The organism is Paenibacillus xylanilyticus (genome assembly GCF_013359935.1).
In the GTDB taxonomy this organism is placed as follows: Bacteria; Bacillota; Bacilli; order Paenibacillales; family Paenibacillaceae; genus Paenibacillus; species Paenibacillus xylanilyticus.
Window position 1 is genome coordinate 345,423 of record NZ_JABMCB010000206.1, and the last position, 57,671, is coordinate 403,093.

The 57,671-nt window shown below is 46.5% G+C and carries 52 protein-coding genes, 1 tRNA gene and 1 pseudogene (2 of these 54 cut by a window edge); 37 read left to right on the forward strand and 17 right to left on the reverse strand.

What is annotated here, in order from left to right; all coding sequences use genetic code 11:
* The 4 genes in view from HP552_RS33455 to HP552_RS33470 are tightly spaced (at most 59 nt apart) and all read right to left on the reverse strand, a layout consistent with a single transcriptional unit that may run on beyond the window.
* Positions 1-1,066: the 5' portion of a YheC/YheD family endospore coat-associated protein gene (locus HP552_RS33455; protein ID WP_175399631.1), read on the reverse strand. It extends 41 nt beyond the left edge of the window; only the first 1,066 of its 1,107 coding nucleotides appear in the window; it begins with the start codon at positions 1,064-1,066; the stop codon falls past the left edge of the window.
* On the reverse strand, positions 1,066-2,439 hold the full coding sequence (locus HP552_RS33460) for a YheC/YheD family endospore coat-associated protein (RefSeq protein ID WP_175399632.1): 1,374 nt from the start codon (positions 2,437-2,439) through the stop codon (positions 1,066-1,068). Before HP552_RS33460 ends, HP552_RS33455 begins: the two co-directional genes overlap by 1 nt.
* 59 nt (positions 2,440-2,498) lie before the next feature.
* Positions 2,499-3,689, reverse strand: coding sequence for a YheC/YheD family protein (locus HP552_RS33465; RefSeq protein WP_175399633.1), 1,191 nt, complete (start codon positions 3,687-3,689; stop codon positions 2,499-2,501).
* Positions 3,690-3,719: 30 nt separating this feature from the next.
* Complete coding sequence (locus HP552_RS33470) at positions 3,720-5,087, reverse strand: YheC/YheD family endospore coat-associated protein (RefSeq protein WP_175399634.1); 1,368 nt, start codon at positions 5,085-5,087, stop codon at positions 3,720-3,722.
* A gap of 282 nt (positions 5,088-5,369) precedes the next feature.
* On the opposite strand from HP552_RS33470, the gene HP552_RS33475 reads away from it, so the two are divergent.
* The 3 genes from HP552_RS33475 (at position 5,370) to HP552_RS33485 (ending at position 7,607) form a co-directional block, all read left to right on the forward strand.
* Positions 5,370-5,717: a YlbF/YmcA family competence regulator gene (locus HP552_RS33475; protein ID WP_095288137.1), complete on the forward strand. Its 348-nt coding sequence runs from the start codon at positions 5,370-5,372 to the stop codon at positions 5,715-5,717.
* Positions 5,718-5,813: 96 nt separating this feature from the next.
* On the forward strand, positions 5,814-6,101 hold the full coding sequence (locus tag HP552_RS33480; RefSeq protein WP_217506643.1) for a hypothetical protein: 288 nt from the start codon (positions 5,814-5,816) through the stop codon (positions 6,099-6,101).
* Positions 6,102-6,272: 171 nt separating this feature from the next.
* Entirely contained in the window at positions 6,273-7,607 is a 1,335-nt protein-coding gene (locus HP552_RS33485; protein WP_175399635.1) for a DRTGG domain-containing protein, read from the forward strand.
* Positions 7,608-7,755: 148 nt separating this feature from the next.
* On the opposite strand, the gene HP552_RS33490 is transcribed toward HP552_RS33485, so the two are convergent.
* From HP552_RS33490 to HP552_RS33500, 3 genes are all read right to left on the reverse strand, one after another.
* Positions 7,756-8,097, reverse strand: a complete 342-nt coding sequence (locus tag HP552_RS33490; protein ID WP_175399636.1) for a YtpI family protein — start codon at positions 8,095-8,097, stop codon at positions 7,756-7,758.
* Positions 8,098-8,192: 95 nt separating this feature from the next.
* On the reverse strand, positions 8,193-8,681 hold the full coding sequence (locus HP552_RS33495) for a sporulation membrane protein YtrI (RefSeq protein WP_175399637.1): 489 nt from the start codon (positions 8,679-8,681) through the stop codon (positions 8,193-8,195).
* 21 nt (positions 8,682-8,702) lie between these two features.
* Positions 8,703-9,032 carry a YtrH family sporulation protein gene (locus HP552_RS33500; protein WP_090920214.1) on the reverse strand — a complete coding sequence of 110 codons (330 nt, stop codon included), beginning with the start codon at positions 9,030-9,032 and terminating at the stop codon, positions 8,703-8,705.
* Between the two features lie 243 nt (positions 9,033-9,275).
* Between HP552_RS33500 and HP552_RS33505 the strand changes: the two genes are divergently transcribed.
* The 8 genes from HP552_RS33505 to HP552_RS33540 all read left to right on the forward strand — a co-directional run bounded on the left by HP552_RS33505 (position 9,276) and on the right by HP552_RS33540 (position 19,331).
* Positions 9,276-13,256 (forward strand): DNA polymerase III subunit alpha, encoded by a 3,981-nt coding sequence (locus tag HP552_RS33505; protein WP_175399638.1) that lies wholly within the window; start codon positions 9,276-9,278, stop codon positions 13,254-13,256.
* Positions 13,257-13,481: 225 nt separating this feature from the next.
* Complete coding sequence (locus tag HP552_RS33510; RefSeq protein WP_175399639.1) at positions 13,482-13,973, forward strand: phosphatidylglycerophosphatase A family protein; 492 nt, start codon at positions 13,482-13,484, stop codon at positions 13,971-13,973.
* A gap of 248 nt (positions 13,974-14,221) precedes the next feature.
* A complete protein-coding gene (locus HP552_RS33515; protein ID WP_017689496.1) occupies positions 14,222-14,410 on the forward strand; it encodes a hypothetical protein in 189 nt (62 codons plus the stop codon).
* Between the two features lie 410 nt (positions 14,411-14,820).
* Complete coding sequence (gene accD / locus HP552_RS33520) at positions 14,821-15,714, forward strand: acetyl-CoA carboxylase, carboxyltransferase subunit beta (RefSeq protein ID WP_095288130.1); 894 nt, start codon at positions 14,821-14,823, stop codon at positions 15,712-15,714.
* On the forward strand, positions 15,715-16,755 hold the full coding sequence (locus HP552_RS33525) for an acetyl-CoA carboxylase carboxyltransferase subunit alpha (RefSeq protein ID WP_175399640.1): 1,041 nt from the start codon (positions 15,715-15,717) through the stop codon (positions 16,753-16,755).
* Positions 16,756-16,861: 106 nt separating this feature from the next.
* Positions 16,862-18,289, forward strand: a complete 1,428-nt coding sequence (pyk, locus tag HP552_RS33530) for a pyruvate kinase (RefSeq protein WP_175399641.1) — start codon at positions 16,862-16,864, stop codon at positions 18,287-18,289.
* A gap of 133 nt (positions 18,290-18,422) precedes the next feature.
* A complete protein-coding gene (locus HP552_RS33535) occupies positions 18,423-18,929 on the forward strand; it encodes an acyl-CoA thioesterase (protein ID WP_175399642.1) in 507 nt (168 codons plus the stop codon).
* Positions 18,930-19,331 (forward strand): FxsA family protein, encoded by a 402-nt coding sequence (locus HP552_RS33540; RefSeq protein ID WP_127536528.1) that lies wholly within the window; start codon positions 18,930-18,932, stop codon positions 19,329-19,331.
* A gap of 85 nt (positions 19,332-19,416) precedes the next feature.
* Here the strand turns inward: HP552_RS33540 and ytvI are convergent, their stop codons facing one another.
* Positions 19,417-20,535, reverse strand: a complete 1,119-nt coding sequence (gene ytvI / locus HP552_RS33545; RefSeq protein ID WP_175399643.1) for a sporulation integral membrane protein YtvI — start codon at positions 20,533-20,535, stop codon at positions 19,417-19,419.
* Between the two features lie 469 nt (positions 20,536-21,004).
* On the opposite strand from ytvI, the gene citZ reads away from it, so the two are divergent.
* The 4 genes from citZ to HP552_RS33565 all read left to right on the forward strand — a co-directional run bounded on the left by citZ (position 21,005) and on the right by HP552_RS33565 (position 25,078).
* Entirely contained in the window at positions 21,005-22,117 is a 1,113-nt protein-coding gene (gene citZ, locus HP552_RS33550; RefSeq protein ID WP_175399644.1) for a citrate synthase, read from the forward strand.
* A gap of 150 nt (positions 22,118-22,267) precedes the next feature.
* Entirely contained in the window at positions 22,268-23,560 is a 1,293-nt protein-coding gene (gene icd, locus HP552_RS33555; protein WP_175399645.1) for an NADP-dependent isocitrate dehydrogenase, read from the forward strand.
* Between the two features lie 15 nt (positions 23,561-23,575).
* Positions 23,576-24,517: a malate dehydrogenase gene (gene mdh, locus HP552_RS33560; protein ID WP_175399646.1), complete on the forward strand. Its 942-nt coding sequence runs from the start codon at positions 23,576-23,578 to the stop codon at positions 24,515-24,517.
* A 135-nt stretch (positions 24,518-24,652) separates the two neighbouring features.
* Positions 24,653-25,078 (forward strand): hypothetical protein, encoded by a 426-nt coding sequence (locus tag HP552_RS33565; RefSeq protein WP_175399647.1) that lies wholly within the window; start codon positions 24,653-24,655, stop codon positions 25,076-25,078.
* A 158-nt stretch (positions 25,079-25,236) separates the two neighbouring features.
* Here HP552_RS33565 and HP552_RS33570 read toward each other — a convergent pair whose 3' ends face one another.
* Positions 25,237-26,799 carry a histidine kinase N-terminal 7TM domain-containing protein gene (locus HP552_RS33570; protein WP_175399648.1) on the reverse strand — a complete coding sequence of 521 codons (1,563 nt, stop codon included), beginning with the start codon at positions 26,797-26,799 and terminating at the stop codon, positions 25,237-25,239.
* A 364-nt stretch (positions 26,800-27,163) separates the two neighbouring features.
* On the opposite strand from HP552_RS33570, the gene HP552_RS33575 reads away from it, so the two are divergent.
* From HP552_RS33575 to HP552_RS33630, 12 genes are all read left to right on the forward strand, one after another.
* Positions 27,164-28,033 carry an SDR family oxidoreductase gene (locus HP552_RS33575; RefSeq protein WP_175399649.1) on the forward strand — a complete coding sequence of 290 codons (870 nt, stop codon included), beginning with the start codon at positions 27,164-27,166 and terminating at the stop codon, positions 28,031-28,033.
* A 285-nt stretch (positions 28,034-28,318) separates the two neighbouring features.
* Positions 28,319-28,678, forward strand: coding sequence for a cupin domain-containing protein (locus tag HP552_RS33580; RefSeq protein WP_175399650.1), 360 nt, complete (start codon positions 28,319-28,321; stop codon positions 28,676-28,678).
* A gap of 15 nt (positions 28,679-28,693) precedes the next feature.
* Complete coding sequence (pnpS, locus tag HP552_RS33585) at positions 28,694-30,523, forward strand: two-component system histidine kinase PnpS (protein ID WP_175399651.1); 1,830 nt, start codon at positions 28,694-28,696, stop codon at positions 30,521-30,523.
* Between the two features lie 117 nt (positions 30,524-30,640).
* The gene (locus HP552_RS33590; protein ID WP_175399652.1) at positions 30,641-31,372 is read left to right on the forward strand and encodes a response regulator transcription factor; all 732 of its coding nucleotides are present in this window, start codon (positions 30,641-30,643) and stop codon (positions 31,370-31,372) included.
* Between the two features lie 149 nt (positions 31,373-31,521).
* The gene (locus tag HP552_RS33595; RefSeq protein ID WP_175399653.1) at positions 31,522-32,706 is read left to right on the forward strand and encodes a methyl-accepting chemotaxis protein; all 1,185 of its coding nucleotides are present in this window, start codon (positions 31,522-31,524) and stop codon (positions 32,704-32,706) included.
* Between the two features lie 220 nt (positions 32,707-32,926).
* Positions 32,927-33,682 (forward strand): phosphate ABC transporter ATP-binding protein PstB, encoded by a 756-nt coding sequence (gene pstB / locus HP552_RS33600; RefSeq protein ID WP_095288115.1) that lies wholly within the window; start codon positions 32,927-32,929, stop codon positions 33,680-33,682.
* A gap of 64 nt (positions 33,683-33,746) precedes the next feature.
* The gene (gene phoU / locus HP552_RS33605; protein ID WP_175399654.1) at positions 33,747-34,406 is read left to right on the forward strand and encodes a phosphate signaling complex protein PhoU; all 660 of its coding nucleotides are present in this window, start codon (positions 33,747-33,749) and stop codon (positions 34,404-34,406) included.
* Positions 34,407-34,624: 218 nt separating this feature from the next.
* Positions 34,625-37,279 carry a DNA polymerase I gene (polA, locus tag HP552_RS33610; protein ID WP_175399655.1) on the forward strand — a complete coding sequence of 885 codons (2,655 nt, stop codon included), beginning with the start codon at positions 34,625-34,627 and terminating at the stop codon, positions 37,277-37,279.
* 115 nt (positions 37,280-37,394) lie between these two features.
* Positions 37,395-38,225 carry a DNA-formamidopyrimidine glycosylase gene (gene mutM / locus HP552_RS33615; RefSeq protein WP_175399656.1) on the forward strand — a complete coding sequence of 277 codons (831 nt, stop codon included), beginning with the start codon at positions 37,395-37,397 and terminating at the stop codon, positions 38,223-38,225.
* A gap of 192 nt (positions 38,226-38,417) precedes the next feature.
* Complete coding sequence (locus tag HP552_RS33620) at positions 38,418-39,173, forward strand: manganese efflux pump (RefSeq protein ID WP_175399657.1); 756 nt, start codon at positions 38,418-38,420, stop codon at positions 39,171-39,173.
* A 9-nt stretch (positions 39,174-39,182) separates the two neighbouring features.
* Entirely contained in the window at positions 39,183-39,779 is a 597-nt protein-coding gene (coaE, locus tag HP552_RS33625) for a dephospho-CoA kinase (protein ID WP_175399658.1), read from the forward strand.
* The gene (locus HP552_RS33630; protein WP_175399659.1) at positions 39,776-40,339 is read left to right on the forward strand and encodes a lytic transglycosylase domain-containing protein; all 564 of its coding nucleotides are present in this window, start codon (positions 39,776-39,778) and stop codon (positions 40,337-40,339) included. Before coaE ends, HP552_RS33630 begins: the two co-directional genes overlap by 4 nt.
* Positions 40,340-40,493: 154 nt before the next feature.
* On the opposite strand, the gene HP552_RS33635 is transcribed toward HP552_RS33630, so the two are convergent.
* Positions 40,494-40,718 (reverse strand): alpha/beta-type small acid-soluble spore protein, encoded by a 225-nt coding sequence (locus HP552_RS33635; protein ID WP_095288108.1) that lies wholly within the window; start codon positions 40,716-40,718, stop codon positions 40,494-40,496.
* 113 nt (positions 40,719-40,831) lie between these two features.
* Between HP552_RS33635 and nrdR the strand changes: the two genes are divergently transcribed.
* The gene (gene nrdR, locus HP552_RS33640) at positions 40,832-41,299 is read left to right on the forward strand and encodes a transcriptional regulator NrdR (protein WP_175399660.1); all 468 of its coding nucleotides are present in this window, start codon (positions 40,832-40,834) and stop codon (positions 41,297-41,299) included.
* A 183-nt stretch (positions 41,300-41,482) separates the two neighbouring features.
* Positions 41,483-41,555 (forward strand) — tRNA-Ala (locus HP552_RS33645).
* A gap of 126 nt (positions 41,556-41,681) precedes the next feature.
* Here HP552_RS33645 and HP552_RS33650 read toward each other — a convergent pair.
* Positions 41,682-42,152 (reverse strand): tyrosine-type recombinase/integrase, encoded by a 471-nt coding sequence (locus HP552_RS33650; protein ID WP_175399661.1) that lies wholly within the window; start codon positions 42,150-42,152, stop codon positions 41,682-41,684.
* Between the two features lie 1,095 nt (positions 42,153-43,247).
* On the opposite strand from HP552_RS33650, the gene HP552_RS33655 reads away from it, so the two are divergent.
* The gene (locus tag HP552_RS33655; protein ID WP_175399662.1) at positions 43,248-43,616 is read left to right on the forward strand and encodes a hypothetical protein; all 369 of its coding nucleotides are present in this window, start codon (positions 43,248-43,250) and stop codon (positions 43,614-43,616) included.
* A gap of 47 nt (positions 43,617-43,663) precedes the next feature.
* Here HP552_RS33655 and HP552_RS33660 read toward each other — a convergent pair whose 3' ends face one another.
* Complete coding sequence (locus HP552_RS33660) at positions 43,664-44,143, reverse strand: amidase domain-containing protein (protein WP_175399663.1); 480 nt, start codon at positions 44,141-44,143, stop codon at positions 43,664-43,666.
* Between the two features lie 495 nt (positions 44,144-44,638).
* Here HP552_RS33660 and HP552_RS33665 point away from each other — a divergent pair, with 495 nt between their 5' ends.
* Positions 44,639-44,974, forward strand: a complete 336-nt coding sequence (locus HP552_RS33665; protein WP_175399664.1) for a hypothetical protein — start codon at positions 44,639-44,641, stop codon at positions 44,972-44,974.
* A gap of 389 nt (positions 44,975-45,363) precedes the next feature.
* Here the strand turns inward: HP552_RS33665 and HP552_RS33670 are convergent, their stop codons facing one another.
* Complete coding sequence (locus HP552_RS33670; RefSeq protein ID WP_175399665.1) at positions 45,364-45,612, reverse strand: YetF domain-containing protein; 249 nt, start codon at positions 45,610-45,612, stop codon at positions 45,364-45,366.
* Here HP552_RS33670 and HP552_RS33675 point away from each other — a divergent pair.
* The 3 genes and pseudogenes from HP552_RS33675 to HP552_RS33680 form a co-directional block, all read left to right on the forward strand.
* A pseudogene (locus HP552_RS33675) lies at positions 45,535-46,384 on the forward strand (FAD-binding oxidoreductase); the annotation flags it as partial. The gene HP552_RS33670 and the pseudogene HP552_RS33675 overlap by 78 nt on opposite strands.
* A 36-nt stretch (positions 46,385-46,420) precedes the next feature.
* Positions 46,421-46,513, forward strand: coding sequence for a BBE domain-containing protein (locus HP552_RS35960; RefSeq protein ID WP_446686458.1), 93 nt, complete (start codon positions 46,421-46,423; stop codon positions 46,511-46,513).
* A 521-nt stretch (positions 46,514-47,034) separates the two neighbouring features.
* Positions 47,035-47,676, forward strand: a complete 642-nt coding sequence (locus HP552_RS33680) for a formylglycine-generating enzyme family protein (RefSeq protein ID WP_175399858.1) — start codon at positions 47,035-47,037, stop codon at positions 47,674-47,676.
* A 71-nt stretch (positions 47,677-47,747) separates the two neighbouring features.
* Here HP552_RS33680 and HP552_RS33685 read toward each other — a convergent pair whose 3' ends face one another.
* Complete coding sequence (locus tag HP552_RS33685) at positions 47,748-49,403, reverse strand: DUF4179 domain-containing protein (protein ID WP_175399666.1); 1,656 nt, start codon at positions 49,401-49,403, stop codon at positions 47,748-47,750.
* On the reverse strand, positions 49,378-49,923 hold the full coding sequence (locus HP552_RS33690; RefSeq protein ID WP_175399667.1) for an RNA polymerase sigma factor: 546 nt from the start codon (positions 49,921-49,923) through the stop codon (positions 49,378-49,380). The genes HP552_RS33685 and HP552_RS33690 overlap by 26 nt, the downstream gene beginning before the upstream one ends.
* A 212-nt stretch (positions 49,924-50,135) precedes the next feature.
* On the opposite strand from HP552_RS33690, the gene HP552_RS33695 reads away from it, so the two are divergent.
* Entirely contained in the window at positions 50,136-50,981 is an 846-nt protein-coding gene (locus HP552_RS33695; RefSeq protein WP_175399668.1) for an AraC family transcriptional regulator, read from the forward strand.
* A gap of 762 nt (positions 50,982-51,743) precedes the next feature.
* On the opposite strand, the gene HP552_RS33700 is transcribed toward HP552_RS33695, so the two are convergent.
* Complete coding sequence (locus tag HP552_RS33700; protein WP_175399669.1) at positions 51,744-52,958, reverse strand: hypothetical protein; 1,215 nt, start codon at positions 52,956-52,958, stop codon at positions 51,744-51,746.
* A 932-nt stretch (positions 52,959-53,890) separates the two neighbouring features.
* Positions 53,891-55,393, reverse strand: coding sequence for a hypothetical protein (locus HP552_RS33705; RefSeq protein WP_175399670.1), 1,503 nt, complete (start codon positions 55,391-55,393; stop codon positions 53,891-53,893).
* 223 nt (positions 55,394-55,616) lie between these two features.
* Here HP552_RS33705 and HP552_RS33710 point away from each other — a divergent pair, with 223 nt between their 5' ends.
* Both HP552_RS33710 and HP552_RS33715 read left to right on the forward strand, forming a co-directional pair.
* A complete protein-coding gene (locus HP552_RS33710; RefSeq protein ID WP_175399671.1) occupies positions 55,617-57,101 on the forward strand; it encodes an amidase family protein in 1,485 nt (494 codons plus the stop codon).
* A 208-nt stretch (positions 57,102-57,309) separates the two neighbouring features.
* A protein-coding gene (locus tag HP552_RS33715) for a class I adenylate-forming enzyme family protein (protein ID WP_175399672.1) crosses the window boundary here: on the forward strand, positions 57,310-57,671 show its start. It continues 1,192 nt past the right edge of the window; only the first 362 of its 1,554 coding nucleotides appear in the window; the start codon lies at positions 57,310-57,312; its stop codon lies beyond the right edge, outside the window.

The window sequence follows — 57,671 nt, forward strand, 5'->3', positions numbered from 1 at the left end:
AAATGCGTTCCAATGATCTTTTCCGTATCTGGGGTTCATCGAATTTCATTGGTTTGGCATTGGCTTCGAAGAACCAGATCTCTCCCAGATCATCGATGCCCAGATCCATAGACATCTCGCCAAGCGTATGTCCGGAACCACGTTCAACCTGTCTTGCGATCATTAATGAAGTGGACTTGACTCTTTTCATGAGTGCTGCTGTTGTTTCTTCTCCGAACAGTTCTGTAAGAAGCTGCTCCGGATCCTCTACACTGCCTCCGCGTGGAACGTGGGTCGTAATGCTTCGCGAGCCAGCCAGTCTGGCACCGATACCTGTTACGCTCCACTGCCCTTTACCGTTCTTCTGCACAAGAACACGCAGATCGAAGGGACGTTTGCGGGAGGAAGCGAGTTCTATTCCTTGCTGCATGATATAAGGGGTATGACCCGTTTCTCTGCGAATTCGAGTCCACAACTTGGCAAGTGTAGCTGCCTTGTACGTGGTGCTCTTTCGGGAACTTTGTATCTTGAGCCGAAATGGAAGACGTTCCTTTTCCTGAAACTTCAACATCATGATGCCCTTGCCCGCCTTGCCGCTTTCCGGTTTCAGATACAAATAGGGAAATGTCCGCAGCACCATACCGAGAGTAGAGGCACTGCGCATCCGGCGTGTATGAGGGATCAGGCGCTGGGTGGATTTGGACTTTTTAAGCCATTCGAACAGGTCCCATTTATTGAAGAAAAAAGGGTTATACAGTTCGATCCCCGCTTGCTTGCATTCCTCGATTTTGCGCTGAACGGAAGGTTTTCGCTCATCCTCCCGGTAAGGGATGCGATTATACAGTACATGAGGGAGAGGGAAGGACTGCGAAGTCCATTTTCCACTCCCTTTGTTATACGTGTAGCCCATAACGGTTGGACCAGTCACATCCAAATCTCTTACAGTTACAATATACACCTGGTAACCCATGCTTTCGCCTGTCTGTATAATGTCCAGAAAATTTTGATGGTTTCCCCTGAATCCCCGCTGGTTATCGTGCATGGTCAACACGGCAATGACAGGTTTGAAATCATCATGAAGGCTCATCAAATGCCGTCCCTCTTCCGGAATTTGCTCAAATACAGGCAGTGTTCCAAAATGTGCTCCACTGACGATTTTCCCTCCACCCGGAGTGAAGGATGGCGGAAAATGGAGCGTCCGGGTTTGGCGTTCGCTTCGAACATCCATACATGTTCCTCCTGATCAATGCCCAGATCAAAGCCAATCTCACCAATCAGATGCTGGTGCTGGGTTTCAATCGCCTGGGCCAGTGTAATAGCGACGGTTTTGGCCTGCTGAAGCACTTCTCCCGCGCGGTCCCCAAAGTTGCGGCTGAGCGCCTGTTCGGGGGTCATCAGGGAGCCGCCGTTTTTAATGTGCGTTGTCACGCTGCCCCGACCAGCCTTTTTGGCGCCAATGCCGACGACGACCCATTGATTGTTACCATTTTTGTGCATGTGAAAACGAAAATCAATTGGACATTCGTCAATCTCAATCAGGCGGATTCCCTGCTGAACGACATATCCACGGAGCTGTTTGCCGTGTCTTCCCTGAAGCATGCGCATCAGGCTGTTGAATGAGCCGAAGCGCAGGAGGGCATTGCCGCCTTTTTTGCGGTAACGTGCGAAATATCCGCGTTTGGGCGAATAGGTCAAACGATAAATGCCGTTGCCGAGACTTCCAGCAGTAGGCTTATAGTATACAAACTGGTGTCGTTCCAGCATTTCTCTCATTTGATCCACGTTCGGATTGGTGATGGATTCGGGAATATACCGACCAGCATCAGGATCATTCTCGAGGAGGTGGTAGATATCCGACTTATTGAAAAAGCTCCAGTTGAAGAAGGGTATTTTGCGCCGGACAAACCGCTCCCGCAGTTGATTGATAGCAGGCGAGAAATCGGAACGGCGGCTGGGTAACCGATTGTAGACAACGTCCGGTAAGGGAACCGTTTTGCGAACAAAACTTCCGTTTTCGTTCAGAAAAAAACCGGATACTGTTTCATTCTGCCAGTTGATATCTCTCGGTGTGAACGCATATATATATGATTTGCGGCTTCCTTCGCGGAGCAATTGCTTGATAAACCCGGTACGGGAGCCAAACGGATTGGAGCTCGTCGCAGGTCCATCGGACAATACCCCGATCAGCGGTCCGAGCTGGACTTCATCATTTTGCAGATTGCGCAGATAGATGCTGCCCCGCTTGGGAACGTTCATCAGATTGCGTATGCCCGTGGCGAGATAGAGATGTTTCCCTGCCTTTTTGATCGGTTTGATGGTAGCAGGCACCCGGTCTCGCCCAAACCGCAGATGTATCGTTTTTTTGCCGGATAGATTCAGACTTTTCATTAATGCGTTGGATATATAAACCACTTTATCCGGTTGCTGCGTAAAATGCAGATTGCAAAAGGTCAAACTCATGATTTATCCTCCTATCCTGAAAAAATCCTTCGGCTCCATGGCAAGCGGGCGCTGCGGGCCTAGCCGCCGTGAATCGGGATGGGTTTCAGGCCAGCTGTGCTGGATGTATTCGGCATTTTCATTGGACGAACGACGTCCGAGAGAACATGTTGTTGCAGCAAATAACGTGCATAGGCAAGCGGCTGGGTGTAGGTCAGTGCCTGCATCTGTCGGTCACCTGCCTCTGCGAATGAAGAACGGCCCGGCTTCGAATTAACCTCCAGCAGCCAGAGGCGACCTTTTGAATCCACTCCGAAATCCAGTCCGAGTTCAGCAAGTCTGCCGAAATGACTCTCCAGCAATGGGGGAATCAGAGCAGCAGCCCGGCTGATCGATTCAAGAAGGGTTTCGGTACGAATGTCCCCGTATCGATTCAGCAGATAAGGGCGGGCAGGATGCGCTTTTCCCCCGCCGTGCAGATTGGAAGTGAGGGAACCTTCTGCGCCCTCACGCACCATACAGCCGGTCAAGGTCCATTGCCCATGTCCGTTTTTTTGAACCAGGGCCCGGATGTCAAATGGATGACGATCATGACTCAAATCCAGATATGGCTGCATGATCCATTGGCGATCGGCGATCTGGGATTCAAGCCAGGTCGAGAGCATATAACGAGTGTAAAATGTACGGTAAAAACGTTCGTTGTTCTTATCTCGGCCTTCCATAGTCCATGAGGACTTATCGTTTCCATGGGTGAGACGAAACGTTTCCTTGCCATGGGTCCCTGATACAGGCTTGAAGAAAAGCCCCTTAGGCCAACGTTGCAGCCATTGCTCCCATGCAGCATCAGGCTGAAGGAGAACGGTCGGGATGAGAAGTTTGCGCAACTGTGTTTCGCGAGACAATACCCGATGGACTTTCCATTTACCGGGCAAGGAGGCAGACCAATAAGGTCTTACGTGTGCACTACCGGATATAGTAAGCTCCCGAAGCTTCTGTCTCCATTTTCTTGGAAGTGGCAGCAGACACCGATCCATCAGCATCTGGACTCCGCGAATAGGTGAAGTTTCCCATAGCCCGTCACGGTAAATGTATCCTTTTTGAGGCAGAGGATCATCTCGGTCACTGGATATGGGCAGTACGATAATATTCAGGTCAAAATGATGGCTCTCCAAACTCAGGCGTCGGCAAAAGAGTTCATCCGAGAAGGGTGGTGCCCCTTCTGCTCCACGGACTAGTACCGCTAAGGTTTTTGATTGTGGCGATGATCGCATTGGAATGCACCTCCTGTATTGGACAACTCTTCAGAACCCCGCCAGATAGGTGGAGTATTCCAGCATGGATTTGACTGAGGGTCTAATTTTGCTCTCGCTCAGTGGCGTATTGTCATTCTTGGAAGGTTTTGAATTAACCTCCAGCAGCCAGACACGTCCAGTGGTGTCCATTGCGAGATCGATACCAAGTTCACCGAAATGGGCGGGTATGGCACTTTCAATCCCTTTGGCAATATCAAGCGCTGCCGTATGGAGCCCGGCATAAGCAGAGGCTTTGGCAGATGCCGGCAGCTGGGTTTTCGCCACAGCGTCCTTCACCGTACTGAGGCTTCCGCCGCGAGCCAGATTGGATACATAGTGGCTGCCTCCGGCAATGCGGGCCACAATGGAGGTGACACTCCATTTGCCGGTACGATTTTTTTGCACCAGAGCACGGAAGTCGACAGGCCGGCCGCCATTGTCGATGAGAGACAGACCTTGCTGGATCTGATAACGCGTCGTTTTCATTTTTCCGGACAGACTCGCATAGAGTTTATCCAGAGAAGCATACGTTTGTTTGCGGGTGCCTCCGACGCTTGTTGCAAGTGTAAGGAAACTACCGTCAATTTGACGGGAAACCCGGATGATCCCTTTGCCAAGTGAACCTCGCACAGGTTTGAGAAATACAACCGGATGCCGGGTGCACATCGTTTTGAGCGTGGCTGCTGACTTCAGCAGATGGGATTCGGGCAGGACCCTTTTGAGTGTTGTAATGGACTTCAAGGCATCAAACACTTCATTTTTGTCCAGGAATTTTTCATTAAAGGTTTGTGTGCCGTAGAGAGATTTTACTTCTTTCATGAAATGCTGTACGCTAGGTTTGTTCTCAAGCTTACGGGATGTCAGCCTGTTATTGACGACGTCTGCAATGGGCAGAACCGTCTTTTTCCAGCCGTCATCATACACCCAGCCCTGAATATGACCTGTTACCGCTCCGATATCCTCCGGTGTAAAAAAGGATACATAGGCGCCTCGCTTACGGCAGGCGTTCACCAGTTCATGACAGAACATCGTGATGGAGCCAAAGGGCCGATCGGGCTGATCGGGATAGTCCTGGCTTACCAGCACACTGATGAAGGGTCCGAGGCGCAGCGTACGGCTGGCTGAACGATAGGATACACTCAGGACCGAGCGGGGAACCAGGCCGGTCTTGCTGGCTACCGTCTGATTGATACGAAGACCGTCATACCTAGGAACCGGGATAACAGTGACTTCATGACGGTAAGAGCCGAATTGTAGCTGAAGCGGCCTTCCCGAAGGGATTTTAAGTGCTTTGAGCACCCCTTCGCCCAGCATGATGACGTCGTCCTGCAGGATGCCCGAGCCGGTAACCTGAATCGTTACTTTTTTAGTGGACATCACGGATCTCCTTCCGGGCGGCAACTTGATGTCTGATCTCGAAGTTGAACGGCATCTGAACATGGCATGTGCTTCATCATATGAGGACATATACCCCTTTGTGATTGACCCATTTGGATTAAATGCAATTGATTTGGCATCGTAATCGATGACCTGTCTGGGCCAGCCATTGTTTGACGGAAGAGAAATACGTGTATTAACACGGATGAACGTTACGACGAGAATGATGAAGAACTGAATGAATAGCAGCAGAACGATCCAATTTTTGAGGAGGAAATAATAGTGAACATTTATGACAAAGCCAATGATTTGGCCAAAGCACTGAGAGAAAGCAGCGAGGTGGAAGAAATTACTTCCGCGATGAAGCTGATTGAAGCTGATCCGGAGGCGAAGCGCATGCTGGACAGCTTCCGCGATCAACAGATGGAATTGCAACAGCGCATGATGAGTGGTGACATGCCTGCTCCGGACGAGATGGAGAAAATGGAGAAGCTGTTTGAGGTGCTGAGCCTGAATCTTAACATCCGTCGTCTGTTTGACGCCGAGCGTCGTCTGAGCGTTATCATTGAAGATGTGAACAAAATTATCGCAGACAGCCTGGGCCATCTGTATGGCGGCGCTGAAGCCTAGATCATTGTACAGGTTATTTGTCTAAACCTTTCATATTACATGGTTCCCGTTCATAGACTAGACATATAGAGTCGATCAAGAACGAAGGAGCTGTGAATGGTGAAAAGGTTAAAAAAGGCAAAACATGTGATCTATCTGCTGATCGCACTGGCCATGCTGGTGATCGCACTGCCGCGAATTTCATTCGCTGGTGGAATGGACTGGGTTAATATTTTTGGCATCGTATGGGTGCTGTTCTCACTATTAATCATTGGTGCACACCTTCATTTCATTCTCGGTGTAGATGAAGAGAAGAAGCGTGCACTGGAAGCTGTCCGGCGGGCCAAGCTGCGGCAATGGGAGATGAAGCTGGTGGACAAGCAGGAGCAGAGCAAGTCAGTATAAGGTTTGGATCACTGGCCAAGTCGAGATATGTAGACCGAATATCCTTCAACATAGAGGGTATTCGGTCTTTTTTTACGTAAATAAACGAAGAGTTGGGAATGGGGTTATTTTCCTCAGGCCGTGTTATAATAGATACAGAATAGTACAGATGCAACTCCGGGGGTGGTACAGATGGACGGACAGGAAGAAAACGTGACGAAGCACGAACAGCTGCTGCAACATATAGAGCAATTAAAAGTGGGAAGTAAAATATCGGTTCGCGGCCTTGCAAAAGAGCTTGGTGTAAGTGAGGGTACAGCTTATCGTGCCGTAAAAGAAGCAGAGAACTTTGGGCTGGTGGTGACCAAGGAACGGATTGGGACGGTGCGTATTGAGAAGAGGCCACGCGGCATGTCAGAACAACTGACCTTTGCCGATGTGGTTACCATCGTGGAAGGCCACGTACTCGGAGGTAGTGACGGCTTGGCCAAACCGCTCCATAAGTATGTGATTGGCGCGATGAAAGAGCAGGCCATGGCCCGTTATATTGATGCCGGAAGTTTATTGATTGTTGGTAACCGGGACAACGCTCATTCCCTTGCCCTTGAGCAGGGAGCAGGTGTGCTTATAACGGGTGGATTCGGCACAAGCCGTGAAGTCAGATTGCTGGCTGATGAACTAGGACTTCCGATTATTTCCTCCAGACATGATACGTTTACCGTGGCTTCCATGATTAACAGGGCGATCTTCGACCGACTGATCAAGAAAAAAATAATGCTTGTAGAGGACATCATCGGTCAGAAGCCGCGTCTTCAAGTACTTAAGGTAACCAGCTCTGCGGCTGATTTTCACAAGCTGGTATCCGAAACAGGAGAACATCGCTTCCCGGTGGTTGACGAATGGAATCGTGTTATCGGGATTGTCAGCCTGAAAGATGTGAGCGAGCTTCAGGAAGAGCAGAGCATTGAGAAATGCGTAGTACGCCGCCCGATCACGGCTTCACTGCAAACTTCGCTGGCTTCCGCTGCACAAATTATGACATGGGAAGGTATCGACTTTCTGCCCATCGTGGATCGGAATCGCAAATTGATTGCCTCGGTCACACGTAAGGAAGTGCTGCAGGCGATGCGTGACGCCCAGAAGCAGCCGCAGCTGGGAGAGACCTTTGATCATCTGATCTGGAACGGGTTTGCCGAGGAACGCAGTGAACAGAATGAACTGATGTTCCACGGGTTCATTATTCCGCAGATGGCGACAGACCTGGGCACGATCTCGGAAGGGGTGCTTCTGAATGTCATGACACAGGCAGGTCGGCGGGCAGCCTGGGACGTCACAGGGAATGATTATGTCGTGGATAATGTGACGACGTATTTTGTCCATCCGGTGCAGATTGAGGATCAGATCTTGGTTCGTCCGGTCATTCTGGAGACCAGCCGACGGACCTGCAAAATGGACATTGTCATTACCCGTGAAGGAAACGTGGTATGCAAAGCAGTAATGACGCTGCAGTCCATTGATCATGCTTAAATCAGATCATTGCTGTTACAATACGCATAAAAAAAGAGGATATCCTCCTGACGAGCATTTCGAACCGCTGTTCCACAGCCGGATTTCAGACATGCATCGATAAATGGGGATAACCTCTTTTTGCTGTAAATCCATTATTAAGTGTGCATCAGACCGACTGTCTGGATGTGCTGCCTGCCTGATCTCCACTGTGCTCCTGAAGACGGGCATAGTAACTGCGGTTGCGCAAACCGGCAAACAGATTGTAGGCACCGATAATCAGAAAGAGCGCTTCCACAACAATGGAAAGACTGGAGCCGGTGAAGACAAACATTAGGATTACGGACAGAACAACCAGCATGCCACCCATCCAGATGTTGGTCCACGAACGATAGAGACCGGCATCAGCGGCACTCGCGGCCCGATGTGAACGAATGCTGTTCAGAGCTGAACAGACCATGGCTATAGCAAAAATGGCGATTAGGGCATACTTGAGTACATCGATCAACACGAATCAGCAGCTCCTTTTCTGGAAAGCATTTACTGTCCTCATTGTACCACGTGGACAGAGGACAAGGGCAGTTTTTTCTAGCTGCTTCCCCGGGGTTAAGCGGGGACGTGCATCCGGATTTGTACCCAAACCTGAAGTACGCCTTCCATAACGAGCATCGTTTTAACCTGGACGGTGTATTCTTTTTCTCTTACACTGTAAACTTTCTGGTTTAGCATAATGCGTGTCATTTTGCTGTACTCATCAATATTAAATACATCACGCCCCCGCAGAACCTCCAGCTCATCTCCTAGCTTCTGCAGCATGATTTTTAGAGAAGCCTCGTCCGGACCTTTGTCCGACTCTTCGGCACGGACCTTGATTTCCTTGATGACAGTTTGCCGTTTACTGTATTTTTTCAGCGTTTTGATATCCTCCTCATTCTGATGCAGCTGAAGCTGCAATTCTTGATTGTTGAGCCACAGCTTGTTATAACTCAGGTGAAATATACCGTTATATACGATGCTTCCTGCAATCATTCCCAGGACAAAAACAGCGGTCATGCGCATAAGCGGGCGGTAGCGTGAAAATGGTGGGATCCTCATGGGCGCTGTCCCGGGTTCATATTAGCCCCGGCCTCCACCGCATACCCATTTTACGAGTTCGGTTCCCATGTGAGCTCCCATAAAGGCTGAGATCAGGTACAAAATCTGCTTGACCGCCGGAGACAGATTGCCGTCGAGGAAGTTGCTCTCAATGACACGCATGGGGTCAATGGTGCCACCCACCGCTGCTGCAAGCGCCCATATTTTTATTTTCCCGGAAATATCAAGCATCGTCTGAGTCGGAGGCTGGAGAGAGATAACGGCGCCGATTCCCCCGATCATCGCGCCGCCCAGCACGATTCCAAACGCAATAAAGAAATCAAGAATGGCTTTGGACAAAAATGTGCTCATCGGAAAACACCCCTTTCAGACCCAGCAGCACACCTCCTGTCAATGGTCCGAAACAGGGGGAGCGGCTTGTACTTCTATTGTATGGGCGTGCCCCCGGACGATATGATAAAATAGAATAATAAAGTCCCGTTTTACCTGATGAATTTTTATTCATTTATTGTATTCATATAGAAGAAAGATAGGCAGCAGATGGGCTCGCAAGACAGATGCTGCAGCTATCCGCGGCGAAAGGAAGAAACGAACATGAGTTCTTTTGTGCATTTGCACGTTCATAGTGAATATAGTTTGCTGGACGGCGCTGCGCGTATTCCGGATCTCGTGAACCAGGCCGCAGATCTTGGAATGACTACACTCGCATTGACCGATCACGGCGTCATGTATGGCGCCGTTCCCTTTTATAAAGCCTGTATCGAGCGGGGAATCAAGCCGATTATCGGATGTGAGGCTTACATGACCGCAGGGTCCCGGAAGGAACGGGGAAGCCGCAAGGATCAGCCGATTCATCACCTGATTTTGCTGGCCAAAAACATGACGGGTTACCGCAACCTGATGAAATTATGCTCCATTGGGCATCTGGAAGGTTTTCATTACAAGCCGCGTATCGATATGGAGAGCCTGGCCGCTCATCACGAGGGCATCATCTGTCTCAGTGCTTGTCTGGGAGGAGAAGTGCCCCAGCATTTGTTGCATGGTCGAGAGGAAGAGGCCCGGCGTGCAGCGCTGCGTTACAAACATATTTTTGGCCCTGATTTCTATCTGGAGCTTCAGGATCACGGTTTGGCAGAGCAAAAAAGAGTCAATCCCCAATTGATTCGTCTGGCTGAGGAACTGGATATTCCGCTTGTGGCGACAAATGATGTGCATTACCTGTCGGAAGCAGACGCCGAACTTCAGGATGTGTTGATCTGCATCGGTACCGGAAAAACCGTGGATGATGAGAGTCGACTTCGGATTGGGTCCAACCAGCTATATCTGAAAAGTGAGCAGGAGATGGCCCGCTTGTTCCCTCATGTGGAAGAGGCGTTGAAAAATACCGTTCGCATTGCTGATTCCTGCGAGCTGCAGCTGGAATTCGGCAAGTCGATTTTGCCGGAGTATAGACCGCTGCCCGAAGGGCAGAGTCCTTCAAACTACCTGCGACAGCTCTGTGAAGAAGGCATGAAAGACCGCTATGCGGTTACTGAACGTTGGACGGATTCGGAGCTCCGTGCCGAACTCGAACAGCGACTGAACTATGAGCTTCAGGTTATCGACAGTATGGGCTTCTCGGATTATTTCCTGATCGTATGGGATTTTATCGCTTATGCCCACAGGCAGGGAATCGTTACCGGTCCAGGCCGGGGTTCCTCGGCGGGAAGTCTCGTTGCCTACACACTGCGTATTACCGATGTCGATCCGATGAAATATAACCTGCTCTTTGAGCGGTTCCTGAATCCCGAACGTATTTCCATGCCGGATATTGATATCGACTTCAGCGATGAACGGCGGGATGAGGTTATTGATTATGTCGCAGACAAATACGGAAAAGCACACGTGGCACAGATTATCACCTTTGGTACAATGGCTGCGCGTGCAGCCGTGCGGGATGTTGGACGGGCACTGAATGTCCCTTATGGTGAGGTGGATAAAGCGGCGAAGCTGATTCCTGCACAGCTTGGAATCAACATACAACGTGCCATGGAAGCAGCGCCTGAACTGAAGGTTTTATATGAAACGAAGCCTAAAACCCGTGAATTGCTGGACATGGCCATGAAGGTAGAAGGCATGCCGCGTCATGCTTCCACGCATGCTGCGGGGGTCGTTATATCTCGCGATCCGCTGACTGATGCCGTTCCGCTTCAGGAAGGAAGCGAAGGAACCGCGTTAACCCAGTATTCCATGGAAAACCTGGAGTCGATTGGGCTGCTCAAAATGGACTTTCTCGGTTTGCGTACCCTCTCCATTATTGAGCGCTGCCTGCGCTGGATCGGGGATGAGGGTAAGGTTCCGGATTTCCGCAATATTGCGGATGATGATGCACTGACGTATGAGATGCTTGGCCGTGGTGACACGATGGGAGTATTCCAGCTGGAATCCGCAGGCATGCGGCGTGTATTGAAGGATCTGAAGCCAAGTGTATTTGAAGACATCATTTCCGTTCTCGCTTTGTATCGTCCAGGACCGATGGAATTTATATCCAAGTACATTCAGGGCAAGCATGGGCAGATTGAGGTCGATTATCCCCATGCTGATCTGGAATCCATTCTGAAGGATACGTATGGCATCATTGTATACCAGGAACAGATTATGCAGATCGCTTCTCGCATGGCGGGTTTCTCACTGGGTGAAGCGGATTTGCTGCGCCGAGCGGTCTCCAAGAAAAAACGGGAAGTGCTCGATCTGGAACGTGGACATTTTGTTCAGGGCAGTCTCAAACAAGGTTATAGTGAAGAAGAGGCAGACCTGGTCTACGACATGATTGTCAAATTCGCCAACTATGGGTTCCCGCGTGCCCATGCCGCGGCATATGGTGTATTGGCATTCCAGACGGCATACCTGAAGGCCCATTACCCGGTACATTTTATGGCTTCCATGCTGACTGCCGTTATGGGCAGTCACCGCAAAGTGGCGGAATACGTCGTGGAATGTCGGCGTATGGGGATTGAAGTATTACCGCCTGATGTGAACGAGAGTGGCATTCTGTTTACTCCGGTCTTCGCAATATCCGGCCAAGCGGAGAAGCATCAGTCTGACGAGTCCCGTGCGGATAAAGGGGATGGCACTGGGAATGAGGGCTATGACCATTCCGGTCCAGCTGACTATGGGGAAGCACCACTGCCGGATGACCCGGGTCCAATGCCCGAAGAGGGCGACCCTTCTTATGGCTGGGAGGCCGCGACCGTTATGCCTGAAGGCGGCATGCAGGATGAGGGGACTCATGGAGAAGGAAATGCATCGCCGGCAGCAGAACATTTGAACCGAAGTAATACGGGAGAGTCCGGTGCTTCTGACCAGATTCAGGCTGAGGCGTCTGCTTCCGGATCCATCCGTTTTGGACTTGCCGCTGTCAAGAACGTCGGCACACAAGCTATGGAAAGCATTATGGTTGTCCGGAAGGAGCGTCCATTCGACAGTCTGCTCGATTTTTGTCGCCGTGTTGATCTGCGTGTCTGCAACAAACGTGTCATTGAATCGCTGATCCAGGCTGGAGCTTTTGATACCTTGCCTGGTCACCGGGCACAACTGCTCGCGATGCTGGACGAAACGGTGGAGGCAGCTCTGAAGTGGCGCAAGGAGCGCGAGGATTTGCAAATTCAGCTGTTCGATTTTGTTGAAACACCGAACTGGGAGATTGAATATCCCCAGATCCCGGCTTATTCAGCCAGTCAGCAGCTGGAGCTTGAACGAGAACTGCTGGGCCTGTATCTCTCCGGTCATCCGTTGGATGACTATGAAGATGTGCTCGAATCAAGCGGAGCTGACCGGATTATGGAGCTGACGGAAGCGGCCGACGAGACGATGGCCGTCGCTGCCGGGATGGTGGTGTCCGTGAAGTCGATTACGACGAAACAGGGCAAGGCCATGGCGTTCATGGAGCTGGAAGACCAGATCGAACGCTGCGAAGTGGTTCTCTTTCCCGAAGTATGGCGGCGCAGCCAGCAGCATGTCGGGAAAGGCGAACTGCTCGTCGTGCGTGCCAAGGTGCAGCAGCAGGACGAAGGGTTTAAGCTGCTGGCTGAGGAAGTGGCGCCGCTCACACAGGCGGCACTGGAACAGCAGCTGCGCAGCCGCGAACGGCGCGGCAAGCCCGGCAGCGGGAGCCCTTCCCGCCCGGCAGCTCCGGCACGGCAGCCAGCCGGTGCGGGATCCGGAGCGCAGCACAGCAGCGCAGGCAGAGGCCCCGCAGCAGCGCGCAGCGGTGAAGGGACAGACAAGGCCGAGGTGGCGACAGGGTCATCGCCAGGCCGTTCCGCTGCTGCTGATGGAACAGAACAGAGCCGCCGGTCTCAGGCTGCTCAGCAGCGGGTGTTCGTGAAGATCACTCCTCAGTCCGAGAAGCCGGAACTGCTGGCACGCCTGAAACAGCTGTTACAGCAGCATCATGGACCGGTTGCAACGGTGCTCTTCTATGAGCAGCAGCAGAAGTTGCTTGCATTAAGTGATGCTTACCGGATTAAACCGTCACCAGCGCTGTTTTCTGAGATGGAACAGATGCTGGGCGAAGGTACGGTCAAAATTAAATAATGACTTGGTTGGAGCCAATTACATTTAGTGAGAACCTGTCCGGCTTTATCGGGCAGGTTCTTTTGTTTACCCCACAGCGTGAAGAGCTGTTGCTGGATGATATCTGTCTGCCTAGAATGAGGGGCCATTGGCGATTTTTATGAACATTTTGCAAGTTTGCCGCATACACTTGAGAACACCGAAGGACCTGGCGGTCCTCGGGGGAGCGATGCGGGAGGTCGAGATATGTCATATGAAATCGTAGAAGCCATGCTGGCCCGGCGGGGTGTACAGATTGATGCAATCGCTGAAATTGTATATCGTCTGCAAAAAGGGTACCACCCGGAACTGACCATGGATGACTGTGTAACGAGTGTGAAATCAGTGCTGCAAAAAAGAGAGGTTCAGTATACATTGTATACGGGTATTGCTCTAGACGAGCTGGCAGAGAAACGTCTCTTGCCGCAGCCGCTGCAAGCGATTATGGAAGCGGATGAATCCCTGTATGGAGTGGACGAGACTCTGGCCCTTGGCATCACCCATGTGTATGGCATGATTGGTTTAACCAGCTTTGGTTACCTCGATAAAGAAAAAATAGGCGTCATTCACGATTTGAATGAAGATGGATCAGGCATTCATGTTTTCCTGGACGACCTGGTTGCCGGTCTCGCTGCCGCGGCTTCCGCCCGAATTGCCCACAAGAATCTTAATGCCAAAAAATACCCTAAGGATCTATAATTTCCTCCCTGGCTGCAGGGCATTTCAGGGCGGCTGTGCTGCCCTGAAGATCCTGAAAGCCTGAATCTTTTGCCAGACACCAGGAACAAAGTGTTAACCATATCAGTTATCCTAGTGGGACAAATGTCCCTCAAGTTCCCGTTTTCTCCCGTTAGGTCCCGAACCCTTCCTTGCAGAAAAAAAGTGAGGTATGGTATCATTAGTCCAATATACGGGCTCTGAACATTAGCTTAGGGGGCGGACATGGCATGTGGACGGTGATTTACATTGCACCGACAGCAAAGGTTGCGGACAAGATTAAGACCAAGCTTTCGGAAGAAGGTTTTCTGGTACAGACCCGTCCCATCAGTTTATCCAAGCAGCAATTTGAGATTCGCGTCCCTTCTGGGGAATTGGAAGAAGTTCAGGAAGTGCTGAATTCGATTCTGCATTCCTGATTTGATTCAACATCAGAGGTGCCTTGGCGAAGAAGAAAGTACCATCGGTACATAAGGGGCTGACCGCGTAAGCGGAGAGAGGAAACGACTTGCATGTATTGTATGCTGCTGTCCTTCCTTCTTTTTTTGTTAGGCTATGGACTGACCAGGCTGCTCCCGGAGACCCTACCGAGACAAGTTCAAGTAATTCGCGCAACAATCTTTCGGTATTACAGGTAACATCAATTGTGCTGACAGAAGCCGCTGATTCTTGCCTTATGCCGGCGGATTTTTTTGTTGTGAATGTCTGGACAAGGCCCATTGCAGCGTGTGGGTCGCAAGCGGTTCACCGCAGTACCTGTGTAGAAGTCGCTTTTTAAGCGATTTGATGCAGGTACGGCTATCAAATCAACGGCTGGAGAGGTGTAGTTGTGTTCAAAGATATATTCCAGAAAAAACGGAAGTACGCTACCATACCTTCCGAGCGTGCGGTTCGTGGCGAAGGCCAGGAAGTCGTAGAACGTCCCAAGCGTGAAATCCCTGAAGGGCTTATGAACAAGTGCAGCAAATGCGGCACGATTCAATATAGCAAGGAATTAGAGAAAAATCTGAAAGTATGTCCTGCTTGCGGCTACCACATGCGCTTGAATGCCATGGAGCGAATTGCCATGGTTTTGGACGAGCAAGGCTTTGTTGAGCTGGATGCCGACATGGTATCGGTTGACCCGCTTGGTTTTCCAGGATACAGCAGCAAGCTGGAACAACAGCGTCTGAAGTCAGGCCTGAAGGAAGCCGTAATCACAGGTGAAGGAACGATTGAAGGTTTACCTGTAGTTGTTGCTGTCATGAGTTTTGATTTCTTCACAGGCAGCATGGGTTCTGTCGTAGGGGAGAAAATTACACGTGCTGTAGAGCATGCGACCGAAAAAAACTTGCCCCTGATTATTTTTTCAACATCAGGTGGAGCACGGATGCAGGAAAGCATACTCAGCCTGATGCAGATGGCCAAAACAAGTGCAGCCCTGGCTCGTTTGGATGAACAGGGAGGACTATATATTTCGGTCATCACGGATCCGACTACCGGCGGGGTATCGGCGAGTTTCGCCAGTCTGGGCGATATCAACATTGCTGAACCAGGTGCCGTATTTGGTTTTGCCGGCCGAATTGTCATCGAGCAAACCATTCGTCAGAAGCTGCCTGAGGATTTCCAGACGGCAGAATTTAACATGCAGCATGGTCAGTTGGACTTGGTGATTCACCGGAAGGAACTTCGTACGACCCTTGCCAAGCTTCTGGATATGCACAGCGAAAAAGGAGGGGTCTAAATGGCGGGTGAGTTGCCATATGAAGCGCCTCTGGTTGAGATGCGCAAAAAGATTGAGGAGCTTGTACAGTTTGGACAGGAGAAGGGCATTGATTTCACGGATGAAATCGCCCGCCTGGAGGAACGTTATCATAGACTTGAAGAAGAGATATATTCCGGTATAACGGCAGCCCAGAAAATGCATCTGGCACGTCATCAACAGCGTCCGACTGCACTTGACCTGATTCAGCTGATCTTTACCGATTTTATCGAACTTCATGGCGATCGGATGTTTGGTGACGATCTGGCCGTCGTTGGCGGCCTTGCGAAGCTGAACGGAAAAACGGTAACCGTCATCGGACAACAGCGGGGGAAGGATACGAAAGACAATATCGCCCGCTTTTTCGGGAGCGCACATCCGGAAGGTTTCCGCAAAGGACTGCGGCTGATGAAGCAGGCCAACAAATTTGGTCGTCCAATTATTACATTTGTTGATACTAAAGGAGCCTATCCGGGTAATACTGCAGAAGAGAGAGGTCAATCGGAAGCCATCGCCCGTAACCTGATTGAAATGGCGAAGCTCACGGTGCCTGTTATTGTTGTGGTCATCGGCGAAGGTGGAAGCGGCGGCGCACTCGCCCTGGCTGTAGGCAATCGTGTACTCATGCTGGAGCATGCCATTTATTCAGCGATCTCTCCTAATGGTGCTGCATCAATTCTGTGGAAGGATGCGTCCAAGGCAGATCAGGCAGCTGAAGCGATGAGAATTACAGCGAAGGATCTGCTTGAAATGGAAGTTATTGAGGAGATAGTTCCTGAACCACGTGGTGGTGCACACCGGGATTACGAAGGTGCGGCATCAGCGATCAGTGAAGCTCTCGTTCGTCATCTGGAAGAGATGAAAGACTGGAGTGGGGAACAGCTGAAGCAGGATCGTTACGAAAAATTCCGCAAAATCGGATCCGTTACGTTCGAATCGCCAACGCCACCAGCTCCAGTTGAAGCTCCTGAGGAACCCGTTCGAACCGATACAGTGAATAATTTGTCGGTAAATGCAGAATGATGTGACGAATTTCCTATACAAATGAACGAAAGTATAGTAAATTTAATAGTTGGAAAAAGAAAAAGACATATACAGAGAGACCTTTTAAAATCGGAGGAAACCCAAAATGCGCAAAACGAAAATTGTATGTACAATCGGTCCATCCAGTGAATCACTGGAGAATACCAAAAAACTGATTATGGCCGGTATGAATGTGGCCCGTCTGAACTTCTCCCACGGTGATTTCGATGAGCACGGCGGACGGATCAAAGCGATTCGCCAAGCATGCGAAGAGTTGAACAAAACTGTAGCAATCCTTTTGGACACCAAAGGACCGGAAATTCGGACAGGTAAACTTGAAGTTGAACCGATTGAACTGGTTCAGGACGAGTACATCACTTTGACAACAGAAGAAATTCTGGGCACCAAAGAACGTCTTTCCATTACGTATGCAGATCTACCGAATGATGTTGAGCCGGGATCTACAATTCTGATCGACGACGGTCTGATCGGACTGACTGTGGTGGAAGTGCAAGGCACCGAGATCAAATGCCGTATCGTTAACGGCGGAACGATCAAAAGCAAAAAAGGTGTTAACGTTCCGGGCGTTGCCATTTCTCTGCCGGGCATCACTGAAAAAGATGCGAACGATATCGTATTTGGTATCGAGCAAGGTATCGATTTCATCGCGGCTTCTTTTGTTCGTAAAGCAAGTGACGTGCTTGAGATTCGTGAATTGCTTGAGAAGCACAATGCCGGACATATCCAAATCATCTCCAAAATTGAGAACCAACAAGGCGTAGACAACCTGGATGAGATCCTTGAAGTGTCTGATGGCCTGATGGTTGCTCGTGGTGACCTTGGTGTGGAAATTCCTGCTGAAGAAGTACCATTGGTACAAAAACGCATGATCGAAAAATGTAATGTTGCAGGCAAACCGGTTATTACAGCAACACAAATGCTGGATTCCATGCAACGTAACCCGCGTCCAACACGTGCGGAAGCAAGTGACGTAGCGAATGCGATCTTCGACGGAACAGATGCGATCATGTTGTCCGGTGAGACAGCTGCGGGTAAATATCCTGTGGAATCCGTTCTGACGATGTCCCGTATTGCGGAAAAAGCAGAGTCCGCTCTGCCTTACCAAGAGCTGTATCTGAAACAACGTGTTGCACAACAAACAACCGTTACGGAAGCAATCAGCCAATCCGTTGCCCTGTCCGCTCAAGATCTGAACGCAAAAGCGATTATTACTTCGACAGAATCTGGCCATACGGCTCGTATGGTTTCCAAATATCGTCCGGAGGCTCCAATCATTGCCGTGACAACGGAAGATAGAACTTCCCGTCGTCTTGCACTAGCTTGGGGTGTTACACCGGTCAAAGGCAGACGTTGCGATTCAACGGATTCCTTGTTTGAGAATGCTATCGAAGGCGGAGTGAAATCCGGAATCGTCAAAGAAGGAGATCTGGTTGTCATTACTGCGGGTGTACCTCTTGGACGCTCCGGTTCCACTAACCTGATCAAAGTAAGCCAAATTCCAAACAACGCTTAATTGCATTAAGCTTTAGCTGGAGAATGAACAGGAATGAAGCAATGGGGCATTTGTCCCGTTGCTTTTTTCCATCTTTATGACACTTTTTACCTGACGAGTACGTATGAATGGTAGACCGAAGGAGGCCGATAACATGCAAGAACAGAGCCAAGGAAACTGGTATGCGGCACGTCTGCGTGTGCGCTACCAAGAGAGCGATCAGATGGGTGTGGTCTATCACGCCAATTATTTGAATTGGTTTGAAATCGGTCGAACCGAGATGATTCGCCAAATGGGGTATACATATCGTAAAATGGAGGAACAGGGGTTATTGCTTCCCGTAACCGGACTGGATGTGAAATATCATAAGCCTGCAAGGTATGATGATGAGATTATGATATTCACCCGAATTGTTGCATTTAGTGGTCTGCGATTAAATTATGAGTACGACGTAAGACGCACTACCGAAGACCTTGCTAAACAGATCGGCATTGGAGAACAGGTATGGACTTCCGATGAACCACTTCCGGGAGAACGACTGGTTACAGGCTCTACCCAACATGTGTGGGTGAATGAGGACTGGAAGCCCGTCAGGCTGGATAAGGCCGCCCCTGAGCTCTACAGCGCACTTGAGAACGTGTGGCTCTCAGGAAAGGAGTAATTGGTAATGCGAAAATGGATGTGGGCTATACTATTATTCGTTCCGGTTATTGAATTGTTTGGATTTATTTTGATGAGTGACTGGATCGGAGCCGGGAAGACACTGCTTCTCATGATTCTCACGTCCTTGATTGGTATAGCGATGCTGCAGTTTGAAGGGCGAAAGGTACTCGTCGATGCCAAAACCGAGATGGAGCGCGGTAAAGTGCCTGGACGGAAAATGGTAGACGGACTTTTTATTTTTGTGGGTGGTTTCCTGCTGCTGATTCCAGGGTTTGTGACAGATATCATTGGATTTACCCTGGTGTTTCCGTTAACACGTGCAGTGTACCGTTTATTCTTCCTGGGTTGGCTTGAGAAAAAAATGAAAAACGGCAGCATCACCTTCTACCGCCGTCCGTAATCTTATAGTTGGCTCGATAAGGTTCCACCTGGCAGATCTTTTCCTGCAGGGCGGAGCCTTTTGCCATATAGAACTTGTACTAAAGCTATCGGACACGACCATTAATGATATAAGTCCTAAGATCACGCAGCACATTCGCCCGGTTGAATGCATCGAGGATGACCAGGCTGACAGGACCGATGATTAAGCCAAGTACACCAAAAAGCTTCAGTCCGACAAACATGCCCACAAGTGTCGCAAGCGGGTCCAAACCAACACTGCTTGCCAGCACCTTCGGTTCAATGATCTGCCGGGCAATCAGTACGATGAGATAAACGACAGAAATACCAATCCCTAGATAAAGATCACCGTTCATGAACAGGTAGGCTGCCCAGGGGACCATTACCAATCCAACACCCAGATAAGGCAAAAGATCAACCAGGCCGATCAGCAAAGCGATGGTAAAGGCAGACTTCACCTGTAAAATGAGCAATCCAATCATAACAAATACCGCGGTAATGGAGATCATGATCAACTGAGCTCTGGCGTAACCGAACAAGGCCTTTTTCAGATCGTTCCATATGTCCGTGATCGGTTTGCGAATCGAGGAAGGCACCCATCCCGACACCGTGATGCCATGCCGTGTCCAGCTTTTGCTAATAAAAAAGGTGGAGAGCAGGACGACAATTAATACAGCGCCCATATTAGGCAGTGAGGACAGTAAGCCAAGAATCATGTTGAAAAATCCAGTAACCAGATCGCTAACTGCCGTACCTACCGACTCGGTAGTTTTACTGATATTGCTGTTAATCGTTTCTTGATAATTGGGATTTTCCTTATAAAATTCGTTAATCTCGCTGATCAGATTCTGAATCGAATCATTTTGAGTCCAGCGGACAAAGGTTTCCTTGATCTCATCCACATGCAGGTCAAAACTTGTGGTGAGTGAAATCACTTCTTTTACCATACGGGTCACTGCGGCGGATAGCACCACTGCAATAGCCCCGAAATAAACAATCAATGAGAGAGTTACGGCTAACCAGCGTGGAAAGCGGGCTTTGTCCTGAAGCAGCTTCACCAGCGGATTCATGGCATAGGCGATAATCCATGCAATCACAAATGGATACAGAAGCGGGAACAGCAAGTATATGGCAAAGGCAATCAGAACGGTTGCAATAATGACCCATAAGCCGCGCAGCAGGCGTTTCATAATAATTCTGTCCAAACGTCACGTCTCCTTCTAACAATTTCGAACAGCATGGAAGCTATCTAGTTAATATAGAGCAATTGCAGCGTTTTGAAACGTTGGGATTGGCCTGCTGGGAATCATTTATTTTCTTTTGCCTAGAGTATGCCAGATCGGAGTGATTTATAGCAATAATCATGGAGCCAGCGCACAGAAATATATAAATAGGATAAAATGTCAACCTTGTTTTTGTAAAGGCTTTCAAAAATGATTTATAGGCGTGATAAAGAAGTTTGATGTGCGAATGACCTTTCGTGATGTTCACATAACCGACAAAATCCAGTATGATGATATAAGGAAATACCGATTGACAGATAAGAAACCCGAAATTTGACGGTTTTACTATTTAATGAATTGTAAATGTTTTCAACACCAATTTTGCGTTTCTGAGAGAGCTTCATCATGCTTTGTGGTTTCTTGATTTCGTTTATTAAAGGAGAGATGTAATATGACAGCTACCAAAGGTCTGGAAGGCATCGTTGCAACAACCTCTTCGATCAGTTCCATTGTAGACGGTGTGCTTACATACCGTGGCTACAATATTGACGATTTGGCTGAACATGCAAGCTTTGAAGAAGTTGCTTATTTGCTGTGGTTTGGCAAATTGCCCAATACGGATGAATTGAAATCCCTTCGTAAAAGCCTGAGCGATTACGCGCCGATTCCGAGCGAGTTGATTGCACAAATCCAATTGTATCCGAAAAACATGAGTACCATGGCAGCACTGCGTTCTGCAGTTTCCGCTCTGGGACTGTACGATGAGCAGGCTGACGAGATGACAGCTGAAGCCAATGAAAATAAAGCGGTCAAATTGCAAGCACAATTGCCAACCATTGTGGCAGCCATCGCCCGTATTCGTCAGGGTAAGGAACCTGTGGCTCCTAAAGAAGGCGCTTCCATTGCAGAGAACTTCCTGTATATGATGACAGGTGAAGAGCCTTCCGAAACGGCAGTTAAAGCGCTGGATCAGGCTCTGGTTCTGCACGCAGATCACGAACTGAATGCTTCCACGTTTGCAGCACGTGTAACTGTAGCAACGCTCTCCGACATTTATTCAGGTGTAACTTCTGCTATTGGCGCGCTGAAAGGACCGTTGCATGGTGGTGCGAATGAAGCTGTAATGAAAATGCTGAATGAAATCGGCACACCGGATCGTCTGGAAGCAGCCATTCAGGAGAAACTGAACAACCGTGAGAAAATCATGGGCTTCGGACACCGTGTATACAAAAACGGAGATCCGCGTGCCAAACATCTGCAGAAGATGTCCAAGGAACTGGGCAGCATGAACAATGACACCCGTCTCTATGAGATGTCTGTGAAGATAGAAGAGCTGGTTACCGGGCAAAAAGGGTTGAAGCCGAACGTGGATTTCTATTCCGCTTCCGTGTATACCCAACTGGGGATTGAACAGGAACTGTTTACACCGATCTTTGCCATCAGCCGGGTGTCCGGATGGACAGCTCATATTCTGGAGCAACTCGCGGATAACCGTATTATTCGTCCACGTGCTGAATATACAGGTCCAACGGATCAGCGTTACATTTCAGTTGAACTTCGCTAATGACCTCAAAACCAGTATAATAAACAGGGATGGGGTGAAGGGTCCCGAGATCTGGCTGCAATCCGGTCAGAGGATCAAGACCCTTCCTTCAATAAGACAAGCGGTATCATGATACCGGATACTACCAACACTCAAGGAGGAATTATGACTATGAAATTAGAAAAATTCGCTCATCCAACTGAAGGGGAAAAAATTCAGATTGATAACGGTACACTGCAAGTGCCCAATAACCCAATCATCCCATTCATCGAAGGTGACGGTACAGGCCGTGATATCTGGAAAGCTTCCAAACGTGTACTGGATGCAGCTGTAGAAAAAGCATATGATGGCAGCAAAAAAATTGCATGGTATGAAGTGTTTGCTGGTGAGAAAGCATTCAATACATACGGTGAATGGTTGCCAAACGATACGCTTGAAGCGATTCGTGAGTATATTGTAGCCATCAAAGGACCTCTGACGACGCCAATCGGTGGCGGAATTCGTTCCCTGAACGTTGCATTGCGTCAAGAGCTTGACCTGTACACTTGCTTGCGTCCTGTACGTTACTTCGACGGTGTACCTTCCCCGGTAAAACGTCCTGAGCTGGTAGACATGGTCATTTTCCGTGAAAATACGGAAGATATCTATGCAGGTATCGAGTATGCTGAAGGCTCGGATGAAGTGAAAAAAGTGATCCAGTTCCTGCAACAGGAAATGGGCGTTAACAAAATCCGTTTCCCTGAAACATCAGGTATCGGTATTAAGCCAGTATCTTCCGAAGGTTCGAAACGTTTGGTACGTGCAGCCGTTCAGTATGCCATCGATCACAACCGTAAGAGTGTGACATTGGTACACAAAGGTAACATCATGAAATTCACTGAAGGTGCCTTCAAAAACTGGGGTTATGAAGTAGCTGAGGATGAATTCGGCGATAAAGTGTTCACTTGGGCACAATACGATATCATCAAGGAAAAAGATGGTACTGATGCAGCGAATGCAGCACAAAAAGCAGCTGAAGATGCAGGTAAAATCATCGTTAAAGATGCAATTGCCGACATTGCTCTGCAACAAGTATTGACTCGTCCAGGCGAGTTCGATGTCATTGCTACTTTGAACCTGAACGGTGACTACCTGTCCGATGCACTTGCAGCACAAGTTGGTGGTATTGGTATCGCTCCAGGAGCTAACATCAACTATGTAACAGGCCATGCCATTTTCGAAGCTACACACGGTACTGCACCTAAATATGCGGACAAAGATGTCGTGAACCCTGGTTCCGTTATTCTGTCCGGCGTTATGTTGCTTGAGCACCTGGGATGGCAAGAAGCTGCAAACCTGATCTACAAAGGAATGGAAACTTCCATCAACAACAAAACGGTAACATATGACTTTGCACGTCTGATGGATGGCGCTACTGAAGTTAAATGCTCTGAATTCGCTGATCAAATCATTAAAAACCTGTAAAGGGAGTTGAGAAGCATGACTATTCAGCGCAAAAAAATCACAGTAGTCGGCGCCGGGTTTACCGGAGCGACAACAGCTCTGATGCTTGCCCAAAAGGAACTCGGAGATGTTGTACTGGTTGATATTCCCCAATTGGAGAACCCGACTAAAGGTAAAGCACTCGATATGCTGGAGGCCAGCCCGGTACAAGGCTTTGACAGCAATATCATCGGAACTTCCAATTACGAAGACGCGGCAGGTTCGGACATTGTGATTATCACTGCAGGTATTGCCCGCAAACCGGGAATGAGCCGTGATGATCTGGTGAACACCAACGCAGGAATCGTGAAGTCCGTGTGTGAAAATGTGAAAAAATATTGCCCTGATTCCATCGTCATTATTCTGAGCAACCCGGTAGATGCGATGACTTATGCAGCATATAAGACACTAGGATTCCCTAAAAACCGAGTGATCGGTCAATCCGGTGTCCTGGATACGGCTCGATATTGCACATTCATTGCACAAGAGCTGAATGTATCAGTTGAGGATGTCCGTGGTTTCGTTCTTGGTGGCCACGGAGACGATATGGTACCTCTTGTTCGTTATTCGAGCGTCGGTGGTATTCCGATTGATACACTGATTCCGGCAGACCGCATCGAATCCATCGTACAACGCACACGTGTTGGTGGTGGCGAGATTGTCAATCTGCTTGGTAACGGAAGTGCGTATTATGCGCCTGCAGCGTCACTGGTTCAGATGACCGAAGCAATTCTGAAAGACAAAAAACGGATCATTCCAGTGATTGCTTACCTTGAGGGCGAATACGGTTATAACGATTTGTTCCTGGGAGTACCAACCATTCTGGGTGGAAACGGAATTGAAAAAGTGTTCGAACTCGAACTAACGCCTGAGGAAAAGGCGGGACTCGATAAATCCGCTGACTCGGTTCGAAACGTCATTTCAGTCGTAACCATCTAAGTTTGAAAACTTCTTGAACAGAAACAGTGAGAAAACCTCCGGAAAACCCGGAGGTTTTCTTTTCTTTGGATAAGTTCCCCAGTATAATGGGATGTGATGTATAGCACATTGAAAATGTTGAGGAGGATGGAAATTTTGACAATGATTATGTATTTGCTTCATATTATTGGAGCACTGTCGATGGGATTCTATCTGATCTTGCCATTCGTAGTTGGTAAGATCCGCACTCTGAATGCTGCGGCACAAGAAGGCGCATTTACATCGGTTCGTTCATTGAACCGTTTTGCCCAGTATGGATTGGTTATCCAGCTTCTCACAGGGGGGTACCTCATGACGAAGGGAGAGTATTCCTACCTTTGGATGGGTGTAGTGGTTGTTTTATTGCTCGCAATCGCTGCCATTGGGGGCATTATGGGTAAACCGCTGCGGTTGGCTGCAGAAGGTGTGAAAAGCAACCGTGACGTAAGCCCTGAGCAAGGCAAGATCCGCACGTTTAGTACAATACTGGCTGTACTGCTGCTCATTATGATTTATCTTATGGTTGATCGAACTGTAATCTAAAATGTTAACGCAAGAATGTGATCTGAGGCAGGTTCTAACCTGAACTTAAAACGCTTGCAAAATCGGACAGGACAAGCCCTGCTGGGTAAATAGATCCTAGAGGCATTTAAAATAGACAACCCAAAGGGCTGTCTATTTTTTGTTTGCATACTTTTTAATTAAGCGAGGCTGACTGAATGAGCATATACGGCGTTCCGGCCACTGCGTTTTGACTCGTATAGTGCACTGTCTGCATCTCGAAGCAATGACTCCAGTGAATCCGTAACACCACTGTATTGGGCAACGCCGAAGCTGGATGTAATGGGTATAAAAGTGCCTTCCACATCAAGCGGTTCATTCAGCAATGCCACACGTAACTGCTCGGCTAATCGCTTACCCTCCTGAAGAGTGGCATTCGGGAGTGCGATAACAAATTCCTCTCCGCCATACCGGGCAAACAGCATCTCGGAATTCAGATAACGATTACATACTGAAACGACATGAACAATGGCCTGATCGCCAACATCATGTCCGTAGGTATCGTTTATTCGTTTGAAATAATCAATATCAAATAAAATAAAGGATGCAGGCTGATGATTAAGCTGAGCCTCGTTCAGCAATTCCCGGCCTTTATGCAGGAAATGAGTTCGATTGTATATTTTGGTTAGACCATCGAAATAAGCGAGCTGCTTCAATTGTTCTTGCAGAAAGCGCTGCTCCGTAATATCGATTAGCATGATCAGGCTGCCAACGGCCTCTCCATTTTTGTTATACACATACGATGTTCTGACCTGGTAACAGACCGTCTGCCCGTGCAGCTGCCAATACAGATCGGTCTGTAGGCCTTCCCTTCCGTATTCCACAGGAAAAGTCTCACCGGCCAGTGAAAGCCAGATATCATTCAGCGGCTGTCCAACCATGCTCGTCTCAAGTTCAGGCAGCATATCACGCAACGCTTTGTTGTAATCGACCAGACGATTTGAACTATCCAGGACAATAACGCCCTCGCGCATACTCTCGAAAATGCTGTCTTTGGCAATAGGCACGATGGTCAATAGACGGGTGGACAGGATTGCCCAGATGTACATGGATGAGGTGATACACATGAGCACGGGAACGGGATCCATTCCTCCGGGTGTCATTCCCATTAAGTAAAGAAAGGCACCCGTCATGGGAATCAACTGAGAGGTAATCAAGGTGAGCAGCTGACGGCGATACATTTTTTTGGTATGTTTCCATTGCGCGATCAGGATCAGACAGGCACATAACAAACATGAAAAGGTAAATGCTCCGTGAACCACATACCATTGACCAGCGGCAATATCCATCAGAGGAACAGAACTATCCGTTCTAAGCCATACTTTTTTGTAGAACAGATGGTGATAGTCATTGGTGGCAACCATAAAGAGCGTAATCGTCGGAATGATGAACAGTGCGGCAGTTGCCTTCTTGGATAATGATTTTCCCGTGTACTGGATCATGAGGATCAGACCGAGGGAGGCCGAAAAAGGCATGCCCATGTATTCCACTACCGTCCAGAATTTCATTTGTTCAAGTGTATTACTGGCGAGTTCAATGGCATACCCGAAGGTGTAAACGGATAAGGCAGCCGTATAGAGAATAAATACGTTGGCCCTGGAAATTTCCGATCTCCTAAAATACGTGTATACACACAAAAAAACATTCAGAACGGCTGAAGTGGCTACAAGGGATATATATGCATTGATGTGCGACGGTTCCATTGTTTGGTCTCCATGTCAGATTGAAATATCTGTTATTTGAAATGCCGGGTTGAACCCTTGTTTATACCGATAAAAGGAACAAAAGAACACATTTGTATACTGTACATTGTACATCAGCTGAAGCAGCATAGGAATTACAAATTGAATTTAGAAACAGTGTATTTCCGAAAAAAAGTGGATTTTTAGTGCAATTTTAATTAAATGCTATTTTCTGTTTGACCTCCAAAAGAGAGTGGTAAGTAAGTATCGAGACAACAGTAGTGGACCTGGATGATGTCAGTTGCAGAGGAATAATCTGTTCTGTTCATGCCATCCTACAGAATGAGAACTTGTACAGCAATTCATTTTGAGAGGAGAATGTGAAATGTCAACCAATACACAAACGCAAAAAACGATGCCAGCGCAGCATCAGGATCAGCGTCCCGGAATTGAATCGGAGATGCATCCTAAACCGGAGTTCGAAAAACCGCAGTATAAGGCTGCGGATAAATTGTTGGACAAAGTCACCCTAATTACCGGTGGTGACAGTGGAATTGGACGTGCCGTGGCCGTTACGTATGCCAAAGAGGGTGCGGATGTAGCCATCGTATATCTGAGTGAGCACAAGGATGCGGAAGAGACGAAGCGGCAAGTGGAGCAGGAAGGACGCAAGTGTATTCTGATTGCTGGGGACATTGGTGACGTCTCATTTGCCAAGAAAGCCGTTCAGCAGACGGTGGAGCAGCTGGGCAAGCTGGACATTGTGGTAAACAATGCTGCCGAGCAGCATCCGCAGCAGCAATTGGAGGATATTACGCCTGAACAGCTGGAGCGGACGTTCCGCACCAACATATTCGGGATGTTTTATGTCACACAGGCAGCCCTGCCACATCTGAAGCAAGGCAGCACGATTATCAACACGACGTCAATCACTGCCTATCGCGGAAATCCAACCCTGATCGATTATTCATCGACCAAAGGAGCCATTACGTCTTTCACGCGTTCCCTGTCCATGAATGTCGTCGAGAAAGGCATTCGTGTCAATGCAGTAGCTCCAGGCCCAATCTGGACCCCACTAATTCCGTCGACATTTGATGAGAAAAAGGTGAGCGAGTTCGGCGCAACGCAGCCAATGAAGCGTCCTGGTCAACCGGATGAGCTGGCTCCGGCTTATGTATATCTTGCATCGGATGATTCATCTTATGTAAGTGGACAAGTCATGCACATCAATGGCGGCGAAGTCGTTAACGGGTAATTCAATCTTGTATCTGGTAAGTTACTTAAACCATAATTCAGACGTATCGTTCGGCTGCTGCTGGGCGGTACGTCTTTTTAATTGTAACGACTGGCAAATTTCTATGCTGAGTTTACAAAAGTCAAGATCAGAAATGATAGTTACATGATATTCTTGATACATGTTCTCTCAGACTAAATGCAGCAAGGATAGCCCTATCCTTATCTGCTTCAAGTTAGAAACAGATTTGTCCCGAAGGCATCTGTGATATGATAGACGGAACATACGCATCGGGGAGGATACAACGTGAAGATTAGCAAACAAAATGCAGCGCATTACATATGGGGTGCGCAATGTGATGGATGGCATCTCGTCCAGAATGAGGGATTAAGCATTATCCATGAGCGCATGCCCGCGGGAACAGCTGAAATACGGCATTACCATTCCGCAAGCCGCCAATTCTTTTTTATTCTCAGTGGAGTGGCCTGTATGGAGCTTGATGGAGTGGAGTATACTCTTGAGCCACATGAAGGACTGGAGATTCCACCAGGTGTGCCTCATCAGATGCAAAATACAAGTGCAAATGAAGTCGAGTTTCTGGTTATTTCGCTGCCCAGCACACGTGGCGATCGCATAGAGCTAACTGATACAAGTGAGATTAATTAAAAAAGGAAGAGATTAATGAGACCGTTTCGAGTTCGCCTCTCCATCATCATGATGATATTGATTGGTGTATCCGTCATCGTGGCCGGATATACCATGGGCAGAGTATTTAAAACAACACATACCACTGCACTGGAGCAAACAATGGTGCGTGAAATCAATTTGCTGAAGGCGACGTTTCCTTTTCATGATGCAACCGATCCAACCTCGGCGGAAACAAGAAGGTATTACTCGGACAGTGCAGGCGAGCTGGAGAAGCTGACCGACTCAAGAGTTACGTTCATTAATCGAGATGGAACAGTCATTGGCGATTCGGAGACAGATCCTGCCGAGATGGATAATCACTCGGACCGGGAAGAGATTAAGGGCGCAGTCGGAGAAGGTTATGGCCAGTCGATCCGTTACAGTGAGACGTTGGGACAGGACATGTTATATGTCGCTCTGCCCGTAAACTCGGAACAAAGCGACATGGTGGAAGTGCCAGGCGGTAAATTCGATGGTTACATTCGATTGTCCATGAGTTTGGCTGCTGTGGACCAGGGGCTGCAGCGTGGCTGGTTGATTATGTTTGTTGCATTGGGATTGTTATTCCTGATTGTGGCTCTGGTCAGTTACCGGGTTGCCCGAGGATTAACATCACCGATCGAACACATTACGAAGGTAGCTCACCGGATTACCAAACTGGAGTATGACGCCAGGGTACAGGTAACACGCAGAGACGAAATTGGTCAGCTTGGCCTAGCGATTAACGGGATGGCTGACAGCCTCCAGACCCAGCTCAAGACGATTCGCGACAATGAAGCACTGCTTCAGAGTGTCCTGGCCAATATGGCAGGCGGCATAGTCATGATTGATGCGGGTCAGTCCATTGCACTGGTGAACCGGGAAGCAGAACGGATGCTGGGTATTCAGTCTGAGCGCGTGACGGGTAAACCTTATATTGAATTGAAGAAACATTATGAATTGACTCGGACGATTGAAGAAAGTGTGGCCGTTCAGGAGCGGATGCATGAAGAAGTAAGTATTTTTAACCCGGAAGAACGTTTAATTCGCATTGACGGCGTGCCAATGTCTGAGGATGACGGCGGATACCGGGGAATGTTATTCCTTTTGCAGGATGTTACGGCGATCCGGAGACTGGAATCGATGCGCAGTGAATTCGTCGCGAATGTTTCCCATGAATTGAAGACTCCTGTGGCTGCAGTCAAAGGGTTTGCTGAGACGCTTCTAAGTGGCGGGGTTCAGGATAAAGAGACAGAACGATCCTTCTTGCAGATCATCTATGATGAAGGTGATCGATTAAACCGGTTAATCGGGGATATTCTGGAGTTATCCAAAATTGAATCCAAGCGGGCACCGCTGCAGTGTTCTCCTGTACATGTGCATTCCTTCTTCGAGATGGTTCTGGGTACACTATCCAAAGTGGCGGAGAAAAAGCAGATTCGTCTGCAGATGCTTGTTCCGGAGGAACTGTATATCGAAGCCGACGAGGATAAGATGAAGCAGATTTTCATTAACCTGCTCTCAAATGGAATTAACTACACCCCGGAGGGTGGACGTGTCAAACTACAGGTGACGGTCGAACATGGTGAGGACGAGGAGCAGGTTGTATTTGCGGTATCTGACACCGGGATTGGCATTCCGAAGAAGGACCTGCCGCGCATTTTCGAACGTTTCTACCGGGTGGACAAGGGAAGATCACGCAACTCTGGGGGTACCGGGCTTGGATTGTCCATTGTGAAACATCTGGTTGAGCTGCATCACGGCAAGTTGTCCGTTGAAAGTGAACTTGGCATGGGAACAACTTTCAAGGTAATCCTTCCACTGATTCAGGATGAAGAAATCTAGGCCTGGAGAAGTGAATTGTAAAAACGGACAAATCGCTTTACACAGCGTTAACAAATAAGTGCTATGATATAAAAAGTGTTGTGGCAACAGACAACCTATAAGGAGAGAAGGGGTATCATGGCACAGCGTTTGCTAGTTATTGAAGATGAACCTACATTATCAAGATTACTTACGTATAACCTGACACAGGAAGGTTACGACGTTACAGCTGAAGATCATGGATCCTCAGGATACGACCGTGCAGTTTCCCAGGACTTTGATCTGATCCTGCTGGATCTGATGCTTCCCGGAATGAACGGCCTGGATATTCTGAACAAGTTAAGAATTCAGGGTGTAACTACACCTGTCATTATCCTTACTGCGAAAAATGGTGAAGCCGAGGTTGTACAGGGCCTGAAATCCGGAGCTGACGATTATATCACGAAGCCCTTTGGTGTTTCAGAATTGCTTGCCAGAGTGGATGCTGTATTGAGACGGTATTCCAATGGTGATGACATGCCACAGCCAGAGGACAAGGATGGTTCCCGAATTGTACTGGGCGAACTTGAGATCTACCCATTGAAGTATGAAGTGACGCTAGGCGGACAATCCATTAGTCTGCGTCCCAAAGAATTCGAAGTGCTGCTCTATCTGGCCAAGAAGCCAGGCGTTGTGCTTACACGCGATGACCTGATGAATGCGGTCTGGGGCTTTGATTATATCGGAGGTCAGCGAACCGTAGACGTTCATGTCAGTTCGTTGCGTAAAAAGCTGGAGCTGGACCCGGAATCCGTCCACATCGATTCCATTCGAGGTGTTGGTTATAAACTGGTTGTAAAAAGAAAAACTCCCCATCATTCAAGTTCGTAATGATCGGGGAGTTTTATTTTACGTTCGATTTACAAAAACCTTTATTTTCCTTTACATAGAGGGAGTAGCATGAACTTGTCCGAGTGATTCTTAGGACCTACATAACCCATCTCAGGACGGAGCTCATACGTAAAGGAGATTGCGCATTTATGCCCATGTTGCTCGAAGAGAAGCCTGATCTACCCCTGGAAGATACATATAAACACGAGGATGATTCCGCTCTTGTAACTGAGGAAGATAATACAGAGTTATCCTTCAATAATCAGGTGTCCATCCGAGACTACTGTCGTCAGGTTCCCATGGTGGGGGTACATACCACCTGTGGAGAGGCTGCTAGCATGCTGAATCATGACCAGAGTTATCCATGTGTTGTATTGGGTGATGATCAGAATCGCCCGCAGGGGTTAATAATGCGGGAGAAATTGTACCGAATACTGAATGGACGTTTTGCCGCAGACTTGTTTTATCGCAAGCCCATATCGCATGTTGCTGATTCATCTCCGGTGGTTGTGGATGTACAAGCCGATGCGCCAGGAGTTATTGATGTAGCCTTATCACGAAGTGAGGAGCACTTCTATGACTGCATCATTATAACGGAGGAGCAAAGATTGCTTGGTGTGCTAACGATGCGGGATTTAATGTCCCTGTCCAGAAGGCTGCAGCACGAGGCAGGAGAAGAGCGCGTTCGTACCATTACGGAGAGCCGGCAAGAGATATCCCGGATTCATGAGTCGATAACCAAACTGGTTAGGTCCGCAGGAAAAACAGGAGAAGAAGCAAAAGAGATTATTCACTTGTCTGAGCAGGGCGCAATCAGTCTTATGCAGGTTGAGGCTTCCTATAACCGTGTACATCAGCACATGGAAGGCCAACGCCAACATGCGAGCGATATGCTGAACTCGATAGAAACCGGAGCGGGGATGGCACGTTCCATTCGTTCTCTGGCAGATCAAAGTGCATTGCTTGCCATGAATGCATCAATTGAGGCAGCCCATGCAGGCGACTATGGACGAGGGTTTCAGGTGGTAGCCAGTGAGATTCGTGCTCTGGCCAAGCAAACCCGAGAGGTTGCAGGGGATATGTCCTCTTTACTAGAAGGGATCGGGGAATTAACCAGACAAACGGTTGAACTGGTACGCGCCAGTGCTGCAGAGATTGACGAGAGCTCCGTACATGTTACCGAAGGGAGTGCAGCATTCAACCGATTAAGCACAGCCGTTGAAGGCATGCTGCATAACGCTGCCCATATCGCAGAGGAAGGCAGGCATACTGGAGAAGTGGCAGAGCATATTCGAAGAAAACTGGAGGCAATGGTTTCCGGAGAGGAAATTTAGATAAACGATAGACATCATTTACCATCTATGATCGTAGCCGGAAGGTCATGGCTTGTGAAGGATGTCTTTTTACATTCCGTTAACATGAAAGTGATACTGTTTTTACAATGAGAAGGTAGGATATTAAGGATGACCGAGAAGCTTAACATAAATGATAGCCCCCGGTCTCAACGTAAAGGGAGCTTGGTTTGTCCCTCCAGCGAAGGAGAAGTGAACATCCATGAAGGAACTCATTCACATTGAAGGACTTAATCTATACTATGATACGCACCATGCGCTTAAAAATATATCTATGGATCTGCCGGAGCGGACTGTCACTGCGTTCATTGGACCGTCAGGTTGCGGTAAATCCACGTTGCTTCGCACATTAAACCGGATGAATGACATGATTCCTGGTGTGCGTGTAGAAGGACAAGTTCTGCTCGATGGATCGGATATTTACAGTAATGAAATCGAAGTTGAGACGCTGCGCAAACGGGTAGGAATGGTGTTTCAACAGCCCAATCCGTTTCCAAAATCAATTTATGATAACGTCGCTTATGGCCCGCGTTTGCATGGTGTAACCCAGAAGGCCGAGCTGGACCAGTTGGTCGAGCAAAGTCTTGTTCACGCTGCATTATGGGATGAAGTAAAAGATGTGCTCAAGAAATCAGCTCTTAGTTTGTCAGGTGGTCAACAGCAGCGTCTGTGTATTGCACGAGCACTCGCGGTACAGCCTGATGTATTGCTGATGGATGAAGCAACTTCGGCCCTAGACCCAATCTCCACATTAAAGATCGAGGAACTGGTCAAGGAACTGCACAACAAGTATACGATTGTTATGGTAACCCACAACATGCATCAGGCTGCCCGTGTATCGGGTAAAACTGTATTTTTCCTGAATGGGGAAGTTGTGGAGGCCGCTGATACAGAAACGCTGTTCTCCACGCCACAGGATTCCCGGACCGAGGATTATATATCCGGACGGTTCGGTTAAGCAAGCTGAATTCGAACGAACCCGGCGTATCCGGAGATGATGGACAAGGAGGACAAGGAAACCTATGATCCGCAGAAAAGAATTTGATCAGGAGCTTGAGGAGCTGCGCATTTTGCTTCGGCAAATGGGTGAGCATGTAGGAAAGGCATTGGATGGTGCCATTGAGAGTTTACGGACATTGGATGCCGAGAAAGCTCAGGTCATCATCAAGAATGATGCGAATCTGAATGCTCTGGAAGACAAAATCATGGAACTGGGTTCCAAGCTGATTATTACCCAGCAGCCAGTTGCGAAGGATTTGCGACGCATTATTGTGGCATTCAAAATCTCAAGTGATCTGGAGCGTATGGGCGATCTCGCCTTGGATGTTGCAAAGGTTACGCTTCGTATGGAAGGCCAGGAGCTCATTAAACCACTGGTGGATATCCCGCGTATGGCGGAAATCGTCAAAGAGATGATTGATGAATCCATCGAGTCGTTCCTGAAAGAAAATACCGATCTGGCTTACAAAATGGCTCAAACGGATGATCAGGTTGACCAACTTTACAGCCATATGATTGGAGATCTGTACAGTTTCATGACATCGCATCCGAATCAGGCCTCTCAAGCCATGCTGCTCATGCTGGTAGGTCGTTATATTGAACGCATAGGTGATCATGCAACCAACATTGGTGAGAGCACGGTCTATCTGGTTACAGGCAAGCGTCCGGATCTAAACCAGTAATAAACAGCAAATATTTGGAATTGGGGACTATTTGCAACGAAAATAAGGGACTTTCTCCCGGCAGCCTGCAACATCAGGCTGTCTAAGGAGAGAGTTCCTTTTTTGCTGGATGAAATTTGTAAAAAGATGTCCAATCTTTTTTGTAGTAACAGGTGTGTATGTTATCATGAGAGTAGATGTACTTGAGGGTTTGACCATACGATACGTGAGGTGCTGGAATGGAAAAGTTTATTCTCATAGATGGAAATAGCATTATCTACAGAGCATTTTTTGCAATGCCTCCTCTGACCAATTCGAAAGGTCTGCACACCAATGCCGTGTATGGCTTTACGACCATGTTGCTTCGATTGCTGGAAGAGCATAAGCCGACACATGTCATGGTGGCATTTGATGCTGGTAAAGTCACCTTCCGTCACGAAGGATACCAGGAATATAAAGGCGGCCGGGAAAAAACACCACCCGAGCTGTCGGAACAGTTCCCGTTACTGAAAGAATTGCTGCAGGGACTTGGAATTGCCCAGTTTGAGCTTGCAGGGTTTGAAGCGGATGACATCATCGGAACGTTAACCAAACGCGCAGACGAGGCGGGAAGACAGGTACTGGTTGTATCGGGTGACAAGGACATGCTTCAGCTTGCCTCCGAACATGTACATATCGGACTCACGCGCAAAGGGGTTACCGAAATCGAACTGTATGACCCTGCTCAGATTCAGGAACGTTATGGGCTGACGCCATTGCAGATTATCGACCTTAAAGGCCTCATGGGCGACACTTCTGACAATATTCCAGGTATTCCGGGAGTCGGAGAGAAGACGGCTTTGAAACTTCTGCATCAATTCGGTTCGGTCGAGGAAGTGCTGAACGGTACAGGTGAATTGAAAGGAAAAATGAAAGAGAAGATTGAAGCGCACGCCGAAGATGCCCGGATGAGCAAACAGCTAGCGACCATTCACCGCGAAGTGCCACTGGAGCAAACGTGGGATGACATGCAGTTCGCGGGGCTAAAAGAAGAACAAGCAGGGCCAGCACTGGCCAAGCTTGAATTCAAGTCCCTGCTGGAACGCTTGTCGTTCAGCGGCACTGCAGTTTCTGCAGCAGAAGCCGTACCCGCTGCCGAGGTGGAATCCACCATTGCTACGGAAGAAACGATTGGTGAGCTGTTCCAGTCGCTGGATTCCATTGACGTGCTCCATGTGGAGACTCATGGCGATAATCCGCATCAAGCAAAATTGATTGGACTTGCTGTGGGGTCGGCAGGAGCATATACCTTCCTGTCCCCCGAGTTGCTTCAATCCGAAGCAGCGGCTCCGGTACGCGAATGGCTTGGCAATCCGGACAAGCCCAAACGTGGTTATGACCTGCATCGAATCGATTTGGCCCTGCACGCGCATGGTATTGAGTTCGCCGGAGCATCCTTCGATGTGCAGCTTGCTGCCTACTTGCTTGATCCTACGGAATCCAATCAGACGATTAGCGGACTGACTTCGAAGTATGGTCTGCCTTCCCTGGCTGAAGATGATACGGTTATGGGTAAAGGAGCGAAATACAAGGTACCTGATGTAGAGGTCCTGGGCGATTTCCTGTGCCGTAAGGCTGCTGCCGTGGCTGCCATCATTCCTCTTCAGGAGCAGGCACTTGAGAACGATGAGATGAACGCGCTCTTTCATGAGCTGGAGATGCCGTTATCACGTATTCTGGCTGATATGGAGAAGCAAGGGATCAAGGCCAATACAGCAGATCTTCAGGCACTGGGTCGTGAGTTTGAAGAACAGATCAGCAGGCTGATGGCAGAAATCTACCAACTTTCCGGTACGGAATTCAATCTGAACTCTCCGAAACAATTGGGTGAGATTTTATTCGATAAGCTTGGCCTGCCTGTAGTGAAGAAAACCAAAACGGGCTACTCCACAGATGCTGAAGTGTTGGAGAAGCTGGCTCCGTATCATGATGTGGTACAGCTGATTCTGCAATACCGCCAGCTTGCCAAGCTGCAGTCCACTTATGTAGAGGGTCTCCTGAAAGAGATTTCGGACCGGGACGGCAAGGTGCATACGTTCTACCGTCAAACCATAGCTGCCACGGGGCGCCTCAGCAGCCAGTTTCCGAACTTGCAGAACATTCCGATCCGACTGGAAGAGGGACGCAAAATCCGGAAGGTATTTGTTCCTTCCGAGCCAGGCTGGTCCATTTTGGCGGCAGACTATTCCCAGATTGAATTGCGTGTACTCGCCCATATCTCGGATGACGAGCGTTTGAAGGAAGCTTTTGTTCATGACATGGATATCCATACCAAGACAGCGTCTGACGTATTCGGAGTTAAGGCTGAAGAGGTGGACAGCGACATGCGTCGTTCAGCCAAGGCAGTTAACTTCGGAATCGTATATGGCATTAGTGACTACGGTTTGTCCCAAAATCTGAACATCACACGAAAAGAGGCTGCTCAATTTATCGATCAGTACTTTGAAGTTTTCCAGGGTGTTCGTCGATATATGGACGATATTGTGAAGGAAGCACGTCAGGACGGCTTTGTCAAAACGCTGCTGGAACGCCGTCGGTATCTGCCGGAGATCAATGCAAGCAACTTTAATCTGCGTTCCTTCGCAGAGCGTACGGCAATGAATACCCCAATACAGGGTACAGCCGCAGATATTATCAAGCTTGCCATGGTACAGATGGACGAAGCGCTTCGTGAACGCAAGTTGAAGAGCCGCATGCTGCTGCAGGTGCATGACGAACTTGTATTCGAAGTGCCAGCGGATGAGCTGGAGCTGATGAAGGAGCTTGTACCATTCGTTATGGAAAAGGCATTGGAACTTTCTGTACCGCTGAAAGCGGAAGTCAGCTTCGGGGAAAACTGGTACGAAGCCAAATAGCAGACCCCATGCGGGTTTCCGTTATTTTACAAACGTTACTTCACAAGGATTCGACACAAGAAGGGGTCCCGCTGAAGCTCATCTTCCGTTATAATATAGGGGAGGTGAGAACATCATGCCGGAATTACCGGAAGTCGAAACAGTCAGAAGAACATTAAATCAACTTGTTGTAGGTAAGACCATTGAACGCGTAACCGTTAGCTTGCCGCGCATCATTCAGCGGCCGGACGATATAGATGCATTTGCACTGGAACTCACAGGACACACCATAACTGGCGTGGAACGAAGAGGCAAATTTTTACGGATTTTGTTGGACGGGCTGGTACTGGTCTCCCATCTGCGGATGGAAGGAAGATACGGCGTATACCAGCAGCACGAAGAAGTGGAGAAGCATACCCATGTTATCTTTCACTTTACGGATGGTACTGAATTGCGTTATAAGGATGTACGTCAGTTTGGGACCATGCATCTGTTTACTGCGGGAGAAGAACTGGTATCTAAACCTTTGCTCAAGCTTGGTTTGGAACCGCTGGATCCGGCATTTACAGTGGCAGCCTTTCGTGATGCTGTTGGCAAACGGACAATCAAAATCAAGGCTGTGTTGTTAAATCAGGCATATGTCGTTGGCATCGGGAATATTTATGTGGACGAAGCCCTTTTCCGCGCAGGCATTCACCCTGAAACCATTGCCAAGACGTTGACCGAAGCCCAATTAACGGTGCTGCACGAGGCGATTGTAGCTACGCTGCAGGATGCCGTGAATGCAGGTGGATCTTCCATCAAATCGTATGTTAATGGACAAGGCGAGATGGGCATGTTTCAGCATCAACTGAAAATCTATGGACGTAAATCCGAGCCTTGTACAACATGTGGTACATTAATTGAGAAAAGTGTTGTGGGTGGTCGCGGGACGCATTACTGTCCGAAGTGCCAACCACTAAACTAAAACCAATGAAGATACAAATTGAAATTGTCGTTTACACACTAACGGCTTGAATTTGTATCAAATGAACGAAATGTTTAAAACGTAGCACCCATGGATTACTCCCTCCATATACTGATATGGCAGAATAAGCGGGCGAATACCTACTTGAAACGGTAGGTTAAAATGAGTTCCCGCACAGGGGAGGAATCCGGGGTGCTGCATCATTTTATTTCATTGCTGGCGCTTGCTTTGGCGCTTAGTTTAGATGGTTTTGGTGTTGGGATTACATACGGGCTGCGCAGGACGAAGATCCCGCTGTTATCCATTGCTGTAATCTCCATTTGTTCGGGATTGGTCATTGGCCTGTCTATGCAGGTTGGCGTTCTATTATCCCATGTGGTATCTCCTGATGTGGCTTCGATCGTTGGTGCAGTTATTCTGATTGGTATCGGCGCGTGGTCATTGATACAGCTGATCCGAAAGCAAGGGAAAGATCGACTTGAATCGGATGCTGGGACGGAAGAAAATGGGGGCAGAGGGCAGACGACAGATGATAGACTGGTCAAAGGGAAAAATCAGGTGCTAGCGCTTGAGCTTGAACAATCTGAATCTGGCGGGTCGCTGGAACGAATGGTATTTACACTGGAGCTACGGAAGTTAGGTGTCGTTATTCAAATCTTGCGCAGTCCTTCCAAAGCGGATATGGACAATTCGGGCAGCATCTCCGCCCAGGAGGCGATGTGGCTGGGAATTGCTCTGTCACTGGACGCTTTCGGTGCAGGACTTGGAGCCGCTTTGCTGGGTTTCCCCACATTGTGGACTGCGCTTGTCATCGCATTGTTCAGTGGTGCATTTCTGTTACTGGGCATGAAAGTCGGATTGCGTTTTGCAGCTCTGCGCTGGATGAAGAGGCTGTCTGTGCTGCCTGCGTTGTTGTTAATGATTATGGGAATAATGAAGCTGTTATGAGGTGAAACGATGAATATTGGCTTAACCGGCGGGATCGCAACGGGAAAGAGCAGTGTTTCCGCCCTACTTGCCAGTAAGGGAGCGCTGCTGATCGATGCAGACGTGATTGCCCGGGAGGTCATGATGCCCGGGCATCCCGTCTTGGCTGCCGCTGTAAAGCGGTTTGGACAAGCCATACTGAATGAGGATGGGACACTGGATCGGAAAAAGCTGGGAAGCATAGTGTTTCAGAATCCGGATGAGCGCAAAGCTCTCGAGGCAATTACACATCCGGCTATACGTCAGGAGATGCGGGAGCGTGCTGCTGCATATGAAAAGGCCTATCCGGACAAGCTTGTGGTATCAGATATTCCTTTATTGTTTGAATCCGGTTTGGAAAAAGGCTTCGATGAGGTTATGGTTGTATACGTACCGAGATCCGTGCAGCGGGAGCGACTGATCAAAAGGGATGGAATGACAGAGGAAGAGGCCGAGGCCCGCATTAATGCGCAGATGGATATTGAACATAAGAAGCAGCGTGCTGACGTGGTTATTGACAACAGCGGCTTATGGTCGGATACGGAGCAGCAGGTTATTTCATTTTTGCATCGTAAGGGTCTGATATGAAGTTACTGCGCAAGAAACGGGTACTGCTGTTGATGTTTGTTTCATTTGTATTGGTGCTGTTCCTGAATACAAACTGGATGGCGTGGTTTTATCCGATTCATTATAAGGAAGAGATTCGTGCCCAATCTCAGAGCTATGAGGTCGACCCTTTTCTTATCGCTTCTATAATTAAGGTGGAAACCAATTTTAAAACCAGCAAGGAATCCAGAAGAGGTGCCATCGGGCTGATGCAGCTGATGCCGGATACAGCAAACTGGATCATGGAGCAGGCCAAAATTCCGGGGACATCGCTTGAGGAACTGAAGCACGAGCCTGAAAGGAACATCCAGCTTGGAACATGGTACCTCCGTAACCTCTCAGAACAGTTTGATGGCAATGAGACGGCAATGATTGCCGCATATAATGCCGGACCAGGCAAAGTCAGCGGGTGGCTTAGAGATGGTGTGTGGGACGGTTCCTTCGAAACGGTCAAGGATATTCCTTTTGGAGAAACCCGGCACTATGTACAACGAGTCATTTATTATTATAATCAGTATGTAAAGATCTATAATACGTTCTGAAGACGGACAGCAAGCATTTGTCGAAGTAGTCAAAAGTATATCTGTCTAATTCGATTATCTTCTATGAGCTAAATTGAAAAGCAAAAGCACAGAGCAGGCCGGTGAATCACCGGCCGCTCCATGCTCCTCTGTGTAACATATTACGATGCAGAGATTATTGGTATTGACCAGCCAATTGCTGTTCTGCAATTGTTACCAGACGTTTCGTGATGTATCCACCGATCGAACCGTTCTCGTAAGAAGTCATGTTACCTTGGTATCCGTCTTGTGGGATGCTGATTCCGAGTTCTTGAGCAACTTCATATTTCAATTGCTCCAGTGCTGCGGAAGCGCGAGTTACTACCAAGTTGTTGGAGTTACCGTTGCTGTTTTGGGCCATTGCTGTTCACCTCCTCGCGGTTGGTAAAAGTATTATGTGTCTTCAATGCGATTTTCATAACTAGATGTTTCAGGGAATTAGTGGTAAAAGTAAAACATGGGAAGTGATCTGAATTGAAATGTCCTTATTGCGCCTACCTAGGCACAAAGGTGCTGGATTCACGGCCAGCCAATGAATCCAAATCAATCCGCCGCCGTCGTGAATGCGAGCAGTGCAGTCGCCGCTTTACAACATTTGAAATGGTGGAAGAGACACCACTGATCGTCATCAAGAAAGACGGCAGCCGGGAAGAGTTTAGTCGTGACAAGATTCTCCGTGGTCTGATTCGGGCTTGTGAGAAACGACCAGTCTCTGTAGAGAAGCTGGAGATGATGGTTTCCGAGGTGGAGAAGTCACTGCGGAACACAGCTGAAGCTGAAGTTGAGAGTCGTCAGATTGGTGAACTGTTGATGGAGCAGCTGTTTCCGGTTGATGAAGTGGCCTACGTACGTTTTGCATCCGTGTATCGCCAATTCAAAGACATCAATATGTTCATGAAGGAATTGAAATCGTTGTTGTCCAAAGAGGATCTCGAAGATTAAAGAAGTGGATCATGGGAGAAGAGCAGTCTGAGCTTTTGACACGAGTAGCCATTCCAAGAGGTTGTTCTTCTCCAAACACTTTGCGTTCTTAAAAAGTTGTTGACAGCTAATGCTGCTTTTTATATGATATAGGAGTCGCCTGCGGAACTGCTGCAGAAATTGACAAGCATCTTAATGTAATGTGGGGCCTTAGCTCAGCTGGGAGAGCGCATCGCTGGCAGCGATGAGGTCAGGGGTTCGATCCCCCTAGGCTCCATACTCAAAAAACTCTTGGTACACAAGGGTTTTTTGCTTTTTATAGGGGTTAAATGAGGTCTCTATTTTCGGTGTCTGGTGCCGAAATGGTGCCATTCGTTTTTTTGGTGCCTGAATTGGTACCGAATTAGAAGTCTCCGAATCGCTCGGCTGTTTCTTTCTGCATGTTCGGCAAAACATGGCTGTACAGGTCAATGGTTATCTTGACGCTGGCATGTCCAAGTCGCTCCTGCACGATTTTAGGATGCACCCCTTGCTTGAGCAGCAGAGTAGCATGTGTATGTCTTAAATCGTGGACTGTGATCTTCGGTATCTCTAGTTTCTCCATATACCTATAAAACGTTCTGAGAAGGTTTCTAGGCGTCACAGGCGTCCCTACGGAAGTCGCAATGATTAAGTCGTTGTCTTGGTATACTCCACCCGCTTTTGGTTTCTCAGCAGCCACTACGCGTTTCCTCTTCTGAATTTCTTTTATGATCTTGTCATCGACCGACACCAATCGTGTACCCGAAGCAGTTTTTGCTCCTGTCCTGATTTTCTTTCCATCATGTGATAATGTTTGTAGTCTAAGAATCAGTTGTAAAACAATCTGAGACATTATCAGTAACTCCTTTATATGATAACGGGCACAAACTGCTTCAGAAGGCTAAAGAACTCGGTCTTGAGGGTATCTGTCAGTATAATAGGGATGCACAAATGATTTTAGACGGGCGTTCAGAACGTCACGTCGTTAAGGTAAAAGCGTATCAATACATTCCCTGTCAGATAGAATCTATGCGGATCAAAGGAACTTTGGGTGGGGCCTATCAGTAAACGGTAAGTATGTTGGTATGTTGGAATTTCCACCTGGCCACGAAGAAATACATGCTTTTAATCAGATATCCAAGCAGCTCATTCGGGGCGAAAGTAAAGGCTGGCGTTATTTTGAGCCGTTAATAAGCTGCAAAATCAAATTTCAATGTTACTCTAAGAACGGAAAACTTCGTTCTCCCAAGTTTGAAGGATTCTGCACAACTACTTCTGTACAATTAAAAAGTTGAAGATATCCTTGATTTACAAGCTAAAAGATTTGTTTGAGTATTTTTGTATATGTGACTTTATGTAGACACTTTTAAAGGCAAAAAGCAGTTTGTACTACACCAATAGACGACCCAAGGATTTGTTGCAGCGTGAGGTTAACTATAGGTCCTTTTTTGTCTAATGCTACTCGCTTGTAGAATAATGTTTATTAGCAGCTGTCCAAATGATAGGTGCTTTTTTGTATTGAATCGATAATGAAAAAACATTAGCTGGGTCCCACTGCGCCTAGGTGTGGGATCGGCAGCTGCCGGATCTCCGTCTGGATCGATGCGGAACTGCGCCGGCTACATATCCACGAAGACCGTAGCGTCCAGGTAGCCGATCAACATAATGCTGGATCATTAGACGAATTGAGGGATACTTCCAAGGGGATCACGTTTATTGATTGAATGTTTAATCTCTCGGAAAAAAAGCCAACAGTTTTTTGTGATTGGTTTGACAGCTAGCCGATGAGTTCGCCAGGCGACACTGCCGCGGCTCTGCATCTTGCATACGGTGAGTAGATAAATAAAGCATAGAAATAAAATATTTTAGTCGATTATTTTTATTGGTAACTATTTGATGTTCAGGACCGTTTACATAATAAGTGTAAATATTTTTTTGGGGGGAACGGATGAAGAGAAAATGGAAGATTATTTTATTTAGCTTTATTGGGTTTATTATTCTTTTATTCATATTAGGAGCAACATACATCAACAATGTTGGTTATAACAATGTAAAGCTTATGTATAAATTAAATACAACGGATGTATCCATTGTTCAGATGGAGGAAGAGGGACAGTATCTTGCATTAAGGATGAACGGTAATCAACTTCTTAAAGATCGAGTGGAGAGGGAAGGCTGGCAGTTCAAGCAGCAGGAAGGGGCTGCATTTTTCTTTAAGAAAGACAATCAAGAAACTGTTATTTCTACGGAAATATGGAATAGTAATTATGTCCTTTATCGTGTAGATGATAATGTCGTCAATCTTGCCGACAAATAAGGAAAAAAAAACAGCCTGTCCACTTATATGTGGAGGCTGGTTTTTATTTAATTCGTGGCTTTGTCTATTTCATAGCCATACAAGCCATAACCTGAGCTGAACATATCGGCAAGTGTTCTTTCTTCCTTATGATCCCAAGTATGCTGTGTTATATACTTGTTGGCACTACTATTACCTGTGTTTTTCGTGATGATAACTGTATGATCGATATCAGCATCAGTGTCAGTATTTAAGCTTACTGCATCTCCGGTTTGTAAATCAGATATAGTAGAAGCTACTCCTGCTCGGCTTTTCCAATGTTTATAAAAGTTATGGGCACCACCCCATATATGCGAGGGGATAAGCGAACCAAAATGCCAGGATTCATCGCTCGTAAAACTAGCTCCGTATTTAAATTTCATTCCTCCAGTGTATAGTGCTTGTGATACAAAGTTTGCACAATCGTTCCATTTGTTCCAACAACTTTGGCCATCAGAAAGTTTACAACCGTTATATTCAGCGTAATGGAAATATATGGAGATAACCACTTAGGTCTGATAGACTATTCTGGATTGATTATATACTGGGGAGAATTAGCCATGCTTAAAAACCTCAATTTAAATTTAGAAATGTTTGTTTTAGGTATAGTCACTTTATTTTTTTTTTACTTTTAGGCTTGTTAGCTTGGATTTTTATGTTCAAGAATATTTACTTGAAAATAACTAAGCGATCATTAAAAATGAAACCTTGTAAGCATGCGGACATAGCATCTCTTCCACTGCAATTATTTGCCCACACTGCGGAGAGAGTTATCGGTCATCAGCTGCCTATGAATCAATTACTGGCTGCATTATAGCTGGAGTAATGTTTTCGGTAATAGGATTGAAATTTATTGAGCTCTTTATTGAGGAGTTTATAACAAAGTAAGAAGGAACAATGACTTACTTACATAGTTGGATGATATGAATGGAAGACATGATAGGGTTCAATATGACTGGTTCAGATAGACTAATTTGAATTAATTACATAATTGGAGGAGTACAATGCTTGACTACTTGTTAAAAGTCTTCGGATGGATAACTTTGGTTGGTGTGATTTTATTGTTTTATATTGGAGGAGGAGCACTTTTCTATAGGTCATTTATAAACATTAAGATAAAGGTCTTTAAAAAAGGTCATTACTTGAAGTGTAATGAGTGCGGAAATAAAGTCCAACATGATGCCCGTTGCTGTGAATGGTGTGGTATACGCTTCAAACGAACAGATCCTTTGTCAAACTCCATATTTTATTGTTTTATTATTGGTTGCATGATGATAACTGGTGGATTAGGCATGACACAAGAATTTTACGAAAATATCTTTTTCTTCTTATATGACTAAAACAACAGGAGCAACCGCTATGGTCGCTCCTGTTGTTTTGCTCAAAACTCATAAAGACCACGAAAGCATCTTTTCTTATGTGTTTACACCCCTATTATATGGGGATATTCTGGGGACGGATTGGGGACTGAATTAAAAACTCTAGTTAGAAATGAGTATGCTTTGTTCCAGAGTAATGTGAAAAAACGTTGATACAACAACACTTAATTGACATCGTTCAATATGATTCCATGCATCAAACATCGCTGGCAGCGATGAGATCAGGGGTTCGATCCCCCTAGGCTCCATAACTAAAGAACCCGCTGAACACAAGGATTTCCGAGTGTCTGGCGGGTTTTTGCGTGTACAGATTGTTCAAGGGCTTTTGTAGCAACTTATAAGCTAATGTTCTAATCTTCTGGTTCTTTAATGTTATTAAAAATCTCACGGTATTGAAAATCTGACGTTTTCATCACAGTTAAGGAGCCATCGGGTTCCAATACTACAGCTTCCACCTGGTGCATGGAAGAACCCCCCTGATTTCGTGCTGCCTGCAAAATCTCCTCATCTCTAATGCGTTCATTCTTCATGACATATTCCAAATAATTCCCATTATAAATCCGGGGTATGAAGCCGCCCGAAAGAACTGGGATCCTCATACCGACAGATTTCCTAAAGTATTTGTGTTTGCTCAGAAAACAAAAGATGTTTCCAATGCGATCAAATGGGCTCGAGAAAATAAGGTACCCATCCGGCCAAGGAGTGGAAGACACTCTCTGGAAGTGAACCTTTCAAAAGGTTAACGGTGGAATGGTCATCGATGTAAGTGATTTGAATAGTATTAAGCTGGACAAAAAAAATGGAACGGTTGTTGTGGGGACGGGTAACCGTGTGGGAAGAATCGCAAATACACTGGCACGGCAAGGTTTTATCGCTCCCTTTGGAGATAGCCCTACTGTCGGGATTGGCGGAATTACACTAGGTGGGGGAATTGGACCTCTCCAGCGGTCGATTGGTCTCATTAGTGATAATCTTCTTGAAGTTGAAATGGTTGATGCGAAAGGGAAAGTGATTCGTGCCAACAAAAACTGTAATTCAGATCTTTTCTGGGCTTCCCGAGGGGGTGGCGGTGGTAATTTCGGAGTGTACACCAAGTACAAATTCAAAGTACATCGTGCGCCAGCTAAGGCAACCGTATTCCGCATAACTTGGCCTTGGAACCAATTAGAAAAGGTACTCAAAGTATGGCAAAAATGGGCTCCTTCCGTTAATTTCAAATTAGGCAGTGAACTAACGATCGGACCTAAAAAGGGCGGTAATGTCAGCATGGAGGGGCTGTTCCTGGGCTACAAAACAGAGGCGCTTCGCCTGCTAAAGCCCATCACGAGTGTTGGGACACCCACAACTTCTATCATCCGGCTATTAGCTTATATCGTCGGGTCCTATATTAACGTTCCAGATCAGGGGATTAAAAACTCCGGGCAGGTTTATTATGGAGCTAACTATGTCAGATTACGGAGAGTAAAAGCCAAATATGACCCGAAAAAATGTGTTCAATAATCCACAAAGTATCACTCCGGCAGGGTACACAAGGGCTAGATAACATTTTGATTCATCTGTAGCAGTATCCATGCATCCGAGAAAAAAGCGTCCCTGTTCAGTAATGCGGACTTCAGTTCTGTGATCAAACAAAGATGATCTTTTAGAACTGGAGTCCTGAACGTGGAGAACTCGCTCATAACATCCTAAGGAGATCTAAGCAGTGGTCCCACATTTGCAGAAAGTGATAGCAAAAAGTTATACTGTTGATCTCCAGGGTATAGCCTGAAATTTTTGATTACGGTAACATGACAGTATAATTCTCCTTTAAAAATACATATAGTGCCGCTATGTGCTGATGGCAATAGTTATTGGCTTGAGTTTTTTCGAATAGACGGCGTACCCACGATTCACAATGCGGACAACCGCTACATTGCTGAGAGCTACGTCTGGAGCTTCACTACAGAAAAGTGAGAGGATCTGGAACATAAAGAGGAGGAGACATCTTGTTCTATGAAGGTCATCATGCTGCACATTACCCAATGGTTCAGATCCCTGCAGGAAGTGTTGGATTACGAGATGATCGGATTAAAAAGACATGGACGGTTGATGTCAATTCCTTTTGGCTTGCCTCGATTCCAGTGACGAATGATTTATACCATTCCATTGTGCAAAGGAAGGGTGAGCGAAATAATCATCCCCTCTCACCGGTTACCAATGTTTCATGGAATGAAGCGATACTCTTTTGTAATTTGTTATCCCAGCAATCAGGACTACAAGAATATTACGAAGTCAGTCAAAACGGGGAGAGAGTTGCCCGTAACTTGGGATCAGATGGCTATCGTCTCCCTACGGAAGCGGAGTGGCAGTATGCGTGTAAGGCTGGTACCAGCGGTTATCGTTATGGAGAGCTGAATGACATCGCCTGGTTTGAGGAGAATTCGCAAGGAAGGGTCCACGAGGTCGGTACAAAGGAAGCGAATGCGTGGGGGCTCTACGATATGCTTGGGAACGTCTGGGAGTGGTGCTGGGATCAGTATGATGAAGAAGTGTATGGTTCCTACCGTGTGTTCCGTGGTGGCAGCTGGGCAGAAGAGGCCAGAGGTTGCGGCTCGACGTGCCGACGTCGAAGCCATCCTACCTTTGGCATTGATGATCTGGGCTTTCGCCTTGCTCGAACATGAAAACTAAAAATGCCCTTGTACAAGGGCATTTTCCATGTGGACTGCATTTTTATATAAAGTTTTTTTAGAAACTACTTATTGCTTGTGAGTGGAATTCGTAATTCTTCATCCGGCTTTTTGGTTGTATAGTTCCATACATACAGATCTATATTTTCACCCTTAAAATCTTTGTACACTTCCGTATGTTTATTATCCGAATCATTAAAATATAGCGGCGCTAAGTAATGCTTGTCTCCCTGTTCAAGGAAATAGGATTGATTAATTCCGCCAAATGTAGTGTCCGGGCTGAAGGACTCAACATACAGGTTACCGTCCTTGAGATAATACGTCCAACTCAAACGGAATCCTTCGTAATCACTCGCTATTGTTTGTGGCTGAGTAGAGATATCCGTTAGACGGATAGAAGCCTGGCTTCCAGAATGTTCATCTACTCGATCCTTCGCGATCAAGGTCATGGGTTTGTTGGACAAAGAGCCAACATCCATCAGAAGTGAGTCCGTCTGCTCAAATCGCAGTTCTGTTTGGTTAGGATTCACTGTACCTTCAAGGGAAACATAGCCTTCCATCGTTTTTCCGTCGACTTCCAGCTGATAGGTCCGGTAAGGAATTCTAAAATAGTCTTCTTGGTGATTAATGGTTACTCGAATCTGTGTTGGCGTCACCACAATCCCACGAATGCTAGCCTCTCCACCCATAGAATTCAATGGAATGTCCATTTCTTTCTTAACCGTTCCCGTTCTCATCTGCTGTTGAGACAAGGAGAGATCGAGGTTCCATGTTCCATCAATTCGTTCTTTCTCATGTGTATAAGTGAAGGTAAAACGATTGGCCTTTTCTTTGAACTGCTGCCCGTTAAATATTTGCATGCTGGAGTAAGCTCCCGTTGCTCCCGCCGTGCCGTAGACAGGGCTTTCCGTTTCCTTAATGATGTTCCCATTTTGATCATAAGCCGTGATTCTGGCCCAAGTCTGTTCCTGTAACTCTTTATCTGTAAAAGTCACGTTGGAACGTATCATGATTTGATCTTCCGTGTGCTGGAAGGATTGTACTTCTACCGCTTCGATGCCATCCTTTTGAATATTGAATTTCTGAGTATTAGTATCTTGGGGATCGAGTGTAATGTCCTCCTGAATGTCTTGCAAATAACGAACACCTGTAATGGAGAATTGAAGTCCTGATTGGTGGTTCTTTGGCATTACCCAGTCCGTTTCGAAGTATCCCTGATAAACACCTTGCTCTTCGTTCCATTTTTGAGAATAATGTCCTTCAATAGGCTCTCCATTGCTGTCTTTCAAAACCATTTGATCATATCTGATTTCTTTTCCGTCTGTTTCCATGCCAGGTCTAACCGTGTATAGAAGAACCGTTCGGTTATCATCCACAAAAGCGTTATGCACTGTTAGGGTAACTCCGTGGGCCGTGACACTTTGTTCAATGGACTGGCCATACCCGGCTTGAAGTGCCGACTCAATTCCTGACTTGTGGGAAAGAATGTCGCTCCAGTCATATTGAAAGGCAGCATATACCGGCGTAGCCATGACTGCCACAGATACACCCAGAACAATGGCGACTTTGGTTTTTCCCCGCTGAGAGTTATGCTTGATCTCATCAACTACCCGCAGCTCGTCCATTTGAATGCTGTTGAACATTTTTCCAAAATCCGGATACTCTACGTGTTCTGAATGATTCTTCATGTGGTTCTTAACCTTGGATTCTACTGTATTCAAAATGATTCTCTCCTCTCGTTTTAACCTTCTCGTAGTATTCCAGTTTCTTTCGCATCATTTTGAGAGCCTTGTGTAATCTTGTTCGAACCGTACCCTGACGTATGCTCAGGATCTCCGAGATCTCAGCAACAGAGAGATCACCAATGTAACGCAGAGTTACAACACTTAGCAGCTTGTCCGGCAATTTTTGCAGTTGTTGCTCCAATTCCGCGAAAGATAGCTTAGCCATAACGATTCCATCAACGGAACCTTTGGCAAGAGCCTCGTGTTCATGTAAGTTCTGTAATTGATCTTGCTTATCACTTTTGACTTTGTTTTTACGAATAATGTTAAGGCAATGGTTCATGGCGATCCGCATAATCCAGGCCTTTAAATGTGTGACATTTCTCCAGTCCTGCCGAAATACAGTTACAAACACATCATGGCATACATCCTCGGCATCCTGGATGTTTTTGAGCATATACAAGCAGGTGCGATATACATCTTTGTTATAAGTATTGAAGAGTTCATGCTCGGTCACTTCCGGTACTCCTTTCTTGTTGGGATATATTATAGACAAGTGAGCGTCGAAAATGATTCACTTTTTTTATTCTAGTGCAGATAAGAGTGGGTTATAGACTCATTACGGCTAAGAGTAATCATATAAAAGTCAATCGGACAGATCAAAGCAAATAATGACAGGCAGTAAGATAGGCTTTCATCTATTATAGAAGTCAAGGAGTGGTCAACCATATGAACTGGATTGAATCGTTACAGAAAGCTATACAGTATATAGAAGAGCATTTACTCGAAAATGTAACGATGGAGCAGATTTCAGCACAAGCTCATATTTCGCCTTTTCATTTTCAACGTACGTTTGCACTATTAACAGATGTTACCGTATTCGAATATATACGACGGAGACGATTAACATTGGCGGCACATGAGCTCTTACAAAGTGATCACAAAATTATTGATCTAGCGCACAAGTATGGATTTGACACACCTGAATCTTTCTCCAAAGCCTTTCGCAGACAGCATGGAATTGCACCAAGTGAGGCACGAAAAAGCAGCACCTCGATCAAATCATATAATCGCTTGGTTATTCAAGTCAGTTTAAAAGGAGCAGAACCGATGAATTATAAAATTGTTGAACAGGATGAATTTACGTTAGTTGGAATCAAGCAGGCCTTCTCTTATGTAGATGGGGAAAATTTACGAGAAATCCCGAAGATATGGCAAGAGGCGTATTCCAGTGGAACAGAAGATCGTTTAGTGGAACTGAATAATGGGGCTATACAAGGATTACTTGGAGTCTGTGTAGACCAGACTGAGATCGAGGACAAGCAAATGGAATACTGGATAGGTACGGCTTATGAGGGTGAAGTACCGGAAGGATTGGCATCCATAACGATTCCTGCTTCCAAATGGAGTGTGTTTGAAGTACAAGGTCCGATGCCTGAGAGCATACAGAGCCTATGGAAACAGATTGTCTCCGAATGGTTCCCATCAAATCCTTATGAGCATGCGGGTATTCCGGAATTAGAAGTATATCCGGGCCATCATCAACCACCCCAAATTTGGATACCGATTAAATAAAGGAGGTGAAATGAATAACTTCAAATTTTCATCCTTTTCGAATAGTAATTCCACAGCTTGTAAGCGGGGATACATCGATATGGTGGGAAAGTACGTTAAACGATGACTTAACAGCAGACAATATCGGGTAGCTTAAACGTCGAGCAGTTAGGGAAAAGCAAGGATTTGACTCTGTCCGATGTTGACTTCTATATTTTGATGATGGAGGAGTTCAAAAGCTTTTCAACACCCTTCATCAACACCTTATATTAAAATCTTAGTTCAAAACCTTTTCTTAAAGCCATAGATCAACACCTTTAATTAATACCTTTTTACAAGCCATAAAAGTGCCTCGAAAAGCTTGAACCATAAGGGCTTCTGTATCTGGATAAAATTAGATATAGAAAGCTCTTATTTTTATGCAAAATAACAATTGCAGGACACACATTCGAGAACACTTAACGAACACTAAATGTATAGAAGCCCCCATCAACGGTCAGTTTATCCAAATGAGTAGAATCGATATAGACAGCACCTACATAACAAAATCACATGATAAAAAACGTTATCCACAGTATCATTGATGAAATTGGGATACAAAGGAAGTTATGAGATCTCTTCTATTACCCTACTTTAAGACAGGTCCCGTTAAAAGCACCCTCAAGAACAGCAAAAATGAAAATCAAATAAGCAGTCGCTCTACCAGTCGTAGAACCACTGCAATACAATTTAGGCTGAAAACGAATTGAAGGGAACACAAATAAATCTAACCAATGAAAAAAATTAGATGACGCTCGTTTGATAAGGATTATTTTTTTGGTTACGGATATACTTCTCAATTTCCATTTTGATCTCCAGGATAGGGGCTGGGAGAGATTTGATGCGGTAATAATGGTGGACAAACCATTCAGGATGTTGCCTGAAACGGTTGAGCCAGCACATGTTGATGAGACGAAGCTTGTCCCACACTTTCATTTGTTGTTTATGGGCTGCTTCAATTAGTTTTTGATTAATGACAGAGATCTCATCATTCGCATAGAGGTTGGTCTCCGCCATGTGTTTCTTCTGCTCGATATGTTCAAGTTCCATAGACAATTGTGCAGCGTAGTTGAGCTCGGCGGATTCCATAACGGACCGAAAATAGGCACTGATTTCATTGAGTTCATTTTTTTCTTCATTAACAATGTACGCCGAATCTTCTCTGTATATCATGTTGAAGAAGGTTTGTGACCGTCTTCTATTTTTTTGAATGCTGAAGAGGGCATTGTCAAAAATCTCGGTTGCATATTCATATCCAAATTTGGCATAGTAGTCTTCCATTACTTTTGCTATTTGCCAAACTGCTTTACGAGACAAGAAGTCACAACAAAAACGATGCTTCATAAGCTGTTTGGTCACCCATAGCTCAGCACCTTCAGAATAAACTTCACCCATGTCGATCCATTTTTGATGAACGTTCAGGACTTGGAAGTTTTCCGTGTGTATTTTTATTTTTAGATATTTGGCTGCTTTCTTTAGGATGGTTCTAGCTTCCTTTGGCGTGCGTATGTTAAGTAGGCCTGCTGCCCCGTAAAGATCATTTATGTAACCCCAGCGGAAATTGCCTGGAATGTAGACAAGCTCTTTGCCGACATAATGAAGAACAAAGCGTTGAACATTTCGATCCTCGGACAGAAATTCTTCACAAGTAAAGAATGCAAAATGTTTGGCATATAGGGTTTCTTGGGAAAACTCCGCCTGATCGCGTACAAAAACATATCGATCAAAAAACAATGTACCGGAGTCATTGTAGTGGATAATACCTTCGTGTTCTAATTTGTGGAGAAGAATTCGGATACGATAAGTGGAGGTACTCATTCGTTTTGCGAGCTCTGTCTGAGAAAGTGGAACTTCTCCGCCATATGCGCAAACGGTACCCAGTAGGAGTTTGAGTTTGAAAAGCAAACGAGTATCATGATGTAGGGTCTGTGCATCGAATAGATCAGGATGGTGTTTCATCTGCGCCTCTCCTTAACTCCCAACTGCAAAAATGGGTAGGGAAAATAAGGGTTTTGGCTTTTGTTTTTTTACAAGACATGCTATAATGAACACATCAAAAAAGAAGCAAGACCAAGACCCCGACTTTTCGTGGTTTTAATAAGTGTCAGTCGCCAAACTATCCACTTATTAGAACGATATCGTTGGGTTCTTTTTTTATTTTTATAGAGATTTTTATTAGCTTTCCATTCACTATATATTGATTATAGCATCCGTCTATTTAATTGGGAACACCAGTGGTAGTACGAGAAATGAGTAATAAAAATAGAAACAAAGAATGAAACCGTAGTTTTACGATTATACATATAGTACGAGAAAAAAGTTAGAAAATAAAAAATAGGGCTACAAGCTTGAACTTTTTTTGTGCTCAACAAATATAGAACTTTTTTTTAAGCATTTTAGTACGTGGAATTCGTAATAAATTTAGTATGGTACGATTTTTAAGTAATAATTATTAGAAAGTACGAAAAATAAGTGAGAATTACGATGATATCAAGGATCCTACCCTGTAGTTGGAGAATTGAAACATAGATTTGTAGTACGAGTAATTCGTAATAAAAATGGAGACAGCCGATTCTAAGCATTATAAATGATGGATAATTAATAAAGAACGAATAATAAGTAATAAAATGAAATACGGTACGTAGTTTTCGTAATAAAATAATATGATCTAATTGTTTTAATAGCACTATAGCAGCATATTCAATTTTATTACTTCATCAAGTACGAGAAAAAAGTAATAATTTAATACAAGTACGAAAATTGAGTAATAAAAATTCAATAAGTAGTTCAATAGAGTAGATCGAAAGAGATTCCTAAAATGCTTAGGCTAAGTAAACGGTGCACGACATTCACGGCAAATGTACATAAACAAAAAAATTGGAGAATGTGGTTCATTCTCCAATAAGTTCGGTTTGTATAGGGAAGGTAAGTTGTATAGGCGGTTCCGCCTGATCAAAAAAGTCATGCATTTCCGTGTGAGTCAATGGAATAAAGGAAATTTCAAAAGAGGAATGCAGTCTTTTATAATCAGCAATCAGAAAATTCAGGCTTTTAAACTCTTCTAGAGCATCCTGGATTTTTTTCATATTTTGTTCCGTTTTTCTTTTATCCATCCGGACTTTACGCAAGAAGTAGCTGAGCGGGAAGATATCTATGAATTGGTTCCCTTGAACATACCGCTCCAGACGTTCTTTCTGTAATGCATGTACTAAAATCTTTGAGATGTTACCTTCGATGGAGTTAAGGCTGTCTCTGTAGATCTTAACGGTCTGCTGATTAATATATTGTTGGTGGAAATAAGTACCGATGACAATTTCAGCATAACGTCTACCATTTGGATTGGAGTTGATGACTACCGAGTCAAATATAGACCAGTCCGCAGAACCAGATCTGGCTTTTTCTGATTTTTTCTTAATCACGGCCTGGAAGCCGAATGATCTGATTTTACGTAATCTTTTCTCAATTTCAACATAGTTTTTCACACCAGAGGAATTGTAGGCTTTACTTACTAGCTTGGAAATATCAACGGTGATCGTACGGTCGGTGTAGAACGATTCATCCTTTTGGGATAGGACGTAAAAAATGATATCCCGATCGGTACCATCCAGTGACTTCGTAAGGCTTTTATCAGCTAGCAGGAAATCTCCATCTTCCACTTTGATAATCGTGCGCAGAAACTCATTGTCACTGATCTCATAATCATCGAAGTAGGTTTGTTTGTTGGTGATTTCGTCCAGTTCCATTCTGATCTTCAGGTTTGTTGATTTTTCCGCAAAAACGACATCTTCGATCAAGCCATGAGGCTGCACATCCACTGCATTCGTCAAATCGTGTTTATCAATAATATCAGCGACAATAAAATGAAGATCGGTATCGATCGCCTTTTTGATCTGATTGGTTTTTTTACTCGACAAGTAGCGATAGTCAGTAAGATAGGTGGAGCTGGTGGTTGCCCACTCACTTATTTGTTGCAAACGTAAAGCTGGTAAATCATTCAGGTCTTTTACGCCAATCAGTCTTTCGGATTCAGCAACGATATCCAGCCCCCCATTGGATGCTTTCATTTGCTCCAGTGCAAGTTTCCAAGAACTTATTTCGATCAAAACAGGGTTATTTGGCACGGAATCCAGTTCTTCTTTAAATTTCTTGAGCCAATACTTTTTGCTCTGCTGTCTTTTGCGATAATTTTTATCCCGGATTTCAACATGATCCTCCAGATGAGGAGTATCAAATCCAAAATTCTGAATGAGGATTTCCTTTATCACCTCAAATAGCCAGGTTTCTTTTGTCGTGTTTGTAGACTCTTTGTAGACGTACATGTATAAATGATCGACAATTCTTGGAGGTAAACACTCAATTGTCTTTGTAATTGCAAAAAGCGAAAGTTTAACCATAGCCATTCTCCCTTAAAAAAACTTCTCCATAAAAATATATCATAACTTCCTATCAATTAGGGCAGGGATTATCATGGAAAAGTATTTCATGTGGGAAAAATGACATCTGACAAAGGCTGTCTTTTTATAATTACTGCTTCTGATCTTTGCAGCGAGGCAGAGGACAACAGATTTGTTCGTCGAACCATAAGTAGTAACAAGCAAAAAGGGAGAGGCTGTAAAAATGGATAAAACAGTAAGTGATCTTTTAGTAGAGGCAGACATCGTTTCGGTACAGGCAGCGATGGAAACAGGTTCTTTATCGTCGGAGGTTTGCGTTCGCTGGTATTTGGAGCGGATTGGAAGGCTCGACCCTAAGCTGAAATCGGTACTCGAAATCAATCCGGACGCGATAGAGGTTGCCATTGCGCTTGACGCGGAGCGGAGGGAATATGGAGCACGCGGACCGCTTCACGGCATCCCGATTTTGCTCAAGGATAATATCGATACAGGAGACCGCATGCATACCAGTGCCGGTTCAGTCGCGCTTGCCGAACATTTTGCATCAACGGATTCGGTCGTGGCTGCCCAGTTAAGAGCCGCCGGAGCTGTATTCCTCGGAAAAGCAAACATGACGGAATGGGCGAACTTCATGTCGAGCACGATGTGGTCGGGATATAGCTCCAGAGGTGGACAGACGCTGAATCCTTACGGTCCTGGAGAGTTGTTCGTTGGGGGATCGAGTTCAGGTTCCGCAGCAGCCGTTGCTGCGAATCTGTGTACCGCTGCCATGGGTACAGAGACTTCGGGTTCAATTATTAGCCCGGCCTCCCAAAACTGCCTCGTTGGTCTTAAACCGACAATCGGCCTGGTCAGTCGTACAGGAATTATTCCGATTACGAATAGCCAGGATTCAGCCGGCCCAATGACGCGTACGGTCCGGGATGCTGCGATTTTGCTCGGTGCGATGACTGCGGTGGATCCGGATGATGCAGCGATGCATGAGAATGGACGGGCAGCCTATACAGATTACACGTCCTTCCTGGATGCGGATGGCCTGCGAGGTGCGAGAATTGGCGTTCCGCGGTTTTATTATCAAGGCCTGGATGAAGCAAGAGCGGAGATTATCGAACGGGCGATTACTGTATGCAAAGAACATGGAGCCACCATTGTGGACCCAGTATCTTTGCTCTGTGAGAGTGCGAAGTGGGACTGGGACGTGATGCGGTATGAATTTAAAAAAGGGCTGAATGATTATTTAGCCAAAGCTGGTCCGGGCGCTTTCGTTAGGACGTTAGATGAGCTCATCGCCTATAACGAAGCAAACCGTGAGGTTGCCCTTAAGTATGGACAAGATACGCTGATTTGGTCGAATGAAACAAGTGGTACATTGTCTGAACCGGAATACTCCGAGAGCTTGCGACTTAACCGTGAGTTATCTCGGGACCAAGGCATTGATCACGCAATCCGCGAACATCGACTAGACGCTTTGCTGTTTTTGGGCAATGAGGATGGACTCGATTTGTCCGCGCGTGCGGGTTATCCTGTCATTACCGTTCCGGGCGGGTATACGGAAACAGGCACCACCGGGGAAGATGGCTATACGACCAAAGGGCCTCAGGGAATTACTTTTGTCGGAACCGCCTACAGTGAGCCCATCCTTTTGCGACTAGCCTATGCGTACGAACAAGCAACAAAATACCGTTTTGCGCCAACCGATCCGGTGTAATCTTAGAAGAGTGTAAACGGACACGACAGCTCAACAACCAAAAGAGACGGCAACCATCCTCGCTGCCGTTTATTTACGAACGTCAAGTGAGTTATACATTATTAGACAATCTAATGATGTTAATCGAAAATCGTTATGTCTAATTTTTCCAATAGTATGATATGCTCTCGTTAATCCTAGTACTCAAACCAGATTAAGGGGAGTGAACATGTTTCTGTTTGAACGACTACCACTAGCAGCAAGTTTGTTTTCTGATGCGCCAGCACTTTTAAGATACGGGCAGAAAATTACATACGGTGAGCTCTATCATTTCGCTGAAAAACTTGGGCGTGCCTTCTATGCTGAGGGTCTTCAACCAGGGGATCGGCTTGCTATTCTCGGGGATCCTGATCCCCAAATGGTTGTTTCACTCTATGCAGCGGTTGAGGTGGGTGCAATACCAACAGTGATTTCACCGTTGCTAAGTCCTCCAGAGATTGCAGCGATTCTTGAGAACGCTGAGCCCAAATTCCTGATCCATGATAACCGTCACGCCAAGGCAGCTTACTCCGCTGTAAAACTTCTTTCGAG

Bases quoted from the DNA above. Each gene is read 5' to 3' on its own strand.
- pnpS (WP_175399651.1), top strand. From the start codon at position 28,694: ATGAGACCGTTTCGAGTTCGCCTCTCCATCATCATGATGATATTGATT.
- HP552_RS33495 (WP_175399637.1), bottom strand. From the start codon at position 8,681: ATGAGGATCCCACCATTTTCACGCTACCGCCCGCTTATGCGCATGACC.
- HP552_RS33650 (WP_175399661.1), bottom strand. From the start codon at position 42,152: ATGTCTCAGATTGTTTTACAACTGATTCTTAGACTACAAACATTATCA.
- HP552_RS33680 (WP_175399858.1), top strand. From the start codon at position 47,035: ATGGTTCAGATCCCTGCAGGAAGTGTTGGATTACGAGATGATCGGATT.
- HP552_RS33470 (WP_175399634.1), bottom strand. From the start codon at position 5,087: ATGTCCACTAAAAAAGTAACGATTCAGGTTACCGGCTCGGGCATCCTG.
- HP552_RS33590 (WP_175399652.1), top strand. From the start codon at position 30,641: ATGGCACAGCGTTTGCTAGTTATTGAAGATGAACCTACATTATCAAGA.
- HP552_RS33595 (WP_175399653.1), top strand. From the start codon at position 31,522: ATGCCCATGTTGCTCGAAGAGAAGCCTGATCTACCCCTGGAAGATACA.
- coaE (WP_175399658.1), top strand. From the start codon at position 39,183: ATGAATATTGGCTTAACCGGCGGGATCGCAACGGGAAAGAGCAGTGTT.
- HP552_RS33535 (WP_175399642.1), top strand. From the start codon at position 18,423: ATGCAAGAACAGAGCCAAGGAAACTGGTATGCGGCACGTCTGCGTGTG.
- HP552_RS33670 (WP_175399665.1), bottom strand. From the start codon at position 45,612: ATGAGGATCCCAGTTCTTTCGGGCGGCTTCATACCCCGGATTTATAAT.
- HP552_RS33465 (WP_175399633.1), bottom strand. From the start codon at position 3,689: ATGCGATCATCGCCACAATCAAAAACCTTAGCGGTACTAGTCCGTGGA.
- HP552_RS33630 (WP_175399659.1), top strand. From the start codon at position 39,776: ATGAAGTTACTGCGCAAGAAACGGGTACTGCTGTTGATGTTTGTTTCA.
- HP552_RS33710 (WP_175399671.1), top strand. From the start codon at position 55,617: ATGGATAAAACAGTAAGTGATCTTTTAGTAGAGGCAGACATCGTTTCG.
- phoU (WP_175399654.1), top strand. From the start codon at position 33,747: ATGATCCGCAGAAAAGAATTTGATCAGGAGCTTGAGGAGCTGCGCATT.
- citZ (WP_175399644.1), top strand. From the start codon at position 21,005: ATGACAGCTACCAAAGGTCTGGAAGGCATCGTTGCAACAACCTCTTCG.
- icd (WP_175399645.1), top strand. From the start codon at position 22,268: ATGAAATTAGAAAAATTCGCTCATCCAACTGAAGGGGAAAAAATTCAG.
- HP552_RS33665 (WP_175399664.1), top strand. From the start codon at position 44,639: ATGCTTGACTACTTGTTAAAAGTCTTCGGATGGATAACTTTGGTTGGT.
- HP552_RS33515 (WP_017689496.1), top strand. From the start codon at position 14,222: ATGTGGACGGTGATTTACATTGCACCGACAGCAAAGGTTGCGGACAAG.
- HP552_RS33485 (WP_175399635.1), top strand. From the start codon at position 6,273: ATGGACGGACAGGAAGAAAACGTGACGAAGCACGAACAGCTGCTGCAA.
- mutM (WP_175399656.1), top strand. From the start codon at position 37,395: ATGCCGGAATTACCGGAAGTCGAAACAGTCAGAAGAACATTAAATCAA.
- HP552_RS33575 (WP_175399649.1), top strand. From the start codon at position 27,164: ATGTCAACCAATACACAAACGCAAAAAACGATGCCAGCGCAGCATCAG.
- HP552_RS33705 (WP_175399670.1), bottom strand. From the start codon at position 55,393: ATGGTTAAACTTTCGCTTTTTGCAATTACAAAGACAATTGAGTGTTTA.
- HP552_RS33570 (WP_175399648.1), bottom strand. From the start codon at position 26,799: ATGGAACCGTCGCACATCAATGCATATATATCCCTTGTAGCCACTTCA.
- mdh (WP_175399646.1), top strand. From the start codon at position 23,576: ATGACTATTCAGCGCAAAAAAATCACAGTAGTCGGCGCCGGGTTTACC.
- HP552_RS33655 (WP_175399662.1), top strand. From the start codon at position 43,248: ATGAAGAGAAAATGGAAGATTATTTTATTTAGCTTTATTGGGTTTATT.
- HP552_RS33635 (WP_095288108.1), bottom strand. From the start codon at position 40,718: ATGGCCCAAAACAGCAACGGTAACTCCAACAACTTGGTAGTAACTCGC.
- HP552_RS33480 (WP_217506643.1), top strand. From the start codon at position 5,814: ATGGTGAAAAGGTTAAAAAAGGCAAAACATGTGATCTATCTGCTGATC.
- HP552_RS33505 (WP_175399638.1), top strand. From the start codon at position 9,276: ATGAGTTCTTTTGTGCATTTGCACGTTCATAGTGAATATAGTTTGCTG.
- HP552_RS33460 (WP_175399632.1), bottom strand. From the start codon at position 2,439: ATGAGTTTGACCTTTTGCAATCTGCATTTTACGCAGCAACCGGATAAA.
- HP552_RS33695 (WP_175399668.1), top strand. From the start codon at position 50,136: ATGAACTGGATTGAATCGTTACAGAAAGCTATACAGTATATAGAAGAG.
- pyk (WP_175399641.1), top strand. From the start codon at position 16,862: ATGCGCAAAACGAAAATTGTATGTACAATCGGTCCATCCAGTGAATCA.
- HP552_RS33700 (WP_175399669.1), bottom strand. From the start codon at position 52,958: ATGAAACACCATCCTGATCTATTCGATGCACAGACCCTACATCATGAT.
- HP552_RS33525 (WP_175399640.1), top strand. From the start codon at position 15,715: ATGGCGGGTGAGTTGCCATATGAAGCGCCTCTGGTTGAGATGCGCAAA.
- HP552_RS33510 (WP_175399639.1), top strand. From the start codon at position 13,482: ATGTCATATGAAATCGTAGAAGCCATGCTGGCCCGGCGGGGTGTACAG.
- HP552_RS33500 (WP_090920214.1), bottom strand. From the start codon at position 9,032: ATGAGCACATTTTTGTCCAAAGCCATTCTTGATTTCTTTATTGCGTTT.
- polA (WP_175399655.1), top strand. From the start codon at position 34,625: ATGGAAAAGTTTATTCTCATAGATGGAAATAGCATTATCTACAGAGCA.
- pstB (WP_095288115.1), top strand. From the start codon at position 32,927: ATGAAGGAACTCATTCACATTGAAGGACTTAATCTATACTATGATACG.